This window comes from Massilia aerilata, from assembly GCF_042656905.1.
In the GTDB taxonomy this organism is placed as follows: Bacteria; Pseudomonadota; Gammaproteobacteria; order Burkholderiales; family Burkholderiaceae_D; genus Telluria; species Telluria aerilata.
In genome coordinates this window covers 390,938-447,630 of the sequence record NZ_JBHSMZ010000026.1, presented here as the reverse complement: position 1 = coordinate 447,630, position 56,693 = coordinate 390,938, and the positions used below count along the sequence as shown (strand labels likewise).

Below are 56,693 nucleotides of genomic sequence, written 5' to 3'. Positions count from 1 at the left end.
GCCCATAAGCCCCCGACTGGAACACCACCACCAGGTCGCCCGGCTCGGCGCGCGGCAATGCCATTTTCTCGGCCAGCAGGTCGAGCGGGGTGCACAGCGGCCCCACCACCGACACCACTTCCATTTCCGCCTGCCCGATCCGGTTGCCGATCGCGGCCGGATAATTCTTGCGGATCACCTGGCCGAAATTGCCGGACGCCGCCAGGTGATGGTGCAAGCCGCCGTCGGTAACGAGGAACACCTGTCCGCGCGAGACCTTGCGGTCGATGACGCGCGCCACGTACACGCCGGCCTCGCCGACCAGGTAGCGCCCCAGTTCGATGTTCAGGCGTGCGTCCGGCAGCGCTGACTGCACCCGCGGCAGCGCCGCCGCCAGCGCATCGCCGATCGGCTGCAAATCCAGCCTCGCCTCGCCGGGGAAATACGGAATCCCGAAGCCGCCGCCGATGTTCAGCACGCGCACCGGATCGCGGTTGCCGTCCGCCAGGCGCAGCGCCAGCTCGAAGGTCTGGGCCTGCGCCTCGGCGATCGCCTCGGCCTTCAGGCTCTGCGAACCCGAAAAGATGTGGAAGCCCAGCACCGTGAGGCCCAGCTGCGCCGCCAGCGCCAGCATGCGCGGGATCTCCTCGGCGTCGATGCCGAACTGCTTGGCGCCGCCGCCCATGCGCATGCCGGAACCCTTCAGCTCGAAGTCCGGATTGACCCGCAGGACCAGTTGCGGGTTGACGCCCAGCGCTTCGCCGATGCGCGCCAGCAGGCGGATCTCGCGTTCGGATTCGGCATGCACGTGCACGCCGGCCGCCACCGCCTGCGCCAGCTCCACTTCGTTCTTGCCAGGACCGGCGAAGCTGATGTCGGCCGGGTGCTTGCCGGTGTCGAGCGCCACCTTCAGTTCGCCGCCCGAGGCGACGTCCAGGCCGTCGACCAGTCCCGCCAGGTGCTGCACCAGCGCCGGCATCGGGTTGGCCTTGATCGAGTAATGCAGTCCGATCGCTGCCGGCAGGCAGGCGCGCACCTGGCGCACGCGTTCCGTGACGAGGGCGCGGTCGTAGGCGTAGAACGGGGTGCGGCCGACGCGCTGCGCCAGCCGTTCCAGCGGCACGCCGCCGACCAGCAGGCTGCCTTGAGTGGCGGGAAACAGCGTCTGCGCTGCATGGACAGGCTTGGTGGCGCTCATGGCGTGGTATCGAACATCGTTGAATGGGACAGGCGCAGCAGGTTGCGGTCGATCTTGCCGTTCGGGTTGCGCGGGAACTCGGCGCCGTGCAGGACGATTTTCGCCGGCACCATATAGGCCGGCAGGCGGCGCTGGCATTCCTTCAGCAGGTCGCTGTCGGCCACGCCCTCGCGCGCCACCGCCAGCAGCACGATGGCCTGGCCGAGCGCCGGATGCGGCACGCCGAAGGCCGCGGCTTCGAGCACCAGTCCGCTCGCATGCACGGCTTCCTCGACTTCGGTCGGGCTGACCCGGTAGCCCGAGACCTTGATCATGTCGTCGCCGCGGCCGATGAAATACAAATAACCTTCTTCGTCCATGCGCACGGTGTCGCCGGACCACACTGCCATCTCGGTCAGCGGCAGGGCCGGATCGTGGCCGGGCGCGGGGCGGAAACGCTCGGCGGTCTTGAGCGGATCGTTCCAGTAACCGAGCGACACCAAAGCGCCGCGGTGCACCAGCTCACCCGGCTCGCCGGGCGCGCAACGCGAGCCGTCGGGACGCACCACCATCACCTCGGCATTCGGGATCGCGCGGCCGATCGAATCGGGGCGCCGGTCCAACTCGGACGGCGGCAGGTAGGTGGAGCGGAAGGCCTCGGTCAGCCCGTACATCAGGAACAGCCGGGCGGCGGGCAGTACCCGGCGCAAGGCGTCGACGGTGGCGCGCGGCATCGTGCCGCCCGAATTGGTCAGATAGCGCAGCGTGCTGTCCTCCGGCCACGGCAGCGCCGCCAGCTGGATCCACAGCGGCGGCACCGCCGCCAGGCCGGTGATGCGCTCGTCCTGGACCGCCTTGACGATATCGCGCGCGAACAGGTGGTTGATCAGCACTGCGGTGGCGCCGGTCAAGAAAACCGTGGTCAGCTGCGACAGTCCGTAATCGAAACTGAGCGGCAGCACCGACAGCACCCGGTCCTGCGGCGTCAGTGCCAGGTAGCTGGCAACGCTGACGGCGCCGGCCACCATGTTCCGGTGCGACAGCACCACGCCCTTCGGCCGGCCGGTGCTCCCGGAGGTGTACAGGATCGCGGCCATGTCGGCGTCGATCGCACGGCGCGCGGCCAGGAGCGCCGGCGCAGGCCGGTGCTGCGCCTCGTTCCAGGTGCGCACGGCGGCGCTGCCGGCGGCCAGGCCGGGGCGCGCTGCGCCGGTCGCCAGCACGCTGCGCAGGTCCGGGCAGGCCGCCAGCGCGGAGCCGAGCTGGGCCAGGCGTTCGCTCGATGTGACCAGCACGCGCACATTGCAGTCGGCCAGGATGTAGGCCACCTGTTCGGGCTTGAGCAGCGGATTGACGGGCACGAACACGGCGCCGGCCAGGGCCGCGCCGAACATCGCGGCGACGTTCTCGACGCGCTTGTCGAGGTAAACGGCGACGCGCTCGCCACGCTCGAGGCCGCAGCCGAGCAGCGCGCCGGCAGCGTGTTCGACGGCGTCGGCCAGTGCCGCATAGTCGAGCCGGTCCGCGCCGTGCACCAGCGCTTCGGCGCCAGGGCTGCGGCGTGCGGAATCGAAGATGAAATCGTGGATCAGATCAGGCATAAGCGTAGGGTGTCGTGCAGGCTGGCATCTTAACAGTTTGCGGGGGGCGCCTGTGATATCGTGGCAATTTTTGCAGCACTGCGGCTATACTCGGGCATGGTTTCTACCCAGGCTCCCCGTCCGCTGGTCCCTCTCGCACCGATCCTGTCCGCCGCCTCCTTCCGCCGCGCGGCGCCGGTGCGCCTGCCCTCGCTGCTCGACGCCGGCCCTGCGCGCCTGGTCACCAGCGGTCGCATCGCGATCGCGCTGGCGCTGCGCGAGATGGGGGTCGGCCCCGGCCACGAGGTGCTGGTACCGGCCTGGCACAGCCCGTCGATGCTGCCGCCGGTGCTATGGCGCGGCGCGGTGCCGGTGTTCTACCGGCTGCGCGCCGACGCCACGATCGACCTCGAGGACCTCGCCGCCAGGATCGGCCCCGCCACCCGCGCCGTGATGCTCACCCATTACTTCGGCTTCATGCAGCCGGTCGAGCAGGTCCGGGCGCTGTGCGACGCCCACGGCCTGCAGTTGCTCGAGGACTGCGCGCACGCCTTCATCGGACGCTATCGTGGCCGGCCGGTTGGCGCGGTTGGCGACTACGCGATCGGCAGCAGCATGAAGTTCTTCCCGATCCACGAAGGCGGCGCACTGGTGTCCGGGCGCCACGCCCTCGACCGGGTGAAGCTGCATGGCGCCGGCGCCGGCTTCGAGGCCAAGTCCGCGCTCGACGCGCTGGAAAAAGGCTTCGCCTACGGCAGGCTGCCGGCCGCGCGCGCCGCCCTGTGGCTGCCGCTGCGGCTCAAGGGCGCGCTGTGGAAGCTGGTCAAGCGGCGTGGCGCCGCGCCGGCGCTGGCGCCGTCCTCGTCAGACAGCAGCTTTGACTTCGATCCCGCGTGGCTGGACAAGCGTTCCTCGCTGTTTTCGCGGGCCATGCTGCGCCTGATGTCGCCGAGCCGCATCGCGGCGCTGCGCCGCGCGAACTATCTGCGCCTGGACGCCGCCCTGCGCGGCCTGCCCGGCATCCGCCCTCTGTTCCCGGCGCTGCCGGACGGCGTTTGCCCCTGGGTCTATCCGCTGCTCGCCGACGATCCGGAACGCCTGTTCGCCCGCATCGACGCCGCCGGCGTGCCGGTGACGCGCTTCGGCTTGCCCCTGCCGGGGAGCGCCGCCGACGGCGCCTGCGCGAACAGTGCATGGCTCGCGCGCCACGTGCTGTCCTTCCCCTGCCACCAGGAGCTGCGCGAGGCGGAGCTGGACTGGATCGTCGGACAGATCGCAAAGGCGCTGCAGGCATGAAGTGGACCATCGCGCCGGCCCGCGAACTGGCCGCCCACGCCGCCGTTTGGGAAGACCTGCACCGGGCGGCGAACGCTTCGCTGCTGCTGGCCCGGGATTTCGTGGCGCCCCTGCTGGACCAGTTCGGTACCGGGCGCGAATTGCTGGCCACCTGCGAACATGAGGGCGCCGTGGTCGCGATGACGATCGTGACGCCCTCGCGGCGCGGCAGCTGGGCCACCTTCCAGCCGCCGCAGGCGCCCCTTGGCCTGTGGCTGCAGATGCCCGGTCTGGACCTGGAGCCGCTGCTGGCCTCGTTGATGCGCGCCCTGCCGGGTTTTGCGCTGGTGTTCGGCTTGATGCAGATGGATCCGGACCTGATGCCGCGCCCGCCTGATGCGGCGCGTCTGGCCACGCTCGACTACATCGACACCGCCAGGGTAAGCATGGCCAGCGGCTTCGACGCCTACTGGGACGCGCGCGGCAAGAACCTGCGCAGCAACCTCAAGAAGCAGCGCACTCGCCTGGCCAAGGAAGGCGTGGCGCTGTCGCTGCGCATCAGTCGCACGCCCGCCGACATGGCGCAGGCCGTGGCCGACTTCGGACGCCTGGAAAGCTCGGGCTGGAAAGGCGCGAGCGGCACCGCGGTCCATGCGGACGACGCCCAAGGGCGCTATTATCGTGCGATGCTGGAGGCCCTGGCGCGGCGCGGCGCGGCCAGCGTCTATCGCTACTTCTTCGGCGAACAGCTGGTGGCGATGGACCTGTGCGTCGAGGACGACGGCTGCATCGTGGTGCTGAAGACCGCCTACGACGAGAGCGTGCCGAAGAATTATTCGCCGACGCTGCTGATGCGCGAGGAGGCGACGCGCGCGCTGTTCGACGCCGGACGCCTGGACCGCATCGAGTTCTACGGCCGCGTGATGGAATGGCACCTGCGCTGGACGGATGAGGTACGCACTATGTACCATGTCAATTATTACCGTTGGTCGGGCTTGCGCCGCCTGCACCGATAATGGAGTTCCCATGTACCTGAATGAAGTCAAGACGATCCTGATCGACGTACTCAACCTCGGCGCCGCCGGCCAGAGCCTGGATGCCGATTCGCCGCTGCTGGGCAGCCTGCCCGAGCTCGACTCGATGGCGGTGGTCACCCTGATCGGCGCACTGGAAGACCACTTCGGCATCGTTGTCGACGACGACGACATCAGCGCCAGCACCTTCGAAACCCTCGGCAGCCTGGCCGCCTTCGTGGCCGCGAAGGCCGGCTGAGGCATGGCCCCTAGCCACGCGCCCGCGGAGAGCTTGTTCCTGCCCGTGCAGGACGGGGTCCGCTATTGCCTCTACCACGCGCCCGCCGGCGCCTGCCGCGGCGCGCTGGTCTACCTGCACCCCTTTGCCGAAGAGATGAACAAGACGCGCCGCATGGCCGCGCTGCAGGCGCGCGCGCTGGCGGCGCTGGGCGTCGGCGTGCTGCAGATCGACCTGCACGGCTGCGGCGACAGCAGCGGCGAATTCGGCGACGCGCGCTGGGACGGCTGGAAGCGCGACGTCGACGCCGCACGCGCCTGGCTGCAGCAACGCCTGGGCTGCCCGACCGGGCTGTGGGGACTGCGCCTGGGCGCCCTGCTGGCGCTCGACTACGCCGCCGGCGCGCGCGAGTTGCCGCAACGCCTGCTGCTGTGGCAGCCGGTCACCAACGGCGCCGCCGTGATGAACCAGTTCCTGCGCCTGCGCATCGCTGCCGACATGGTGCAGGAAGGCGCGGCCAACGGCGGCACCAAGGCGCTGCGCGCGGCGCTCGAACAGGGCCGTTCGGTGGAAATCGCCGGCTACGACCTCGCCCCCGAGCTGGCCGCCGCCATCGATCCGCTCGACGCCTCGGTGCTGGCGCCGCGCGGCTGCCGCATCGACTGGTTCGAAGTCCTGCCCGCGGCCGGGCGGCCGCTGCCGCCGGCATCAAGCCGGATCGCCGCCATCTGGCAGGCCCAGCGCATCGACTTCGGCGTGCACCTGGTGCAGGGGGAAGCGTTCTGGACCACACCCGAGATCGCAGAATGTCCCGCCCTGCTGGATGCCACCTGCCAGCTGTACCGGGAGGCCGCGCATGCAGGCTGAAGAACGCACCCTGTCCTTTTCCTGCGCCGGCGCCTGGCTGTACGGCGTACTGTCGCTGCCGGCGCAAGCCGCTTCGCGCGGCATTTTGATCGTGGTCGGCGGCCCGCAGGTGCGCACCGGCAGCCACCGCCAGTTCACGCTGCTGGCGCGCAGCCTGGCGCAGGCCGGCTTTCCCGTCATGCGCTTCGACTACCGCGGCATGGGCGACAGCGAAGGAGAACCGCGCGACTTCGAACAGGTGCAGGACGACCTGCGTGCCGCGCTCGACTGCTTTTTCGCGCAGGTGCCCGGCATGCGCGACGTGGTCCTGTGGGGCCTGTGCGACGGCGCCTCGGCGGCGGCCATGTATGCGCCGGACGATGCGCGGGTGGCCGGTCTGGCCCTGTTGAACCCGTGGGTGCGCACCGAAAGCGGCGCCGCCGCGGCGACCCTGAAGCATTATTACCGCAACCGACTGCTGGAACCCGGCCTGTGGAAGAAGATCGCCAGCGGCCGTTTCGACGCGTTCGGCGCGGTTCGTTCCTTCGTGTCGGTGGCACGTAACGCATTTGGCCGCAGCGGAACCGAGGCGCCACAAGCCGCGGAGGCCAGCCTGCCCCAGCGCATGCATACTGCACTGCAGGAATTCGGCGGCCGGGTATTGGTGATGCTGAGCGGCGCCGACCTGACGGCGCAGGAATTTGCAGGCCTGGCCGACGGCGCGCCGCACTGGCGGCGCCTGCTGGAAAGCTCCCATGTGACCCGCCATACGCTGGCGGGTGCCGACCACACCTGCTCGCGGCGCGAATGGCACCAGCAGGTCGCGGACTGGACCGGGGCCTGGTTGCGCTCCTGGTAAGCGCTAGCGCGACCGCGCAATGCAGGCCGCAAAATCCTCGAAGGCGCCGTAGCGGCGCTTTTCCTTGCGCGGCGTGCCGCACAGGTCGGGCGCCGGGAAGGCCGCCGTCAGGTGTTCGCGGGGTGTTTCACGCCAGCTTAAATCGAAGCTTGCGGGCGCCGCGAACAGAGCGCGCAGCGGGTGGTATCCAGCGTAGAGCAAGGCAATCGGCGTCTGCAGGTTGTCACCCTCGTGCAGCCGGCCGCCGTTGCGGCTGCGGATCGCGCCGTCCACCAGGTTGCCCTCAACCTCGGCGCTGCTTTCCGGGAAGCGCACATCGATGCCGGCGGTATCGATCAGGGTGTTGTCGACCAGTTTGCTGTTGGCACCGGCGTTCACGTAGATGCCGACGTCCGAGCAGGACGCTACCAGGTTGGCGCGCATGATGCCACCGTCCTGTTCGGTGATGCAGCGCCGGTCGCGGCAGTACGGCTTGCCGGTGCCGCCGCCGCCGAAGGACAGGCCGACACGCTGGCCCGGCTGGCGCCGCAGGCGCTGTTCGCACAGCACGACATTCCGTTCGAACAGGGTGCCTGCGCCGGCGCCCTTGGCAAAGGCGCCATAGCTGATATGGTCGCCGCCGGCCTTGACGAAATCGGCGATCAGGTTGCCGCGCACGATCCAGCCGCTGGCGGCGACCAGGTCGATCGGCGTGACCGGCTTGTCGGTCTGGCGCGGCGCTGTATTCGACAGCGTATTCCCCTCGATCAGGCCAGCGTCGGGAAACAGCGCGCCTTCGCCATTGATCTTGAAGTGGGCATTGAAGTCGAGGATCGTGTTGTTCAGCGCGGCGAAATGGTGGGCGCCTCCCGCGACGTGGAAAGCGTGCTCGCAGAATTCCTGGTGCGCGCACACGCCGTGGATGCTCAGATTCTCGAAACGCCAGTACGGCGCCAGTACCCGGAAGCCTTCACCGGCATCGAACTCGATCGTCACGGTGCCCGGCCGGTCGGCGCGCACGACGATGGGCGCATCGGCTTCGCCCCGGCGGTTGGCGATTACGTCGCCGCGGATCCGATAGGTGCCGGGCATGAACACGATGGCGTCGCCCGGCATGGCGGCGGCGATCGCACGCCTTGCCTCCTCGCTCGACGTGACCAGCTTGGGCATACGCGCGCCGTCCCGGGTGACCGCGATCGGCTGCGCACCCACGCCGAGCGGCGGCGCGTCCGCCGGCAGGGCCTCGCCGCGGTCCAGGCTTTGCAGGGCGGCGCCGACCCGCTGGCCGGCGCCGGTAATGAGGGCGTTATGGCCGCTGCTGCGGGTTTCGATATAGGGCGCGAGAGTGCGCGGCGCGATGCCCCGGCTCTGCAAGTAAAGCGCGCCCGCAAGCATGGCGCCCATGCCCAGCAGCGCCAGCAGGGCGGCACAGGTCAGCAGGCGGCGTTTCATGCGCGCGATGCCGCTGCGTTCAGGCGCCGGCCTTGATGCCGTGCCGTCCCATCAGGTCGTACAGGGTCGGACGGCTGACGCCGAGCATTTCGGACGCCTTGACGATATTGCCGTCGGCGCGCGCGAGCGCCCGCACGATGGCTTTATATTCGGCTTCGTCGCGCACCTGGCGCAGGTTGAGCGGCGATTCCTCGCCTTCCGAATCGGGCAGCTCCGGCAGGCCGAGGTCGTCGGCCACGATGGTGTTCCCGTCGGCCATGATGACCGCGCGCTTGATGCAGTTTTCCATCTCCCGCACATTGCCCGGCCAGGCATAGGCTTCGATCGCCGCCAGCGCGTCCGGCGCGAAGTGCAGCGAGGAGCGCGATTCCTGGGCGCAGAACTTGTTCTTGAAATGGTGGGCCAGCAGCGCGGCGTCGCCTTCGCGCTGGCGCATCGGCGGGATGGTCACCACGATCTCCGAAAGGCGGTAGTACAAGTCCTCGCGGAAGCGCCCTTGCGCGCAAAGATCCTTCAGCTTCTGGTGGGTCGCGCAGACGATGCGCACGTCGACCGGGATCTCTTCATGGCCGCCGATGCGCTCGATCACGCGCTCCTGCAGGAAGCGCAGCAGCTTGGCCTGCAGCGGCATCGGCAGGTCGCCGACTTCGTCCAGGAAGAAGGTGCCGCCGTGGGCCAGTTCGACCTTGCCCTTGGTCTGCTTGGCGGCGCCGGTGAAGGCGCCCTTCTCGTAGCCGAACAGTTCGCTCTCGAGCAGGTTTTCCGGGATCGCCGCGCAGTTGATCGCCATGAAGCGCTCTTTCGAGCGGGGCGAGATGGCGTGCACGGCGCGCGCCAGCACTTCCTTGCCGGTGCCGGATTCACCCAGCAGCATCACGGAGGCCGAGGTCGGCGCCACCTTTTCGATGGTGCGGCAGACCTTCAGCATGCCGGGGTCGCGCGAGATCACGCCGGCCAGCGGCGAATCGGCCTGCGACTGCTGCATGCGGCGGTTTTCCTGCTGCAGGTTGTGCAGGAAGAAGGCGCGCTGGATGACCAGGTTCAGCACTTCGGGGTCGACCGGCTTCTGGTGGAAGTCGTAGGCGCCCATGCCGATCGCCTTGACGGCGTTGTTGTGGTCCTGGTTGCCGGTCAGGACGATCACGCGGGTGTCCGGCGCCAGCGCCAGGATCTGCTGCAGCGTGGCCAGGCCTTCGGTCGAGCCGTCCGGGTCGGGCGGCAGGCCCAGGTCCATGGTCACCACCGCCGGTTCGTGGCGGCGAATCTGGGCCAGCGCGGCCTCGCGGTCGCCGGCCACCACCACCTCGTAGGCGTCGAGACTCCAGCGCAGCTGCTTCTGCAGGCCCGGATCGTCTTCGATGATTAACAGTTTGGGTTTGGTTTGGATCACGGATGTCCTCTCAGGAGATCAGGGCTGGCGCCGGCTCGTGGTACAGCGGCAGCACGACCTTGAACGTGGTGCCGAGCGCGGGCTTGCTGCTGACTTCCAGCATGCCGCCGAGCTCGGTGATGTATTCGCGGCTTTCGAACACGCCGATGCCCATGCCGGCCGACTTGGTCGAGTCGAAGGGCTTGAACAGGCGTTCGCGGATGAATTCCTCGCTCATGCCTTCGCCGGTGTCGGTGATCTCGATCTCGACCGCGTGCGCGCCGCCGTCGGCGTCACGGCGGCCGAGGCGGATCATCACGTGGCCGTCGCGCGGCGTGGCCTCAATCGCGTTCTGGATCAAATGGCCGACCACGCGCTCGAGGCGCTCGCGGTCCGCCATCACGTTCAGGCCCGGCACCTCGACCACCAGCTGCGGACGCGGCTCGAAGGCGTTCTTCAGCGCCACCGCCTGGCGCACCACCTGCTCGACCGCCAGCGGCAGCGGCTTCTCGGCGTTCTCGCTGCGCGACAGCTTCTGCAGCAGCAGCTTCATCTTCTGCACCGAGTGGTTCAGGGTTTCCAGCATGTCGCGCTGGAATTCGGGGTTGTCCTTGTGCTTCTCGGCGTTGGCGTTCATCAGCGACAGCTGGGCCACCAGGTTCTTCAGGTCGTGCACGACGAAGGTCGACATGCGGTTGAAGGACTCGAACTGGCGCGCCACCATCAGCGCGTTGGCCGCATCTTCCTGGGCAAGGTGGCCGGCGGCCTGGCTGCCGGCGATTTCCATCAGGTCGATGATTTCCCAGTTCAGCTTGAGCGGGCTGCGCGCGCGCTGCAGCACCACGAAGCCAAACAGCTTCTCGTGGAGAATCAGCGGCACCACCAGCCAGCGGCGCGGATAGTCCAGCAGCCACTGCGGCACGTCCAGGCCCTCGTACTTATCGGGGCGCTCCACGTACTCGTCGATGTCGATCACCCACTGGGTGCTTTCCATGAACTGGCAGAACACCGAATTGTGCGGCTCGGCCATGCTGGTGTCCGGCGCCTGCCAGTGCGCGCGCGGCTCGAAACGGTTACCGTCGTCGCGCTGCCACAGCGTGCCGCCGGGGCTTTCGACCAGCGCCGCCATGGCCTGGATCACACGGTCGCCGAGATTGGGGCCGCGTTCGGACAGGGTGCGCGTGAAGCGCGTCCATTCCTCGCGGTAGTCGTAGTTATAGGTGAAGAAGTGCTTGCTGATCGAGACTTTCAGCCAGGAGCGGAAGGTGCCGGAAAACAGGATCACCAGCAGCAGGCAGATCGCGCCGAACAGGAAGCCGGCCTGCATCACCGTGCCCCAGCGGCCGCCGAAGAAGCGCAGGTAATAGCCGGCCGAGCCCATCGCCAGCAAATAGATCGCGGAGCCGAACAGCGCGGCCGAATGGAACATCACGCGCCGCGAGACGCCGACCGAGGTGGTCCAGGACTTGCGGCGCGCCATCGACACCGCCACCAGCGGCACGGTCAGGGCGTTGATCAGGCCGCGCGCGTTCCACAGTTCCGGATTCAGGTCGCGGAACAGCATGGTGTTGGTGTACAGGTAGAAGTCGTAGGCGAACATGCCGCCGATGCCGAGGCAGGCGAACTTGATCGCCCAGCGCTCCTCGATGGTCTTGTTGCGGTAGACCTGCTCGACCAGCAGCATGCCGTACACCGCCAGGCAGGCGAAGGCGGTCACCAGCGGCAGCGCGCCGAGGGTGCTCAGGAGTTCGTTGTACCAGTGGCCGACCAGCAGCGCGCCCAGCAGCACCAGGTAGCAGCAGCCGGCCGCGAACAGCGAAGGCCGCATGCCGAAGGGGAAACGGCTGCCCTCCTGCCGCCAATGGCCCAGCAGCGCGACCAGGAACACCGACCAGGCGCCGTCGCGCACGACCTCGAGCGCACCGCTGAGCGTGGTCCACAGCCTGCCGTTCGACGCATCCCAGGCCAGCGCGGCGGCCCACAGGGCGGTCGCCAGGCAGGCCGCCGACAGGCTGGCGCGCTGGAACCGTCCGCGCCAGCCGGGCAGCAGCGGAATCCCCAGCAACAGGTACCCGGCTGCGGCAAACGCGTAACTATAGACTGTGAGATTGGTCACGATGCACGGTTCGGACAGATGGGAACAAAGGACCGCGGCCGCCGGCGGCCGCGGGGCCGGTCAGCGTCCGCTGCGGAACAGGACGACTTTCAGGGTGTCGATGAGGATCAGGACGTCGAGGAACAGGCTGTTGTTCTTCACGTAGTAGAGGTCGTACTGCAGCTTCTGCAGCGCGTCCTCGGCGGACGAACCGTAACCGTAGCGCACCTGGGCCCAGCCGGTGATGCCCGGCTTGACGCTGTGGCGCACATTGTAATACGGGACCACCTCGATCAGCTGGTCGACAAAATACTGGCGCTCCGGGCGCGGGCCGACGAAGGACATGTCGCCCTTGAACACATTGAGGATCTGCGGCAGCTCGTCGATGCGGGTCTTGCGCATGAAGTTGCCGATGCGGGTGATGCGCGGGTCGTTCTGCTGGGCCCACTGCGGCTTGCCGCCCTTTTCAGCGTCGGTGCGCATGCTGCGGAATTTATGCACGAAGAAGGTCTTGCCGTCCTTGCCTACCCGCTCCTGCGAATAGAATACCGGACCGCGGTCTTCCAGCTTGACGGCCAGCGCGGCCAGCAGCATCAGCGGGAAAGTCAGCAAGAGGATGATGGTGCTGCAGACGATGTCGAAGCTGCGCTTCATGAAGGTGCGCACGAAGCTCTGGTCGAAGCCGCCGCCGAACACCAGCCAGGATGGCTGCAGCGAGTCGACCCGGATCTGGCAGGTCTCGCGTTCGAAGAAGGTAGCGGCGTCAGTGACCTTCAGGCCGGCCAGTTTGCAGTCGAGCAGTTCCTTGATCGGGAAGCCGCCGCGGCGGTTCTGCACCGACACCACGATCTCCTCGACGTTGTACTGGCGCGCCAGCGCCACCAGGGTATCGCCTTCGCGCCCGTTCAGCAGGCTGGTCGAGGACACGCACAGCTCTTCGTTCGGCGATGGGATGAAGCCGGTGATGTTGTAGCGGTGGTAGCTGGCGCTTTGTACGGCCAGGTCGCTGCATTCCTTGGCCAATGGGCCGCTGCCCAGGAACAGGATGCGCGTCTCCAGGAAGCGCAGCTCCGAGCTCTTGAAGAAGATCATGCGCGCGATGAAGATGCCGGCGGCGGCGATCGCGAACACCAGGGCCAGGATGCCGCGGCCGAAATACAGGTCCGGTGCGACGTAGAACACCAGGGTCAGGATCAGGAAGCCCATCAGGAATGAGGGCATCAGCTTCATGAAGAAGGGATTGCGCAGGCCTTCATTGAAGTCGAGCTGGTACATGCCCATCGCGCTCATGCTGAAGATGATGGCGGCGGTGAAGGCGATGGCCGAGGTGAAGAAGTGATCGAGGCTCTCGATGTTCGGCAGGCCGACCGGCTGGCCCAGCTCCATGAAGCGTACCGCCGCGCCGACGTAGGCGGCGCCGAGCAGGACCAGCACTTCAACGAACAGCAGGACGAAGACGATCTTCGACACATAGTGGTTGGAAATCTTAAGCACGGTAGCCTCCGGTATTCTTCTACTTAAAAATACTGCAGTGCTTATCGAGAAAGGTTACGCACGTACCAGTTCATCGCTTCCTTCAGTCCGTCGCCGATCCGGTGCGTCGGCGCATAGCCCAGCATCGAGACGGCCTTGCCGATATCGGCCTGCGAGTGGCGCACGTCGCCGGCGCGGAAGTCGACGTAGACCGGCTTGTGCGCCGCCACGTGCGGAAACTGGTCGGCCAGCAGGGAGCACATCATCGCGTGCAGCTGATTCAGCGACGTGCGGTCATTCAAGGCCGTGTTGTAAACCTGGTTGGCCGCTTCGCTGTCCGCGAGCGCCGCCAGCAGATTCATCTGCACGACATTATCGATGTAGCAGAAGTCACGGCTGGTCTCGCCGTCGCCGTTGATGCGCAGCTCTTCGTTGCGGATCAGCGCCGCCACCCACTTCGGGATCACGGCCGCATAGGCGCCGTTTGGATCCTGGCGCGGACCGAACACGTTGAAGTAGCGCAGGCCAATCGATTCCATGCCATAGGTGCGGCCGAACACGTCGGCGTACAGCTCGTTGACGTATTTGGTCACGGCATACGGCGAGAGCGGCTTGCCGATCCGGTCTTCGATCTTCGGCAGGCCCGGGTGGTCGCCGTAGGTCGAACTGGAGGCGGCGTAGACGAAGCGCTTCACCTTGGCGTCGCGCGCGGCTACCAGCATGTTCAGGAAACCGGTGATATTCGTTTCGTTGGTCAGCTGCGGATTGGCGATCGAGCGGGGCACCGAACCCAATGCAGCCTGGTGCAGGACGAAGTCGACGTTCTCGCAGGCGCGCACGCAATCGTCCGGCGAACGGATGTCTGCTTGCAGGAAAGTGAAGTTCTGCCAAGCTTGTTCGCCGACCAGTTCGCGGACTTGGTCGAGGTTGTGCTGGTGACCGGTCGCGAAGTTATCGAGGCCGGTGACGCGCTGATTCAACTTGAGCAGGGTTTCCACCAGATTTGAACCGATGAAGCCGGCCGCACCGGTGACCAGCCAGCGATAGCTGTTCTGGCTCAAGTGCTGTTGGACATCTTGAATCTTTTTCACGATTGAGACACTTTACTTTTTGCACACGTTCAGACAAGGATCACCGGTGTGCCGCCCGCCGTGCCGACTGCGGTAGCGCAGGCCTGCACGGGCGGAGTCGGTTCAGAGAAGCTTACAGGCGCCAGACGCAATAGCCGGCTTCGCTGATGGCTTTCGAGTCGAACTGGGACTTGACGTCGATGAAGCAGCCGTTGTCGTTCAGCTTGGACTGGAAGTCGAGCAGTGAACGGGCCAGCACTTCCTTGTGCGGCACGGCCACGACCAGGGCGTCGGCCTTCGGCAGGTCTTCCCAGCGCTCCAGCTTGATGCCGTATTCGTGCTGGGCTTCTTCGGCTTCGGCAACCGGGTCGTAGACATGCACGTCGCAGCCGTAGGACTCCAGTTCGTGGACGATGTCGGCGACCTTCGAGTTGCGCAGGTCCGGGCAGTTTTCCTTGAAGGTCAGGCCGATCACGTTGACCTTCGAGCCCTTCACGTGGAAGCCCGAGGAGATCATCGACTTGACGGTCTTTTCGGCCACGAACTTGGCCATGCCGTCGTTGATGCGGCGGCCCGCCAGGATCACCTGCGGGTGGTAACCGACCATCTCGGCCTTGTGGGTCAGGTAATACGGATCGACGCCGATGCAGTGGCCGCCCACCAGGCCCGGGCGGAAGGGCAGGAAGTTCCACTTGGTGCCGGCGGCCTTCAGGACTTCCAGCGTGTCGATGCCGACCTTGTCGAAGATGATCGCGAGTTCGTTCATCAGGGCGATGTTCAGGTCGCGCTGGGTGTTCTCGATGACCTTGGCGGCTTCGGCCACCTTGATGCTGGAAGCGCGATACACGCCGGCGGTCACCACCGACTCGTACAGCTTGGCGATGCTGTCCAAGGTCGCCTCGTCGTCGCCCGACACCACTTTCAGAATGGTAGTGAGGGTGTGTTCCTTGTCACCCGGGTTGATGCGCTCCGGCGAGAAGCCAACGTGAAAATCTTCCATCCATTTCAGGCCCGACTCTTTTTCCATGATCGGGATGCAAACTTCTTCGGTCGCACCCGGGTAGACGGTCGACTCGAAGACGACGATCGCGCCGCGCTTCATGTATTTGCCGACGGTCTTGCTGGCGCCGGCCAGCGGCGTGAAGTCCGGATTATGGGCAATGTCGACCGGGGTCGGCACAGCCACCACGATATAGTCGGCCTGTGCCAGCGCCGACGGGTCGGTCGTGACCTCAAGATGTTGTGCCGCTTTCAGCTGCTCAGTCGACAACTCGCCTGTCGGATCGATGAACTTCTTGTAATTCTCGATCTTCGATGCCGACAGGTCGAAACCGATGGTTTTCGACTTTTTGCCGAATTCAACAGCCAAAGGCATACCCACGTAGCCCAATCCAACGACTGCAACGACCTGATCTACTTTCATATCGTGTTCCGTAAGAATATTAATTTTTGCAATTCTGCTAACTTAAAATATAGCATGGAAACAGAATGGCACTCAACAACTGCCTGTAATCGGCGCTCAAAAAACCACAGCTGGCTTCGCACAATGTCACAAGGCTTCATTCGTAACCCAGATGCAATTTTAACATTTTTAAAAAAACAATCTCTACAGGACTTCTATCGTGCGCAGGAGAATTATTGCTAATTTTTATTACGCTCAGCAGTAGTGGTCACCGTAAGCAAACACGTGCGGTGAGGTCTGGCCGGTAGACGCAGCGGGAGGAAAGACGACGGGAATGTGGGAATTGCAGGGGTGGCGCGGCTGGCTGGGATCGAACCAGCGACCCTTGGCTTCGGAGGCCAATACTCTATCCACTGAGCTACAGCCGCGCAGGAGTGAGGCGAAGGATACAGAATTTTGGCCATCCCGTCTATGGATACCAATGTTGACTGTAGAGAAATTGCGTTTCCATTAACGTGCTTTCGATCTATAATCGCCCGGTTCCGCGCCATTTATGACGGGTAAGGTAGCTAAGCGCCGGACGCCAGCAGGTTTTTTTATTGTTAAGTAAGGAAATCATGAGCGACGCACATCACAGTGAACACCAGGCTTTCATCCGAACCCCGAAACAGCTGATCGCCGCAGTGGCAGGGTTTTTCCTCGTCATCGTCATCGGCATCATCTTGTTGGTGTCGTTCGTGACGAATCGACATTTGACCGGCGCGGGCTCGGAAGGGCAGAACCCGGAATCGGTCATGGCGCGCGTGCGTCCGGTCGCCGAGGAAGGTTTCGCGCTGAAGGATGCGAACGCGCCCAAGGTGCTGCAGAATGGCCAGGCCGTCTACACTGCCGTGTGCGCCGCCTGCCACGCCACCGGCGCCGCCGGCGCACCGAAAGCCGGCGATGCTGGCGCCTGGAGCGCACGCATCGCGCAAGGCTACGACACCCTCCTCCAGCACGCGATCAACGGTATCCGCGCGATGCCGGCAAAGGGTGGCAACCCGGACCTGGACGACGTCGAAGTGGCGCGCGCTCTTGTATATATGGCGAATCAATCGGGCGCCAAGTTCAAGGAACCGGCAGCGCCAGCCCCTGCCGCTCCGGCGCAAGCCGCGAATGGTGATGCAGCAGCAGCTGCCCCGGCGGCGGCCGCTGCCCCTTCTGCTGCCCCGGTAACTGCAAGCCCAGCCGCCGACAGTGGCGCCGGCAAGACCTTGTATGGCTCCACCTGTATGGCCTGCCATGGCGCTGGCATCGCAGGCGCTCCCAAGATGGGCGACAAGGCAGCCTGGGCGCCTCGTATCGCCCAGGGTCCGGCTGTGCTGTACGAGCATGCGCTCAAGGGCTTCCAGGGCAAGACCGGCATGATGCCGCCGAAAGGCGGGGCAAGCGCGCCGGATGCGGATGTGAAAAGCGCCGTTGACTACATGGTCGCCGCTGCCAAGTAACAATTTCTCATCTACAAGAAGCCGCCTACGGGCGGCTTTTTTGTTTTGTTTTTAAAACAGTCCTTTTTACCCATACAAAAAACTGTCGAGAATGCATTTCATAAGAATAATATTCATAAATTGCTCGACAATGTTGCGTTGCCGTACGGGAACAAATAGGGGTTTATTTGACTTTTTCCGTGCATCACTAATTTCTTTGGCGTAATCTAGCACTACCAAATAAAAAGAAACCGACTAGCGCTTAACCAGAGAAACTGAATATGAAATCTGTTAAAAACTTCGTGTCGCTCCGGCGTCTTTCCGTTGTACTCATCAGCTCCGCACTTGCCGCCTGTGGCGCAGGTAGCGACCAGACTCCAGGCACCTCGACCGGTGCCCAGACCGCTGCTTCGCTCAGCACCTCCCTGCCAGGCATCCTGACTGGCCCGATCACCACCACCGTCCCGTCAACCACTGGCGGTACCACGTCGTCGCCGGCTTCCACCTCGAGTGTCGGCATTACCGATATTCGTTTCGAAAACACCAGCGCGACCGCGACCCAGACCAACGTGCCTGTCACTTTCGGTCAAGTTTTCGCCCAAGGCAACCTGCTTGCCACCGACAAACTGACCGGCCGCCTGGACGACGGCACCACCGTCCCGCTGCAGGTGGACGTCAAGGCGACCCATCCGGACGGTTCCGTGCGTCATGCCATCATTTCCGCTGTTGTGCCGAGCATCGCCCCGGCCAAGGTGCGCACCATGTCGCTGGTCAAAGGCGGCACCGCGCCGACCGGTACGGTCACCGTGGATTCGCTGCTGCGCAGCGGCTTCACGCTGTCCGTCCACGCCAATGTCGGCGGCGTCGATTATTACGTCGCGGCGGAAGATCTGCTCAAGAGCGCTGCCCCGACCACCTGGCTGAATGGCCCGGTCGCCACCGAATGGCAGGTCTCGGCCCCGCTGCGTACCAGCAGCGGCGCCGCGCACCCGCACCTGTCGGCCCGTCTGGCCATCCGCTGGTATCCGGGCACGAACAAGGCGCGTGCCGACGTCGTCGTCGAGAACGACTGGGCCTATGAGCCGTCGCCGCAGAACTTCACCTACGACGCCAGCGTCATCATGGGCGGCATGTCGGTCTACACCAAGGCAGGGCTGAACCATTATCACCATGCCCGCTGGCGCAAGCTGTTCTGGTTCAATACCGCAACGCCGGAAGTCAACGTCAAGCACAACACCGCTTACCTGATCAATTCGCGTGCAGTGCCTAATTACGACCAGAGCATCGTGACCCCTGAGTCGGTTCTGGCGGGCTTCAAAACCAAATGGACCGGTGCCATCACCGAGCCGATGGCTGTCGGCATGGCGGCTCCTTACATGCCGGGAACCGGCGGCCGTCCGGAAATCGGTCTTCTCCCGGGCTGGAGCGTGAGCTATCTGCTCAGCATGGACAAGCGTGCAAAGGACGTCGTGCTGGGAACGGCAGACCTGTCGGGCAGCTGGTCGTCGCACTACCGCGACCGCAAGACCGATCGACCGATCAGTGTCGAGGACTATCCGTACATGACGACGCTCGGCTTGAACACCGACACATACAACAAGGCAACCAAGCAATACGAATATTTCCCTGCATGCGCATCGTCGACGGCTTGCAAGACGCCTAACGACCATGATTCGGCGCACCAGGCAAACTTTGCTTATCTGCCTTATCTGGTTACCGGTGACTATTACTACCTGGAAGAGCTGCAGTTTTGGGCGATGTGGAATTCGTTCTCGTCGAACCCTGGATACCGTGAGGCCGGTAAAGGCCTGTACAAGTCAGACCAGGTGCGAGGTCAAGCCTGGAGCCTGCGTACCGTCGCCGAAGCTGCTTATATTACGCCGGACACCAACGCGTTGAAGGCTACATTCACCCGCCTTCTCAACAACAACCTGGATTACTACAACAGTACCTACACGAATAACTCGTCGGCAAACAGCTTGGGCTTTATTGCCAACGGTTACGCAGTGAACTATGACAACAATACTGGTACGGGCCCATGGATGGACGACTTCTTCACGTCAGTAGTTGGCCATACTGCAGATCTCGGCTTTACCAATGCAACGTCTTTGCTGACCTGGAAATCGAAGTTCCCTATCGAGCGCATGACTGGTGTCGGCGCCTGCTGGATTAAGGGCGCCAGCTACACTTTGAAAGTACGTGACTCGGCCACCGCTCCGTTCTATACGACGATTGCCCAAGCTTACAAGGCCACTAATCCCGATCTCCTGGGGCTCGAATGCGGCAGCGCGGCCATGGCGACCAAGCTGGGTGTGAAAGTTGGCGAAATGACGGGCTACTCGTCGTCGACGGAAGGGTATCCGTCCAATATGCAGCCGGCCCTGGCCTACGCTGCACGTGCAGGTGGTACCGCTGGACAAGCCGCATGGACCAAGTTCACAGGCCGTAGCGTCAAGCCGGACTACGCGATCAGTCCGCAGTTCGCCATCGTTCCGCGCTAACGCAACACGCATCCCCTGCCAATGGCCGGGGTATCGCCAGCTGGCGATACCCCGGCTTTTTTACGTCTTTGCCATGTACCGGTGATCCATACCCGATACTCAGCGGGCGGACGCGACGATGTCGTTCGATGCGGGGCAAGGCCAGGTGCCGCACACCAGCCGCGACAGCCGTGCCGCCTCTTCAGGCATGGCTGTTCGGAAGGCATCGCGGTCGAGGCGCACTTTCCTGATTTGCGCCTCGACGTTTTCCGGCTTTAGTTGCACCCCAAACCCCTCTGCCTGTCCATCCTTGAATATCCGCGCGACCATCATGTCGCCCAGCTTCGACGTGTAGTGCACGGGGTCCCAGAACCATTGCATGTCTGAAGCGCCGCTATCCTTGCCCGGCACCGTCTCGCTCACCTGTCGTTCATAGCCGCCAAAATCCCACAGCACAACTTTCTGACTGGTGCCTGCCTCGGCGCTCAACATAGTCAATTCGCGTTTCCAGCGTTCGTAATCGTCCCAATATCCCATTCGATCCAACAATTCCAGACGCGAGACGTGAGCTGGCTGGATAACGAAGATGACTTCGATATCCTTGGCCTTCGCGAGCGACAGTAGTTCGCGCAAGGTGTCAAATCCGCGAATTGGCGCATCCGCGCGATCGGACAGGACACGGCGTGGCTTGCCATACTGTTTGATCACTTCGAGATGTTTTTGTGTAAACAACAATTTGAAGCCGTCGGCACGCGCTGCGTCGCGCATGCTGGCTTCGGATACATGGCCGTTCGGCTCGAGATTGACGGCATTGGATGCGCGGCTTCCAGCGATCGTCTTGATGCTGTCACCGAGCGCGTCGAGCGACAACAAGCCCAGTGCCCGATCCTTGAGTATCCGGACCGTCCTTTGCGGATTAGGATTGCCTTCATCGTCGACGGCCAGGCGCTCTTCCAGCTCGCCCATGGTGCGACGTTGCACAGTCGGGTTACCTGACTGCGACGGCACATACAAAAAGGATTCGAAATCGAGACCGACCACGAGGGTGTGCGGAGCCTGCTTTTCGTTCATCGCCAGATAATGGCGCAGATACTTCAGCCCAGCGCCGATACCCGATCCGACCAGACTGAGGTTGTAAACCGGTTGGGCCGAGGCCGGCCAGGAAGCGGTCGCCGGGTCGATGCCGAGGTCGGGACGCGAGCTGCCCATGACAATGGTGCGGGCGTTTATCCGGCTGACCTGATAAGCCTTCATCATCCTTTCACGTGTGGCGACAGACGGTTTCAAGTCGTTGAAGCCGTGGACGCGCTTGACGTCGAACAGCAAGTAAGGATCGACCGCGTAGTTAAACGTGGCGATGGCACCGGCCAGCGCGGCCGCAGTCGCGCCAAGGGTGAGACAGTACCGGAATGGAGTCATGACTTAGAACTGCCAATAGAGAAATTCGCTGGGACGGCTCAAGCCGAGGGCGCCGAACACGAAGAAGGCACTGATCAGAATGGCCCAGCCGGCAGTCCAGCTCACCGTCGTCATTCCAAGGCGCCATGCCGGTTTCGGCGAGCCAGACTTGCCCGGTTCGAAGTACAGCGCAGGCGCATAACGCTGCATCAGTTCAAGCGAATTCGGCATCACCGTCGCGATCAGGAACAAGGCCACGATCCAAAGTGTCGTTGCGGTGAAAACGGCTCCGGAACTCATGTCGCCTGCGATCCCGAGGTGGTGCAAAACGGACGCTAGGCTGGCACTGCGGTTCAACAGCGCCATCGGCACCGAAGCGCCATTCAAGCCGGCCATGCCGTGAAGAATGTGGAGCGCCGACTCGATCGTAGGGGCTCTGAACAGGACCATGCCGACCGTTACTGCAGCAAACGTCAGCACGAAGCCGAGCGGCTTCATGATGCGCTCATACGTAGCCTTGTCCCATTTCGGACGCCATTGGCGCCATGCGTGGTTGATCGTAAGGTAAACGCCGTGCAGGACGCCCCATGCCAGGAAGGTATAGCCGGCGCCATGCCAGAAACCCGACAGAAACATCGTAAACACGGTCGGCCAGCACAACAGGAGCAGGAATGCGCCCAGTGTCGGACGCTTGCGTCCAATGACAGGCTTTCCCTTGGCCATACGCTTGCGTGTCAGCGACATCACTATCGGCGTATAAACATAGGCCGTCAGGAAGCGCGTCAGCGTAATGTGCCAGCGGGACCAGAATTCAATGATGCTCGACGATTTGAGCGGCGAATTGAAATTCATCGGCAATTTGATGCCGAATATCCGCGCCAGGCCGATTGCCATATCGGAGTAGCCGGAAAAATCGAAGTAAATTTGCAGGGTATAGGCCAGGGCCGTCATCCAGGCTGGAAAAAATGACAGGCTGCCGCCTGCAGCAGCGGTATTGAAGCCTTCCGGCACATAGAAGGCGATGCCGTCTGCCAGCACCACTTTCTTGAACAGACCGATCGCGAAAATCGTCATGCCAACAGCCAGGTTTTCCGGATCGAGACGGCTGCTGATCTGCGCGAACTGCGGCATCATTTCCCGATAGTGCACGATCGGTCCGGCGATCAGTTGCGGGAAGAAGAACACGAATGTCAGGAAGTCGAACAGGTCGAAGTCGCGAATCGCGCCGGAGCGCACGTCAACCAGAAAGGCAATCTTCTGGAACGTAATGAAGGAGATCCCCAGAGGCAGCATTACCTGGGTGAGCACGAAGTGCGTTCCGGCCACGTCATTGATCGAGCCAAGGAAGAAGTTCTTGTACTTGAAATAGCCGAGGAAGCAGAGATTCAGGACTACGCCGACAGTCGTCAGCAGGTTGGCGACCGAGGGCCGCGGTGTCGCGCCATACAGCTGACGTCGGATCGCCAGCGCCAGTCCGTAGTTCACTGCAATCGACGGCAGGATGATCGCCAGGTTAATGGGATTCCAGATGCCATAGAACGCCATCGACGACAGGATCAGCCAACCCAGGCTGGCCGAGCGCGAGCCCAGCCGGTTGACCATCATATAACCGAGAACGGTCAGCGGCAGGAAAGCGAAGATGAAGGAATAGGAATTGAATAACATGTCATCAACCTGCGGCGAGCTCTTCGGCCAAAGCTGTCTCCAGGCCGCTGCTTGCAACAACGGCGATTGGTACGCTGCGCGGTTCGTAGTCGTCCAGCATCAGCGTCCAGGTCACGACATCGGCCCGCTCTTCCGCAAGCGTGAAGCCGAGCTTGCGGTAGTGCTCGCTGACCATGCCGTTCTTGGCGGTAGGGCGGTACTCGCCGACGAGTTGCCTGATGCCTTGCGCACGGGCGGAGACGCACAGGATATTCAGAACCTGTTCTTCGAGGCGGCGGTTCAAGACCCGGCAGCTCATCAGCCAGGTGTCGATCACCCCGCGCTCACCATCGCGCTTGCAGATAAGCACGCTGATCATGCCATTGTCGCCAAAACGGTCCTGCAGACGGATTTGCAGTCCGATCACACCCGGATCGCTCTCGAACGCGGCGACTTCCGCTTCCGTGTAGCGGCGCGTCGTCAGATTGAACTGATTGGTCTTGTTAATCAGCTGCGTAATTCGCGCGCGTCCGGCTTCATCGAAGCGCGATACATGCGCGGTCATGCTCAAGGATTCGAGGTAGGTCTTCATGTCGGAGGCAGCACCCAAGGCCACGGTACGTGCGGCATTCTCCTGGTACTGGGCTGCGCGCACCCGATCTTCGTCGGTAAACTGCACCGCTTCGAAGTAGCCGCCGGCCAGCAACATGGCCGGATAATATTCGGGCGCTGCGGGTAATTCCGGTACCGCCACCTCGGGCAGGGCCAGCCGGACCTGTTGACGCTCCGCCGGATTGTCGTCCAGGAACACCAGCGCGCTCACGTCAATACACAGTGTATCGGCGATTGCGCGCAGGTTGCTGGCCTTGTCTTTCCAATTGGCCTGGAAAACGGCGATATGCTCTTCACGCAAGAGCATGTCGGGATGTTCGCGAAACACCTGGCGGGCTACTGCCTCGTCATTTTTCGACGACACCGCGAGAATAACGCCGCGTTCACGTAGCGCCAATGCAGTTCGCTGGATTTCCAGAAAAGCTTCTCCCACCGCATCGCCCTGCCCCAGCACGATACCGGTCATGCCATCGTCACCGATGACGCCACCCCACAATGTGTTGTCGAGGTCCAGCACCAGGCATTTCTTCGCCTTGCCTTTGGCAGCCATGACGAGTCGGCACAGCGTATCGGCATACAGCGGCACCACGTCGTGACTGAACGGGAATTTCCCAATGTTCCATTGGATTGGATCATGCCACTGATCCAGACCAATATTCGCCGCCAGACGGGCGACATCGAGCAGCACCTGACCAGGCGCCTGAACGGCACGCAACTGCTGATTGAAACGTTCCACCATCCACAACAAGGTGCCCGGCAACTGGCCATCGAGATTGCCGAACAAGCCAGTCGCCGGTGGCGCCAGCGTTTGCACGACCACGAGGGCGCCATTCGCCGCCTGGAAAGCTTGCGTCAGCTGCGTGACGGTTTGCACGGCGGCGTCCACCAGCTCGGCAGCACGCGCGGCATTGCCTGGACAGGGCGTAAAGCCAAAGGCCCGGTAATCGAGCGCCAGAACCACCACGTCGTTGCGGCGCCGATGCGTTTCGGACTCTGGGTCGAGCGCTTCGTTGACGAAGGAACCGAAGGGCGCACCGTGCGCATCGACCCAGATTCCATGGCGCGGTGCACTGGCAACGATCGCCGGCAGCAGCAAATCGGTCGTGGCGTTTGAAAGAACGGCCATCTTGATCCACTCTACGCCGAGCGGTAGCGCCGTTTTTGGCACCGCTTTTGCCAGCAACTCGAGTTGAGGCAGATTCAAGGCCGAGGTGGCGAGAACGCGAATGTCGCGCTCATCGATTTCTGCTGCTTGACGCAAAGCGCGGACGCGCGGACGGAAATCGTCGCCTGCCGGCGGCAACCATGGTAATTCCTTCAATTTCATACGAAGCCTTGCGCGGAAAGTGGTTCAGACAGCGTTAAGCGCCGGCTTTTTGCTGTAATAGTGCGACGAGTTCGCCAACATTCTTGATACCGCTGATTTCGCTGGCATTGAAACGCACACCAAACTCCTGCTCGATCGACAGGAAGAGGCGCACGTTGCCCATGCTGTCCCAGCCTTCTACCTGGGCCGCAGTCATTGCCGGCGCCGCCACCAAATCATCGTTGTCAAAGGTGTCGCGCAGAATTTCGGTCAGGGTAGCGTAGATCGATGCGGAATCGGTTGGGAAGGAGGCAGTGGTCATGGGTGATTTGAGATTGGAAGAAACAAAAGCGAGCTTGCGCACGACAAGGAAGCATGCAGCTGCAACTCTAGCTAAAAAAATTGATTTCTAGCTATTATAAATTGTTATCTCCTCTGTGACCTGTTGCGTACACGCCAATTCAGCCTGTTCCAAGACGCGTTAAAAGCTGTCATGAGGCGGCCAAGGCAAGGCCTGATCTCACTAGCCAGGCTTTTCTACATGAATTCTTGTAACCGCATGTCGCATTTATGCCCTTACTTGAATTTTTTCTGTAACAGTTTTCTGCAGGTAAAAATTCACATTCTTCATAGACAGATTCCTGAAAAAAATAACATTTAGTCAGCAATCTTGTTACACATGGTTACTTTCCTCGTCACAATTTGTTCGTTAGGCTTGGGGTTTCGCGTTTCCGATAAGCATTGACTTCGGGAACGGACTCTCTTTCTTGGACCATGAGGAAACACATGCAAGGTCGTTCCATCTTCGTCCCGGCCGCCCTACTCGGCCTGGCATTCGCCTCTTCCGCTTCGGCCGCCACCTTGTCGGTGGGTCCGGGCAAAACCTACGCCACCCCTTGCAAGGCCATCGTCGTTGCGAAAAGCGGCGACGTGGTCGAAATCACCGGCAACACGACCTATAGTGGCGACGTCTGCGGCATCTACGCCAGCAACATCACCATCCGCGGCGTCAACGGCCGCCCGAAGATCAATGCCAACGGCAAGAACGCCATGGGCAAAGGGATTTGGGTCGTCTCCGGCAGCAACGTCACCGTCGATAACGTCGAGATGTATGGCGCCAAGGTCGCCGACAAGAACGGCGCCGCCTTGCGCCTGGAAGGCACTAACTTCACGCTGCGTAATTCTTTCCTGCACGATAACGAGAACGGCATTCTGAGCGGCGTGAACACGGCCAGTAACGTCCTGATCGAGTACACCGAGTTCGGCCACAACGGCTACGGCGACGGCTACAGCCACAACCTGTATATCGGCAACGTCGGCAGCCTGACCTTCCGCTACAACTACTCGCACGATGCGAATGTCGGCCACAACCTGAAGTCGCGCGCACGCGTCAACACGATCGTGTACAACCGCTTCTCGTCCGGTGTCGCGGGCAGCACTGCAATCGGCAAGCCGAGCTATGAGATCGACCTTCCGAACGCCGGCACCTCGTATGTGATCGGCAACGTGATTCAGCAGCCGGCAAGCCACAGCAACCCGAGCATGCTGGCCTACGGTGAAGAAGGCGCCAGCAATCCGGGCAAGGACCTGTACGTGGTGAACAACACCTTCCTGAACGACGACAGCTCGCGCGGCACCTTCGTCCAGATCGGTTCGGGCGTCACCACCCCGGCCCTGCTGCAGAACAATATCTTCGGCGGCACCGGCACCCTGAGCACCCAAACCAGCGCGGTCCAGAAGACCAACTACCGTTCGGTGTCGCCGGGCTTCGTGAGCCGCTCGGCCTGGGACCTGCGTCCGCTGGCCAACACGCTGGTGACCAACGCCGGTTCAACTCCGGGCACCTCGAGCAGCGGCGTGTCGCTCAAGCCGGTCGCGCAGTACAAGCACACCGCGTCCGGTGTGGCGCGCCCGGTGCTCGGTAATCTCGACATCGGCGCCTACGAGGCGCAGTAGAACGACAAGGGCCGCGCAATGCGGCCCTTTTTACGACGACTGCGCTGGCGTGCTTACCAGATAATCACCCGCTCCTTCGGCGCCAGGTACATCTTGTCTCCCGGCTTGACGCCGAAGGCTTCATAAAAGCCCGGCTGGTTGCGCAGCGTGCCGTTGGCGCGGAAGGCGTCCGGCGAGTGCGGGTCGGCCTTGATCTGCGCGATGGTTTGCTGCTCGCGCATCTTGGCGCGCCACACCTGGGCCCAGCCCATGTACAGGCGCTGCTCGCCGGTGTAGCCGTCGATGACCGGCGCCTTCTTCCCCTTCAGCGAGATTTTATAAGCCTTGGTGGCGATCGCCAGGCCGGAGTTGTCGGCGATGTTCTCGCCCAGGGTCAGCTCGCCATTCACGTGGTAGCCCGGCAGCGGCTCGAAGGCGTTGTACTGGTTCACCAGCATCGCGGTCTTGGCCTTGAAGTTCTTGTGGTCGGCCTTGCTCCACCAGTCGCGCAGGTTGCCGTTGCCGTCATATTGCGCGCCCTGGTCGTCGAAGCCGTGGCTGATCTCGTGGCCGATCACGGCGCCGATGCCGCCGTAGTTCACGGCGTCGTCCGCATTCGCATCGAAGAAAGGCGGCTGCAGGATCGCGGCCGGGAACACGATCTCGTTCATCTCCGGGTTGTAATAGGCGTTCACCGTCTGCGGCGTCATGCCCCATTCGTCGCGGTCGATGGGTTTGCCCAGCTTGTCGATCTCGCGGTCGGCGGCGACCACGCGCGCGCGCATCACATTGCCGACCAGGTCCTCGCGCTTCACCACCAGCTTCGAGTAGTCCTTCCACTTGTTCGGGTAGCCGATCTTCGGGGTGAACTTGGCCAGCTTGGCCTGCGCTTCCTTCCTGGTGGCGGGGCTCATCCAATCGAGCTTGTCGATCGACTGTTTATAGGCGGCCAGCAGGTTCTTCACCAGCGCTTCCATGCGCGCTTTTCTCTCCGGCGGGAAGTACTCGGCCACATACAGCTTGCCCAGCGCCTCGCCCTGCGCCCGCTCGACCGCGCCCACGCCACGCTTCCAGCGCGGTTCCAGTTCCGGGGTGCCGGACAGGGTCTTGCCATAGAAGCCGAAGCGCTCGTCGACGTAGGCCTTCGACAGGTAGCCGGCATAGGCGTCGACCAGGTGCATCGACAGGTAGGCCTTCCAGGTATCGAGCGAAGTCTTGTTCGACAGCTCGACGAAGGCTTTCAGGTAGCTCGGCTGGCCGACGATGACGTAAGTCGTCTTGCCGGACAGGCCGGCGGCGTCCAGCCAGGACTTCCAGCCGTAGCCGGGCGCCAGCTTGTCGAGGTCGGCCAGGTTCACCTTGTTGTAGGCCTTGATCGGATCGCGCAGCTCGACCTTGGTCCACTGGATCTTCGCGATCTCGGTCTCGAAGCCGACGATGGAGCGCGCATCGAACACGGCGCGGCCGTTGCCGGCCAGCGCCAGCGTGCGCTCGACGTGCTGCTCATATTTCGCCTTGGCGTCGGCCAGCTTGGCGTCGTCGTCCTTCAGGTAGTAGTCGCGGTCCGGCATCGCCAGGCCGCCCTGGCCAATGTCGGCCACGTACTTGGTGGAGTCCTTGTTGTCCTGGTGGATGCCGAAGTCGAAGGGGACGTTGACGCCGATCTTGCCCAGGTGGGCCAGCAGCGCCGGCAGTTCCGACTTGTCCTTCAGTGCGGCGATGCGCTCGAGTTCCCCCTTCAGCGGCGCGATGCCCAGCTGTTCCAGGCGCGGCTCGTCCATGAAGCTGGCGTAGAAGTCGCCGATACGCTGTTCGTCGGTACCGCCGGCGCCGCCCTTCGCAGCGACCTTCTCGATGATCCCGCGTAGCTGGGTCAGCGAATCCTCGTACAGCTGGTCGAAGGAGCCCCAGCTGGCCTGGTCGGCCGGGATTTCGACGGTCTGCAGCCACTTGCCGTTAAGGTGGGCGAAGAAGTCGTTCTGCGGACGCACCGCGGGATCGATGTACTGGGTGGCGATGCCGCTGGCAAGGACCGGGCGGGAGGCGGACGTTGCCGCGTTGGCGGATTTGGCCGCCGGCGCGGCGTGCGCGAAGCAGGCGGCCAGCGCCAGGCTCAGCGCGCTCAATGCAAAGCGTTTCATGATAGGACGTCCCTTCAGTGTTGTCGTGTTCTTATTGTAGCGTCAATAAAAAACTCTCCGCAGCGAGCTTTTGTGGTGCAAGGCTACTAAATGCTTAGCGTGTCACGCGCAGCGTGGGGTGAGCGCAGAGGGTCCCGAGATAGCGCCCGCTGCGGCTGGCCAGCAGCCAGCCGGCATGCCGCCAGCCCAGGCTGAAGAAGGTGTTAACCGACCGCAAGTTCGTTGCCTGCACGTGCGAAAGGCAGACGTGCAGCCCTTCCTGCGCCATGCTGGACGCGGTAGCAAGCAGAAGTTTCTTGGCCCAGCCGCCGCGCCGGCTGCTTGGGTGCGTGTATAGGAAGCTCAGAAATGCGTTATGCGGTCCCACCTCAAGCGTGAGCGGGCAGGGTGTATCGGTGTGGGCGACACCGACGTCGATCCGGGTCTGCGAGCGCACGGCGCCGTCTTCGACCAGCGCGTAGATCCGCCCGCCTTGCGCGATCAGCTTGTCCACACCGATGCCGGTATGCGGCCCGATCTGCTTGAGCAGGCTACCGGGACAGTTCGCCAGGTCGTCCTCGGAGACCAGCCGCAGCAGCGTGCAGCCGGGCAGGAAAGCGGGGCCGGCGTCACGTAGCGGCAGCGCAAAGAGCGTGTAGACATCGAGCGCCAGCGCCCTGCGCAGCAGCCAGAAACCCAGGCTGCGCAGGCCGCCGCGTTCGCGCAGCAGCGCTACCCGTTCGTGCTTCCACAGCGCAGCCATGCTAGAGCGCTTCCCAGCTGGACAAGACCTTTTTGAGTAGGCGGTGGCCCAAGGCGCCGACGAGTCCCGGGCGGAACAGGATCATGTCCACCATGCGTGCGCCCGGCTGCGCGCCCCAGCGCTGCTTGTAGCCGGAATCGCCCTGGCCCCAGTCGACCAGGCGCATGCCGCGTGCGATCGCGTCGCGGAAAATGTCGAGCGAGAGCAGCGAGCCCGGGCTGGACGCCTTCAAGGCCTCGTCATAGCCGTTGGCCACGATGCACATCGTCTTCCCATGTTCGAGGTGTAGCGAAAAGGCGATGTCGCGCTCGCCCCAGGACAGCAGCCACAGCACAACCTTCGGTTCGTCGCCGTGCTGCGCGAGCTGCGACCAATAGGCCTGGTTCTGCGCGCCCATGAGTTTCACTTCCTCTCCTTGCTGGGCGACCCAGGAGGCCTGCTCGACCAACGCCGCGCGCTGCAGCAGCGGCATAGCCTGCGCTGCGCTGAGGCGGTGCCTTTCGGCAGTCACCGCGCCCTGCTTCTCGAGACGGCGGCGCTGGTAGGCGATGTTCTTCCATAACGAGCCGCTGACCTGGGCCTGCAGCGCTTCCATCGAGGCCGGCAGCGCCAGTTCGAACACCTGCCCGCTTTCCTGTCGCAGGCCGCGCCAGCCCCGCGCGCACAGCAGCTTGACGAAGTCCTGGGTGTCCGTGTCGCCGTCGATGAGCGGTCCCATGCGCAGCATGGCGCCGCACGGCCGCTTGGTCAGTTCATCGGCGAGCCCGATCAGCGACTGTTCGCCGGCGCCCGCTTCGAGGGCCACGCCGCGCCACGGCCAGTAGTAGCCGCCCAGCGCCCAGAGGTCCAGCTTGCTCGCGCGCTTACGTGCGAACGCCACTTCGGCGCCCGCGCCGCGCACCACTTTCAGGGGACCGCACCAGCCATTGCCGGGCAAATAAGCCTGTTCCCAAGCTGCAGCGGTATGCGCACGCACAAAACCGCGCCGCGCAAGCGCTTCGGCAGGCATGTCGAGACCCTCAGCCATGGCCGCGCAGCAGGCGCCGCACTTTCGCCTTGACGCCGTAACGGTCCAGCACCCGGCCCAGCCAGCCGGAGAACTCGTCCATCATCGCATGGCCGCGGAGAATGGCGGCATTGCGCAGCGTGGGCCGGACCAGGAACACGTGGGCGCACTGGCGCTGGTGGGTGGCAAACAGGCGCTTGTGGTCGGACTGGCCTTCAGTGAAGTCGAAGTAGCGCAGGCCGCCTTCATTGAACATCTCTTCCAGCGCCAGCCACTGCAGCACGGTGCCGACCGACAGGTGCATGTAGGACGGGTCGTAACCCAGGAAGGCGTAGATCGCGACTTCGTCCTGGACCGGGCAGTAGAGGTAGGAGACTGGCCGCTCGCCGTCGAACAAGATGTAGGCGCGCATCTTCCCTTCAGCGGCCAGGGCACGGGCGCGCTCCATGAACTCGGGCGTATCGGGCAGACCGGCGTCCAGCAGCTTTTCCTGGTAGGTCAACTTCGACACCGCACGCGCCAGCTCGAAGAAGGCCTGGACCTCGTCCGGCTTGCGGTAGGAATGCCATTTCAGGGTCCCGTTGCAGTGTTCGGTGTACTTACGGATCTTGCGGTTGATGGTCGAGCGCGTCTTGGACGAGAACTTCTTCTGGTATTCCTCGAAGGAGGTGTTCAGGTCGATGTAGCAGTGCTGGTACTGCAAGGGGACGTAGCGCAGGAAGGGGCCGGTACGCGCCAGGCGCGGCAGCGCTTCCTTGATCGGTTGGCGGCGTAGCGCGAAGCCTTGGCTACCCGGCGCCAGCTGGTCCTTGCCGGGAATGGCGATGGCCTCGGGATCTTCCGCCTCGGCCAGCCCGATCGAACGCTGCTGCATGCGGATCGACGCCTCGGACAAGGTCCAGTCGCTCAGCTGGAACTTGAACGGTACGTCACGCACTTGCCAGAGACTCATTATTGCCACTTTCTAATGCACCAGCCGGCGCATCGCTTGAGCCAGGTAGCGCTGCCCGGTTGCCAGCGGCGAGACCCGCGGTAGCTCCCAGGCCGACGGCGGTACTGCCGGCACCACGGAGGGGTCGAACGATGCGGTCGGGAATTCCGCCACATTGCGGCCCAGCCATTCGCATAGGCCGGCAAAGCGGCGCGTGACGATCCGGTCTTCGCTACGGCGGTCGGCGCTCAGGAGTTCGAAGTTGTGCGACACCAGCGTTGCCGCCGGCAAGCCCTGGTCGCGTGCGCGGCTCAGGCCCTCCACCATTTCCGACATCGAGCAAGCGGTGATCTGCATCGGGCGCACCCGTCCGAAACCGTCGCGGAACAGGGTAACCGGATATTCGGCAATGTTCTCCATCGACGAGGGGTAGAGCAGGCGCGTGCCGCCCATGTCGGGATACGGGAAATCGAAGCAGGCGTTGATGCTGGAGTCGACCTTGACGCCGATGCGCGCCAGTGCGCGCAAGGTATCGGCGTTAGCCGAGTAGTTTCCGCTGCGGAATGCGGTCGGGCGCGGTGCGCCGGCCTCGACCAGGCGGCTGGCGGCGGCTTCCAGCAGGACTTCTTGCTCGTCCAGCGAAAAACGGTGCAGCATCTGCATGTTCTTGCGGCGCGGGACGATCTCGTTCGGTAAGACATCCAGCCATTCCGGGTGAATGTGCATCTGCACGTCCTGGCCCCCTTCCATGATCACGCCGACGAGCTCCTGCAAGGCGTCCAGTCCATAGTAGTATGAAAACAGGGGCTCGACGAAGAACACCGCCCTCAGGCCGTTGTCACGCAAAATCTGCAGATTGAGCGGCAGGGCGCCGCGCTCTCGCGGCAATGGGCCGTACGTGAGTCGTCGAAATGCCTCGGGCAAACTGGCATCCATCTCGGTCCAGCTATTGGCCCAGATCTCAACATCGTACGTAAGGTGAACTTGCATTGAGAGGCTAGAAGCCAGGTGAATTGATAAGTTGAAATTATCTTACATTATTGCAAATGCTTACAACACATTTCGTCCCGTGCGCGGCTCCCATGCGACGAGCGAAAAAAGGCCACGGCATGCCGCGGCCCTTCATTCGTCACGAAAGCGACGTGCTTACCAGATGATCACGCGCTCGGTCGGCGCCAGGTACATCTTGTCGCCCTGCTTCACCTTGAAGGCTTCGTAGAAGCCCGGCTGGTTGCGCAGGGTGCCGTTGGCGCGGTACTGGCCCGGCGAGTGCGGGTCGGTCTTCACTTGCACGATCTGCTGCTGCTCGCGCATCTTCGAACGCCACACCTGCGCCCAGCCCGCGTACAGGCGCTGGTCGCCGGTCATGCCGTCGATCACCGGCGCCTTCTTGCCCTTCAGCGAGATGTGATAGGCCTTGGCGGCGATGGCGAGACCCGAGTTGTCGGCGATGTTCTCGCCCAGGGTCAGTTCGCCGTTGACGTGGTAGCCCTTGATCGGCTCAAAGGCGTTGTACTGGTTGACCAGCGCGGTGGTCTTGGCCTTGAAGTTCTTGTGGTCCGATGCGGTCCACCAGTCGCGCAGGTTGCCGTCGCCGTCGTACTGGGCGCCCTGGTCGTCGAAACCGTGGCTGATCTCGTGGCCGATCACGGCGCCGATGCCGCCGTAGTTGACCGCGTCATCGGCGTTGGCGTCGAAGAACGGCGGCTGCAGGATCGCGGCCGGGAACACGATCTCGTTCATCTCCGGGTTGTAGTAGGCGTTGATGGTCTGCGGCGTCATGCCCCATTCGTCGCGGTCGATCGGCTTGCCCAGCTTGTTGATCTCGCGGTCGGCTTCGACCACGCGCGAACGCATCACGTTGCCGACCAGGTCGTCACGCGAGACTTCCAGCTTGGAGTAGTCCTTCCACTTGTTCGGATAGCCGATCTTCGGGTTGAACTTGGCCAGCTTGGCTTGCGCTTCCTTCTTGGTGGCCGGGCTCATCCAGTCGAGCTTGTCGATCGATTGCTTATAGGCGGCCAGCAGGTTTTTCACCAGCGCTTCCATGCGCGCTTTTTTCTCGGCCGAGAAGTACTTGTCCACGTACAGCTTGCCCACCGCCTCGCCCTGCGAACGCTCGACTGCGCCCACGCCACGCTTCCAGCGCGGTTCCATTTCCTTCACGCCCGACAGGGTCTTGCCGTAGAAGTCGAAGCGCTCGTCGACGAAGTTCTTCGACAGGAAGCTGCCGTAGGATTCGATCAGGTGCAGCGACAGGTAGGCCTTCCAGGTATCGATCGGGGTCTTGTTGGCGACTTCCATGAAGGACTTCAGGTAGGTCGGCTGGCCCACGATCACGTAGGTGGCCTTGCCCGACAGGCCGGTGGTGTCCAGCCAGGTCTTCCAGTCGAAGCCCGGGGCGACCGTGTTCAGGTCGCCCAGGTTGACCTTGTTGTAGGCCTTGATCGGGTCGCGCAGTTCGACCTTGGTCCACTGCACCTTGGCGATCTCGGTCTCGAAGTCGACGATGGCCTTGGCATTCGCGGCGGCGTTCTTGTCGCCGGCCATGCTCAGCATCTTCTCGACGTGCTGCTGGTACTTGGCCTTGGTGGCGGCCAGCTTGGCGTCGTCGGCCTTCAGGTAGTAATCGCGGTCAGGCATGCCCAGGCCGCCCTGGCCGATGTCGGCGACATACTTGGTCGAATCCTTGTTGTCCTGGTGGATGCCGAAGTCGAAAGGCACGCCCACGCCGATCTTGCCCAGGTGGGCCAGCAGGGCCGGCAGCTCGGACTTGTCCTTCAGCGCGGCGATCTTGTCCAGTTCACCCTTCAGCGGAGTCGCGCCCAGCTGTTCCAGGCGCGCTTCGTCCATGAAGCTGGCGTAGAAGTCGCCGATGCGCTGTTCGTCGGTGCCCTTGTCAGCGTTTTTCTGGGCGACGTTCTCGATGATGCCGCGCAGCTGCGGCAGGGTGTTCTCGCGCAGTTCCATGAACGAGCCCCAGCTCGACTTGTCCGATGGGATCTCGACGGTCTTGAGCCACTTGCCGTTCAGGTATTCGAAGAAATCGTCTTGCGGACGCACGGACGATTCGATGTATTGGGTGGCGATGCCGGCGCTCAGGGTCTGGCCCTTGGTGGCGGTGGCTTTCGCGGCGGCGGCGCCGCTGCCTTCTGCGTGGCTGACGCTGGCGATCAGGGCCAGGGTCAGGGCGCTCAACAGATACTGCTTCTTCATTCTTTCATCTCCCTCGGTATTATCAGTAGGTGGGACGACGGGATCGCCGCCGTCCCTGTTCTGGCGCTTGGTATTACCAGATCGTGACGCGCTCTTCAGGCTTCAGGTACATCTTGTCGCCTTCCTTGACGCCGAAGGCTTCATAGAAAGCCGCCTGGTTGCGCAGGGTGCCGTTGGCGCGGAACTGGCCCGGCGAGTGCGGATCGGTTTTCACCTGGTTGATCGCCGCCTCGTCGCGCATCTTCGAGCGCCACACCTGGCCGAAGCCCATGAAGAAGCGCTGGTCGCCGCTCAGGCCGTCGATCACCGGGGCCGGCTGGCCGTGCAGCGAGATCTTGTAAGCCTTGTAGGCGATGGCGAGACCCGAGTTGTCGCCGATGTTCTCGCCCAGGGTCAGGGCGCCGTTGACGTGGTAGCCCGGCACCGGCTCGAAGGCGTCGTACTGCTTGACCAGCATGTCGGTCTTGGCCTTGAAGCGGGCCTCGTCTTCCTTGGTCCACCAGTTGCGCAGGTTGCCGTCGCCGTCCGACTGGCTGCCCTTGTCGTCGAAGCCGTGGCCGATCTCGTGGCCGATCACGGCGCCGATCGCGCCGTAGTTGACCGCGTCATCCGCGGCGGCGTTGAAGAACGGCGGCTGCAGGATCGCGGCCGGGAACACGATCTCGTTCAGGCGCGAGTTGTAGTAGGCGTTGATGGTCTGCGGCGTCATGCCCCATTCTTCGCGGTCGATCGGCTTGCCCAGCTTGCTGATGTTGCGGTTGTAGCTGAAGGTGGCGGTGCGCATCACGTTGCCGATCAGGTCATCCTTCTTGATCGCCAGCTTCGAGTAGTCGCGCCACTTGTTCGGGTAGCCGATCTTCGGGTTGAACTTGGCCAGCTTGGCCTGCGCTTCCTTCTTGGTCTCCGGACCCATCCAATCGAGCTTGTCGATCGATTCCTTGTAGGCGGCGAGCACGTTCTTCACCAGCTCTTCCATGCGGGCCTTGCGCTCCGGCGGGAAGTACTGGGCGGTGTATTCACGGCCCAGGGCTTCGCCCAGCGCGCCTTCGACGGTGCTGACGCCACGCTTCCAGCGCGGTTCCATTTCCTTCACGCCCGACAGGGTCTTGCCATAGAAATCGAAGCGCTCGTCGACGAAGGCCTTCGACAGGAAAGGCGAGAACTCGCGCAGCACCTGCCACTGGAAATACGACTTCACGGTCTCGAGATCGGTCTTGGCCAGCACCTGGTTGAAGCCGGTGATGTAGCTCGGCTGGCCGACGATCACGTAGTCCGCCTTGTTGCCGATGCCGGCGGCGCCCAGCGCGGCCTTCCAGTCGTAGTCCGGGGTCAGCTTGGACAGCTCGTCCACGCTCATCTTGTTGTAGCTCTTGTTCGGGTCGCGCAGGTCGACGCGGTTCCACTGCACCTGGGCCAGCTCGGTCTCGAAAGCGACGATGGCCTTGGCCCTGGCGGCGGCATCCTTGTCGCCGCTGAGCGCCAGCATGTTGGTGACGTGCTGCTCGTACTTGGCCTTGATGCCGGCCATGCGCTTGTCATCCATCTTCAGGTAGTAGTCGCGGTCCGGCAGACCGAGGCCGCCCTGGCGGATATAGGTCGCGTACTTGGTCGATTCCTTGGCATCCTGGGCCACGCCGATGCCGTAGGGGACCGACACGCCGATCTGCGACAAATGGGCCACCAGGGCCGGCACGCCTTTCTTGTCCTTCAGCGCGCGGATGCGATTCAGCTCGCCGGCCAGCGGCTTGACGGCGAGGGTTTCGAGCTTCTTCTCGTCCATGAAGCTGGTGTACAGGTCGCCGATCTTCTGCTCGTCGCTGCCGGCCTTCTTGCCCGGCTTCTTCTGGTCCGCTTCGACGATGCCGCGGATCTGGCCCTGGGTGCTGTCGCGCAGCGCGATGAAGGTGCCCCAGCTGGTGCGGTCCGACGGGATTTCCGTGGTCTGCAGCCATTTGCCGTTCAGGTGGCCGAAGAAATCGTCCTGGACGCGCACGCCCTGGTCGATGTACTGCGTCTCGATGCCGGAGGTCGTGCCGGCGGCAGCGGAATGGACATTGTCGGCGGCGCCGGCAAAGGCGGCCATCATGGACAGGGTCAGGGTGCTCAGAAGGTAACGTTTCACGCGGTGTCCTTGGTTGCAGGGATAAGAACGGCTTGTGGCCATCGGCAAATGTATCACAGCCCGGCCTGCCAAAACCGGGCTGTTGTCTGGCATTTACACTGGAATATGCATGCGCTTACGTCGCGGCGCTCCGTACCGGCGGTATCGAGGCTGGGCTCGGTGTCGTGGAAACGCGGCTTGCTGGAGACTGGGAGTGAACCGGCACGGCGCCGGTGCGTGCGGCCTGCAGCCTGCTCTTTCTGGGCGGAAGCCCATGCTTGTCCCGCCGTGCCCAGCAAGGCCAGGCAGGCCATCGGGATCAGTTTGCTCATGCTTATCGTTGATGGGTTGCCCGGACTGTTGCCATCCGGTTGGACCAAATTCTAGCCGTTAAGCAAAGCCAAGATGCGGGTCAAGTGCTTGATGTTACTTTACGATACATCGTATGTATGCCTGGCCGGCAAAAAAGCGACGAAATATCGCTGGCGCCGAGCCGCACTGCATGTGAATTCTCAGCCGCCGATATTGATGCCGCCGGCGCTGCCACCGATGCCTCCCATGCCACCGCCGGGCCCGCCCATGCCGCCGCGGCCATGACCGCCCATGCCGCGGCCGCCGCGTTCGCCACCCTTTTCGCCGCCCCGCTCGCCGCCTGGACGCCCTTCAGGCACCACGCGCAGCAGCTGCTCGTTCACCAGGGCCGCCACCTGGCGCCGCTGGGCATCGTCGAGGGCATCGTTCACGCTCAGCCAGAGTTCGCGCAGCTGCCTGTCTTCCTGGACAGCGGCCGCGCTTTCCGCTTCCACCAGCGCGTTCAGCTCGCGCAGTTCGACGTCCGGCTTCGCCAGCAGCGTTTTCGCCTTGTCCTGCAGCGCCTCGCGGCGGTGCTGGCGCTCGCGCAGCACTGCGCGCGAGCGGCTTTCGACCTGCTGCCACAGGGTCTGCTGGTTGGCGTTCAGGTTCAGCGACTTCTTGAATTCGGACGCCATCGGCACAAGGTCTTCGGCGCGCATGTCCATCAGCGGGACGGCGAGCGTCGACCCTGCGGCGCCGAGGGCACAGGCGAACAGGCAGGCGCGAAGGAGGCGGGTAGGCATAAGGATCGTCACCATAAAAAAGCCCACGGGGGCACCGTGGGCAAAGACCACTTCAAGAAGTGGAGAGAGAGAAAAACTGATAAGAACTATAGGCGCGGGGGTTTTCTCTCGTGTTGATTCTTACAATTACTTACGGCGCACTGGCGGCGGCCATACATGGATTTACAAGTTCGCGGAAATCGTAAAGACGATCAAACCGTAACCCCAAAAAACGTCATTCCCGCGAAGGCGGGAATCCAAGTTCTGCGATTTGCAAACAAACTTGGATTCCCGCCTGCGCGGGAATGACGGGGTGTTACTGTAACTAGCGGGGTCTTAGTCGCGTGCCAGCTGGCGGCGCTCCGGAATCAGATCCTTCGCATCGACCAGATTATCCTTGTAGGAATCGAAGATCTTGGCCAGCGCATCGCGCATATTGACCTGCGGCGCCCAGCCCAGTTCCGAGACCGTGTTTTCGATCTTCGGCACGCGGTTCTGCACGTCCTGGTAGCCGGCGCCGTAGTAGGCGCCGGAACTGGTTTCGACCAGCTGCACCTGCTTGGCGGTGTCGCGGTATTCCGGGTACTCGGCGGCCAGTTCCAGCATCATGTGGGCCAGTTCGCGGATCGAGTAATTGTTCGACGGATTGCCGATGTTGTAGATCTTGCCGCTGGCCTTGCCGTCCTTGTTGTCGATGATGCGCACCAGCGCGTCGATACCGTCGTCGACATAGGTGAAGGAGCGCTTCTGCGCGCCGCCGTCGACCAGCTGGATCGGTTCGCCGCGCACGATGTGGCCCAGGAACTGGGTCAGCACGCGCGAAGAACCCTCTTTCGGGGTGTGGATCGAATCCAGGCCGGCGCCGATCCAGTTGAACGGGCGGAACAGGGTGAAGTTCAGGCCTTCCATGCCGTAGCCCCAGATCACGCGGTCCATCAGCTGCTTGGAGCAGGCGTAGATCCAGCGCGGCTTGTTGATCGGGCCATAGACCAGCTCCGAGTTCTCCGGGTCGAATTCGTCGTCGTGGCACATGCCGTAGACTTCCGAGGTCGACGGGAACACCAGGTGCTTCCTGTACTTGGCGGCCGAGCGCACGATGGGCAGGTTCGCCTCGAAGTCCAGCTCGAACACCTTCAGCGGCGCCTGGACATAGGTCGACGGGGTCGCGATGGCGACCAGCGGCAGGATCACGTCGCACTTCTTGACGTGGTACTCGACCCACTCCTTGTTGATCGTGATATCGCCTTCGAAGAAATGCATGCGCGGATGGCCGAGAAGCTCCGTGATGCGCTCGGAATTCATGTCCATGCCGTAGACTTCCCAGTCGGTAGTCTCGAGGATGCGCTTGGACAGGTGGTGGCCGATAAAGCCGTTGACGCCGAGAATGAGGACTTTCTTCATTTTAAATAAGCAACATATGCACGTGAACGGGCCATTATATCACCGTGCATATTCACGAAGACCGGGCTCGGGCGTCCGTTCCGCGCGCGGGACAGTTATACTCCACTACGCTCAGGCATAACCTTATCGAAGGACCGACCAGCACATGGGCTCGAAACTCAAGCATTCCGCCCTCCTCGCCCTGGGCGCCGTTCTCGGCGTCGCGGTCACGATGCAATTTTCGGCGCTGGCCCAGAAGCCGGTCGCGGACGGCATGCCCCTGGACAGCCTGCGCCAGCTGGCCGGCGTCTACGGCCTGATCAAATCCACCTACGTCGAGCCGGTCGAAGACCGCAAGCTGATGACCCACGCCATGTCCGGCATGGTCAATGCGCTCGACCCCCATTCGGCCTACCTGGACAAGAAAGCCTACCGCGAACTGCGCGAGGGCACCGAGGGCCGCTTCGTCGGCCTCGGCATCGAGATCGGCCAGAGCGACGAGGGCTACGTCAAGATCGTCGCCCCGATCGAGGATTCGCCGGCCGCCCGCGCCGGCATCCAGGCCGGCGACCTGATCGCCCGCATCGACGGCGCGAAAGTCCAGGACATGGACATCGACGAAGCCATCAAGCGCATGCGCGGCGAGCCGCACACCAAAGTCGTGCTGAGCATCCTGCGCGAAGGCAGCAAGGCGCCGCTGGAGATCGCGGTGGTGCGCGACGAGATCGTGCAGAAGAGCGTCAAGGGCAAGATCGTCAAGGCCAACGGCGACGGCTATGCCTGGGTGCGGGTCGCGCAGTTCCAGGAGCCGACCGTCAACGACCTGGCCGCCAAGCTGGCGGCGCTGGCGCGCGAGGAGCCGAACCTGAAAGGCCTGGTGCTCGATTTGCGCAACGACCCGGGCGGCCTGCTGCAGGGTGCGATCGGCACCGCCGCCGCCTTCCTGCCCGCCGGCGCGGAGATCGTCTCGACCAACGGCCAGCTGGAAGAATCGAAGGCGCGCTTCTACGGCCGCCCCGAGCACTACATGCTGGGCCGCGGCGACGACCCGCTGAAAAAGCTGCCGGACCTGTTTAAGACCATCCCGATGGTGGTGCTGGTGAACACCGGCTCGGCCTCGGCCTCGGAAATCGTGGCCGGCGCGCTGCAGGACCACAAGCGCGCGGCGATCGTCGGCAGCCCGACCTTCGGCAAGGGCTCGGTGCAGACCATCCGTCCGATGGCCGGCGAGACCGCCGTCAAACTGACCACGGCGCGCTACTACACGCCCAGCGGCCGCTCGATCCAGGCGCGCGGCGTGGTGCCCGATTTCCCGGTCGACGAAAACGCCGACGGCGACGGCCTGAACGCGCTGCGCATGCGCGAAGCCGACCTGAAAAGCCATCTCTCGAACGACCGCGAGCGCGAGGAAGCCACGCGCAAGGACGACATCAGGGCGCAGATGCGCATCCTGGCCGCCGAGCGCCGCCGCAAACCGGTCGAATTCGGCAGCGACACCGATTTCCAACTGGCCCAGGCGCTGCGCCACTTGCAGGGCTTGCCGCTGCAGCTGTCGAAGCGGGCCGGCGGCATGGACAGGGCCGGACCGCTGGCGCAGCAGGCCCACTGACGCACTTTTGATCTGATACCGGGGCCGTTCCCACGCTCTGTACGATTGTGTAGAATCGGCAGATTCACCGGGAGTTTCCTCCCGTTATCACCTTGGAAAGCCAACCATGAAACCTGTCGTCATCAGCGGCACCGGCCTGTTTACGCCACCGAATTCGATCTCCAACGATGAGCTGGTGACGGCCTTCAACGCCTACGTCGAACTGTTCAACGCCGAGCATGCGCAAAAGATCGCGGCCGGCGAAGTCGCCGCGCTGGAACCGTCCAGCAGCGGCTTCATCGAGAAAGCCTCGGGCATCAAGTCGCGCTATGTGATGGAAAAGGCCGGCATCCTCGATCCGACCCGCATGACCCCGCGCATCAAGGAACGCGCCGACGAGGAACTGTCGCTGCAGGCCGAGATCTGCGTCGCCGCCGCGCGCCAGGCCCTGGCCCGCGCCGGCCGCACCCCGGCCGACATCGACATGGTGCTGGTCGCCGCCAGCAATATGCAGCGCGCCTACCCGGCGATGGCGGTCGAGGTCCAGGACGCGCTGGGCATCGAGGGCTTCGGCTTCGACATGAACGTTGCCTGCTCATCGGCCACGTTCGCGATCCAGACCGCGGCCGGGGCCGTGCAGACCGGCCAGGCGCGCGCCGTGCTGGTGCTGAACCCGGAAATCACCAGCGCCCACCTGAACTTCCGCGACCGCGACAGCCACTTCATCTTCGGCGACGCCTGCACCGCGATGGTCATCGAAGCGCTTGAGACTGCCGTCGGCGAGCACCAGTTCGAGATCCTCGATTCGAAGCTGAAGACCAAGTTCTCGAACAACATCCGCAACAACTTCGGCTTCATGAACCGCTTCGACGAAGACGGCGTCGGCCAAGCGGATAAACTGTTCCGCCAGCAGGGGCGCAAGGTTTTCAAAGAGGTCTGCCCGATGGCGGCCGAGACCATCCGCAGCACGGTCGAAGGCGCCGGCCTGAAGGTCGAGGACATCTCCCGCTTCTGGCTGCACCAGGCCAACCTGAGCATGAACCAGCTGATCGTGCGCACCCTGCTGGGCCGCGACGCCGAGGCCGGCGAGGCGCCGGTGATCCTCGACACCTATGCCAACACCTCCTCGGCCGGCTCGATCATCGCTTTTCACTCCTACCAGGACGACCTGCCGAGCGGCGCCCAGGGCGTGATCTGCTCCTTCGGCGCCGGGTATTCGATCGGTTGCGTGGTGGTGCGCAAGAAGTGATAGTCGTCGTCCCTGCGCAGGCAGGGACCCAAGCTCATCAACAACCAACACTCTTCACTCACTGAAGAGTGTTGGTAGTTCCAGTCCTACAAAGGTGCGCTCCCGATTCCTCTGGAATACGGCCTTCCCCGCGCGCATCATCTCCCAGTCAGCGCATCAATTGCGCAGCACCTGAGGAGGATCAAAATGACGAAGCAAAAAGGACCTGATAGCGTCCGCGCACGCGGCATCGCCAAGGAAAAAACGGTCACCGTCGCGAACGGCAGCCAGCAACCGCGGGCGCCGGGCTGGGTCGCGCCTGGCGGTGCCAACGTGCAGTCGGCAAATATTGAGCAGCAAGGTGCGGCGCTGCGCTCCCGCGGTTCGCTGCAGGGCAACGGCATGGGCGACCAGAACCTCGGCAGCCAGCGCGGCGGCGCCCAGCAAGCCGGCTGGAGCGCCCGCCAGAGCGCCCAGCGCATGCAGGCGCGCGGCGAGGAAGACCGCCTGAACGCCTCGCGCCAATCGGGCTACGGCGGCATGGAACAGAAGCAGGCCTCGGGCTCGCAATCGACCCAGAGCGCGCAGCCGGCCTCGGATGATTCGAGCAGGAAGACCAGGAAACGCAGCAGCGGGGCCGGGCAGGATTGAGCCCGGTTTGTTGGCGATAGCGGCCGGGCAGCGGTAGGCGCCCGGCCATTTTTTGCGCCGGCGGTGCCCCTTACCGGGCCGCCGCCCACAACAGGGACAGGCCGGACGAGACCATCAAGCCGTCCACCAGCAGCCTGAAGGTGGCGGGCTGCATCCGCAACACCACCGATCTGGCGAAAAACGAACCGCTCATCAGCGCCACGCCGGCGATCAAACCCTTCGCGACCACATCGGCCGGCAGCGCCCCGAACTCCTTGAATGCCGTGATCTTGCTGACATACACCGCGAGCGAGGCAGCCGCCTCCGTCGCCAGGAAAGCACCACGCTCCAGGCCATACGAGGTGAACACCGGCACCGTGATCGGGCCCGTCGAGACCACGATCCCGGTCAGGAAGCCTACCGGGCCGCCGATCAAGGCCAGGTGCAGCAGGCTGAACCTGAAGTCGCGCCGCGCCAGCCAGCGCCGCGCCGGCACCATCCCGATGAAAAACGCGCCGAGCACAAGGTCGACGGCATGGACCGGCAGCGCCAGCAGCGTGCGCACGCCAAGCGCCGCCCCCGGCACCGCGGTCGAACAATATGCGGCGCAGACCCGCCAGTCGATCTCGCGGCGCCAGGCCAGCACCTTGCCGAGGTTGCCCATTACCGCGCCGATCGCCATGATGGGCACCGCCTGCTGCGGACCGAAAAAGATGACGAGGACCGGCATCAGCATCATCGACGAACCGGTGCCGACGATGCCGCTGACCACCCCGGCTGCCACGCCGACCAGCAGCACCAGCAACCAGGCCGTCGCCACGCTGTCCATCACAGGCGCGCCGCCAGCTCCGCCCCTTCGCGGATCGCCCGCTTCGCGTCCAGTTCGGCCGCCAGCGCCGCGCCGCCGATCTTGTAGAAACGCGGCCCAGCCTTCGGCTCATCCGAAGGCATCAGCGCCGCCAGGCTTTCCTGCCCGGCGCAGACGATCACGTTGTCCACTTCCAGCAGCTTCTGCTCGCCGCCCACCGTGATGTGCAGGCCGGCGTCGTCGATGCGGTCGTACTGCACGCCCGCCAGCATCGTCACCCCATTGCGCACCAGGGTGGCGCGGTGCACCCAGCCCGAAGTCTTGCCCAGTCCCGCGCCCGGGCGCGTGGTCTTGCGCTGCAGGAGCCAGATGCTGCGCAGGGGCGTCGGCTTGTGCGCATCAAGCAGGCCGCCCGCCGTGCGCACGCTGGGATCGACGCCCCACTCCGCCATCCATTGTTCGACCGGCACCGGCAGCGCCTCCGCCGGATCGTGCAGCAGGAATTCCGCCGTGTCGAAGCCGATGCCGCCGGCGCCGATGATCGCCACGCGCTTGCCGACAGGCGCGTTCGCGCGCAGCACGTCCAGGTAGGACAGCACTTTCGCATGGTCGATGCCCTCGATGCGCGGCATGCGCACCGTGACGCCGGTGGCCACGATCACGTCGTCGTAGCCGGCCGCGACCAGTTCTTCGCGCGTCACGCGCTGCCCCAGGCGCAGCTGCACCCCCGTCAATGCCAGCTTGCGCCCGAAGTAGCGGATGGTCTCCGTGAACTCTTCCTTGCCGGGGATGCGCATGGCGACGTTGAACTGGCCGCCGATACGGTCGTGCGCATCGAACAGCGTGACCTCGTGCCCGCGCTCGGCGGCGACGGTGGCCGCCGACAGCCCGGCCGGCCCCGCCCCCACCACGGCCACGCGGCGCTTGCGCACCACCGGGCGGAACACCAGCTCCGTCTCATGGCAGGCGCGCGGATTCACCAGGCAGGTCGCGCGCTTGTTCGCGAAGGTGTGGTCAAGGCAGGCCTGGTTGCAGGCGATGCAGGTGTTGATCTCGTCGCTGCGGCCCGATGTCGCCTTGGCGACCCAGTCGGCGTCGGCCAGGAAGGGGCGCGCCATCGAGACCATGTCGGCGTCGCCGCGCGCCAGCAGCTGCTCGGCATCGTGCGGCATGTTGATGCGGTTCGAGGCCACCACCGGGATGCCGACTTCCTTGCGCAGCCGGCCCGCCACCTCGGCAAAGGCCGCGCGCGGCACCGAGGTCACGATGGTCGGAATCCTGGCTTCATGCCAGCCGTAGCCTGTATTCAGGATGGTCGCGCCGGCCGCTTCCAGGGCCTTGGCCACGGCCACGACTTCAATCCAGGTATTGCCGCCTTCGACCAGGTCGAGCACCGAGTGGCGGTACATGATGATGAAGTCGCGGCCCACGGCTTCGCGGATGCGGCGCACCACCTCGACGGGCAGGCGCATGCGGTTCTCGATGGCCCCGCCCCAGCGGTCGGTGCGGCGGTTGGTGCGCGCGCACAGGAACTGGTTCAGCAGGTAACCTTCGCTGCCCATCACCTCGACGCCGTCGTAGCCGGCCTGCTGCGCCAGCTTCGCGCAGCGCACGTAGGCCTTGATCGTGGATTCGATCCCGCTTTCGCTCAGCGCGCGCGGGCGGAACGGCGAGATCGGCGACTTCTGGTTCGAGGCCGAGACGACCAGGGGCTGGTAGCCGTAGCGTCCTGCGTGCAGGATCTGCAGCAGGATCTTGCCGCCCTCCTCATGCACGGCGCGGGTGACGCGGCGGTGGTTCAGGACGTCGCCCATGAAATTGAGCGTGCCGCCGAAAGGCAGCAGCCAGCCCTGGCGGTTCGGCGAGATGCCGCCGGTGACGATCAGGCCGACGCCGCCGCGCGCCCGCTCGCGGTAGAAGGCCGCCAGCTTGCCGTAGTGATAAAAGCGGTCTTCGAGCCCGGTATGCATCGAGCCCATGATCACGCGGTTCTTCAGCGTGGTGAAGCCGAGGTCGAGGGGGGACAGCAGGTGGGGGTAAGCGGTGGTGGGGATGGGTGCGTTCATTCGAGTCCTTGATGAACGTCGTTCCCGCGCAGGCGGGAACCCAAGTTCTGCATTAGCAGCCGAAACGCGTACAAACTTGGGTCCCCGCCTTCGCGGGGACGACGGTGGCTGCATTACACCCGCTTTTCCTGGAGCCGTGTTTCTAAAATGATCAGCTCAAACGGGATAGCTCTCCGGCGAACGAATCTCCGCAAACTGCTCGATACTGCCGATCCGCACCGTCACCGGATTCAAACTGGCCTGCGGCGACATCGAGCGCCAGGCGAATTGCCACTCCTTTTCGCGGGCTTCGGCCGCGGTCTTGGTAAAAGCCAGGCCGAGGCGCGAGCGCACGCCGTATTCGACCGGGCCGTCGATGCCGGCCCAGTTGGGCAGCGTGCGCTGGACCGCGCGGTGCAGGCGCTCGCCGAATTCTTCGGTGTTGTGGATGACCAGGCAGGCGTCGGCCGGGCCCAGCGCGGTGAACAGCTGCTTGTCCCAGGCCTGCGAGAAGGACAGGGTCAGGAAGCCGTTCGCCGGCAGCAGGCGGAACTGGCCGGCGCCGAGCGCCTGTTCCAGGTCGGAGCGCATGCCATAACGATGCAGGGTGGGGGGACGTTGGTAGTCGTGCATAAACTGGTCTTTCGGTTGATTCTAACGGGCGGTGTCATGCAGGTGCATGCGCATGTAGCGGAAGGAGACGAACACCTCGCGCAGCAGGAAAATGAAACTGGCGATCAGGGCCACCATCGCCAGCACGAACATGCCGGCGATGTAGCGGTCGAGCGGCAGGTTGGCGGTGTCGTCGAGGAACAGGAAGGCGATGATCACGCAGATCAGCAGGCCGCAGGCGGTGCTCGACGTCAGCGCGTAGTTGATCAGCTGCCAGCGCGTGTAGAGCACGTCCAGCTCCTCGCTGCATTCCTCGTTCGGCGCCTTGCGCAGCGCTTCCTTGAGCACGCGGGTGCGGTCGATGATGCGCGCCAGGCGGTTCATCAGCACGGTCAGCTTGGTCGCCACGCCGGTGAGCAGGAATACGGGCGCGATGGCAAGCTGGATGACGTGGCCGATGTCGTTGGTCTGGATGTTCATGAGCTCTTATTCGAATTTGCCGAAGCGCTTGAACTGTTCCGTGGCTGCGACAAGGGCACGCGCAATCCCGTGTTCCAGCGCGCCGTGGCCGGCGTCCGGGATCATGCGCAGGCGAGAATTCGGCCAGGCCTGGTGCAGGCGGTAGGCCGACAGCGGCGGGCAGATCACGTCGTAGCGGCCCTGCACGATCACCGCCGGCAGGTGGGCGATGCGGCCGAGGTCGCGGATCAGCTGGTCATCCTCGAGGAAGGCACCGTTCGCCATGTAGTGCGACTCGAGCCGGCCGACGCCCAGGTCGAGGGTGTCGGACGAGGTCTCCTCTTCCTGCGGCAGCAGGAACACGCGGCGGCCCTCGAAGCGGCTCCAGGCGCGCGCGGCCGGCCAGTATTGCTGCGGGTCGTCGCACAGCAGGCGGCGCGTATAGGCCTTCAGCAGGTCGCCGCGTTCCTCGAGCGGAATCGGGGCGATGAATTCGTCGTACAGCTCGGGATAGAACCACTGCACGCCGTACAGGAAGAACTCGATCTCGGCCGGGGTGCACAGGAAGATCCCGCGCAGCACGAAGCCGAGGCAGCGCTGCGGATGCGCCTGCCCGTAGGCCAGCGCCAGGGTCGAGCCCCAGGAGCCGCCGAACACCAGCCAGCGCTCGATGCCGAACATGGTACGCAGGCGTTCGATGTCCTCGATCAGCAGCTGGGTCGTGTTATTGCGCCATTCGCCCAGCGGGGTCGACTTGCCGGCGCCGCGCTGGTCGAACAGGATCACGCGGTAGACCGCCGGGTCGAAGAAGCGCCGGTGCTGCGGCGACAGCCCGGCGCCGGGACCGCCGTGCAGGAAGATCACCGGGATCCCGTTCGGGTTGCCCACCTCTTCCCAGTAGATCGTGTGCAGGCCGTCGACGGCCAGCATGCCGTGGCGGTTGGGCAGGATGGGCGGGAACAGCGACGGCGGAATGGCGGGCATGGGCATGGTTTTCATGGAGCGACAGCCCGATTGTAGCGCACCGCCCGGCCGTATCAAATGCGCATCAGAAGAAGGTGTTCAAGGCCCCACGCACCAGGTAGTCGTCGTCCACCGCCAGCAACAGCGGCCAGCGGTCGAAGGTCGTGCACGGATGCGAGATGCCGCAGCCGACCAGGTCGCCGACCGCCAGGCTGTCGCGAATGGGGTCCCCCTCCGGCAAACGCAGGTAGGCGTGCTGGTCGTTCATCTTGACGATCTCGCAGGCGGCCGGCAGCGCATGCGGCGCGCCGGGGCCGGGGCGGTGGGTCCACAGCGGCACCGGCAGGCCGGCGTCGTGCGAGGCGTCGCGCTTGCCCATGGTGAGGATGGCCAGGCCCGGTTCGGGGCGCGACTGCACCACGCTCCAGATTTCCAGCGCCGGGCGCAGCCCCTCGCCGGGCTTGATGCCCTCGCGCCGGTCGAGGCGCTGCAACTGGACCTGGTACATGCCATGGTCGCTGGTCAAATAACAGCCGCTGCGCAGCACCGGGCGCAGGGGCCGCGACAGGCCGTGCAGGCCCTGGAAGCCGCGCGCGACCAGGTCGAAGAAACCGGAACCGCCGGCCGTGACCAGGATCTCGGGGCTGCCGAACAGGCCCTCGTCGTCGGCTTCCAGCACCAGCGCGCACAGTTGACGCACGAAGTCCTCGACCGCCTGCGGGTCGTCCAGCAAACCCTCGTAGCCTTCGAAGCCGGCCAGCAGCAGGCCAGGCGCCCGTTCGAGCGCGCGCGCCACCGTCATCGCCTCGTCAAGCGTGCGGCAGCCGGCGCGCTTGCCGGACAAGCCGAGTTCGACCAGCACCGGCAGCGGCCGGGAAAGCGGGTGCTGCGCCACCTCCTCGGCCAGCCGCGCCACCCCGGCCAGCGAGTCGGCCAGCACGAAGCATTCGAAATCCGGATCGTCGTGCAGCAGCTGCAGCACGGCGCGCACATCGCTTCTCGCCACCAGCTGGTTGGCGACCAGCACCCGCCGCACGCCGAAGCGGTGCGCCACCTGCACCTGCACCGCATTCGCCAGGGTGATGCCCCAGGCGCCGTTGGCGAGCTGGGCGCCGAACAATTGCGGGCTCATGGTGGTCTTGCCGTGCGGCGCCAGCTCGACTTTGTTGCGCTCGCAGAAGGCGCGCATCCAGTCCAGGTTGTGGCGCAGCGCCGAGGTTTTCAAGACCGCGACCGGGAAACTGGTGTCGCCATGCAGCAGCTTCCAGCCCTGCACGCCGATCGCGCCCTGGCGCAGCGGCGCCGTGATCGGCAAGCCTTTGACGCCGGGTTGCAACAGCTGTTCTTCAAGACTGGACAGCGCAAGGCCGCCGTGGGGCAAGGCATTCATGGGTTCCTCAAACTTTTCAATTCATCGTCCAGGTCGCGCAGCAGCAAGCCGGCGCTCGGCATCACGTCGCGCGCACCCGGGGTATAAAACACGCCGGTGGCGATGCCGTCCTGCTCCAGCTGGGGCAGCAGCTCGCCGACCAGTTCGTCCAGCGGAAACGACTGCGGCTCGTAGCCGGTCCACTCGTAATCCGCGCATATTTTCGCAAATTCGCTGTCCGGCCACAGCGGAAACACCAGGGTGCCGTCTTCCTTCTTCGCCAGCGCCCAGCCGTTGCGGTACAGGCTCCATACGGTGCGCGTGACGGCCACGCGTCGAATGAAATATTCGTAGCGCTGCGGACCGGAGAGCATCACGGTTTCCTGCACCTGCCTGGTATCGATTGCCATGCTGGCCGCCTTGTCCTTGTCCTTATCGTCAACCGAGGATACGACAAGGCGCCGCGGGCATGGCGCAGCCCAGCGGCTATTCGTCTTCCAGCAACTGCTGCAGGCGGCGCGGGTAGTGGTTCAGGAAATCGCGGGTGACGGCGTAGTGCTCGGTGTCTTCGTAGTCGACGTGGTTGAGGCCGCATTCGTCGAACAGCAGGATTTTCGCTCTTGGATAGGCCAGCAGGATCGGCGAATGGGTGGCGATGATGAACTGGGCGCCCTGCCGCACCAGCTTGTCGATCACGGCCAGCGCGGCCAGCTGGCGGTTTGGCGAGAGCGCCGCTTCCGGCTCGTCCATCAGGTAGAGACCATTGCCGCTCAAGCCCTGCAGCACGCGCATGAAGGCTTCGCCATGCGAATTGAAATTCAGGCGCGGCGGCGGCGGCGAACCGAATTCCTTCGCCGCCTCGTCCAGGTAATTGAACATGCTGAAGGCGCTTTCTGCCCGCAGGAAATAGGAAAAGCGCGGCTGCCTGAAACCCCTGGCCAGTTTCAAGTGGCGATGCAGCGGCGATACTTCCGATTGATCGCGCAAGATATTCCGCGTGCCGCCCTCGGCCGGCAACCCCAGGGCCACCGCGATCGCTTCCAGCACGGTCGACTTGCCGGCGCCGTTCTCGCCGACGAAGAAGGTGACGTCCGGATGCGGTTCGAGCACGCCCAGCTCGCGCACGGCGGGAATCGAAAAGGGATAGCGCTCGGGATCGACCTCGGCGGCGGGGTCGATGGAAACCGAGCGCAGGTAAGGCTTGGCGGTGAAGGACACCGTCTGTTTACTGCATGTGCTGGCCGCCGTTGATGGCGATGTTGGCGCCCGTCACGAAGGCTGCCTCATCCGAGGACAGGTAGGCGACCAGGCCGGCCACTTCTTCCGGCTTGCCCAGGCGGCCCATCGGGATCTGCGGCAGGATCTTCGATTCCAGCACTTCGCTCGGGATGTCGGTCACCATCTTGGTGCCGATATAGCCCGGCGAGATGGTATTCACGGTCACGCCCTTGCGCGCCACTTCCAGCGCCAGCGCCTTGGTGAAGCCGTGGATGCCGGCCTTGGCCGCCGAGTAGTTGGTCTGGCCGAAGGCGCCCTTCGAACCGTTGACCGACGAGATGTTGATGATCCGCCCCCAGCCGCGCTCGACCATGCCGTCGGCGACCGGCTTGGTCATGTTGAACACGGAATCCAGGTTGGTCCTGATCACCGCATCCCAGTTGACCTTGTCCATCTTCTTGAAGGTCATGTCGCGCGTGATACCGGCATTGTTCACCAGCACGTCCACCGGACCGACTTCCTGGGTCACCTTGGCCACGCAGGCCTGGGCCGAATCGTAGTCGGCAACGTCGCACTCGTAGGCCTTGAATTCGTGACCCTGTTCCTTCATTGCGGCGAGCCAGCCCTCTGCCTTCTTGCTGCCCGGCGAATACGTCGTCACGACCGTATAGCCGAGCGCCAGCAGCTTGATGCTGATTGCTTCACCGAGTCCGCCCATGCCGCCAGTCACTAATGCCACCCTTGCCATTGTCTTCTCCTAGTTTTTACGAACCGGTTATTGTCGTTGGAACTACTTGACTACTTGTTCAGCGCTCGACCGCCAGCGCAACGCCCATGCCGCCGCCGATGCACAGGCTGGCCAGCCCCTTCTTCGCATCGCGGCGGACCATTTCATGCAGCAGGGTCACCAGCACGCGGGCGCCGGACGCGCCGATCGGGTGGCCCAGCGCGATGGCGCCGCCGTTGACGTTGATCTTCGAGGTGTCCCAGCCCATCTGCTTGTTGACGGCGACGGCCTGGGCCGCGAAGGCTTCGTTGATTTCCATCAGGTCGACGTCTTCGTGCGTCCAGCCGGCCTTTTCCAGGCAGGCGCGTGCCGCCGGCACCGGGCCCATGCCCATGATGGTCGGGTCCAGGCCCGACAGCGAATAGGCCTTGATGCGCGCGATCGGGGTCAGGCCCAGTTCTTTCGCTTTCGACGCCGACATCAGGATCACGGCGGCGGCGCCGTCGTTCAGGCCGGAGGCGTTGCCGGCGGTGACCGAACCTTCCTTGTTGAAGGCCGGGCGCAGGGTGGCCAGGCCTTCCAGGGTGGCGCCATGCTTCGGATACTCGTCGGTATCGAAGACGGTCGTGCCTTTCTTGGAAGCGATCTCGATCGGGATGATCTCGTCCTTGAACTTGCCATCCTTCATGGCGGCTTCGGCCTTCAGCTGGGATTGCAGCGCGAATTCGTCCTGTTCGGCGCGCGAGATCTCGAACTTGCGCGCCACGTTCTCGGCGGTCACGCCCATGTGGTACTGGTTGTAGACGTCCCACAGGCCGTCGACGATCATGGTGTCGGTCATCTTGACGTCGCCCATGCGGAAGCCGTCGCGCGAGCCGTTCAGCACGTGCGGTGAAGCGCTCATGTTTTCCTGGCCGCCGGCGATGACGATCTCGGCGTCGCCGCACTTGATGGCCTGGGCCGCCAGGTGGACCGCGCGCAGGCCGCTGCCGCAGACCACGTTCAGGGTCGAGGCCGGGACGCTGTCGGGCAGGCCGGCCTTGATCACGGCCTGGCGCGCCGGATTCTGGCCGACGCCGGCGGTGAGCACCTGGCCCATGATGACTTCGCTGACGGCGGCCGGATCGATGCCGGTCCTGGCCATCAGCTGCTTGATCACCTGCGCGCCCAGTTCCGTGGCAGGGACCTTCGAGAGGCTGCCGCCGAATTTGCCGATGGCGGTGCGGCCGGCAGCCACGATGACGACGTCTTCCATATCAATCTCCGAAAAGTAAGCCTGTTGGGCAGAAAGCCAACAATGTTAGATACATCCCTAGTAAGACGTTTAAGCAAAATCAATCTTATCAGTTTATTTATTGAAGAGAACTGCGAAAACTACTTAGCGCACTATTACGGAGCATCTCTTATTGTTCAGTTTTTTATGTAGGGAAATACCCGTTGCCGCCTATAACCAAAGGGCTGAAACCCTTTACCTTTCAAGGAAATTTCACAGTAGAATGCACGGGCTAGTGCCAACCAGAACGTTTTATGTCCAAGAGCCCGACTTCCTTACCCATCGAAATCAAGATTTCCACGGTCGTGGCCATTTCGACCATCCTGCATTCGGCCGATCCGATCGCGATCGATGCCGCACTCAAGCAGATGACCGGCGGGGTATCGGACTTTTTCGAAGATGAATTCGCCGTCATCGACATCGCCGGCATCGCCGACGATGCCGCGCAAGTCGACTGGCCGGCGCTGGTGGGCCTGCTGAAGAATTACCGCCTGAACGCGGTCGCGGTGCGCGGCGCCCCGGCGGCGCTGCACGACACGATCCGCGCCCATGGCCTGTTCCTGGACGACGGCTCGAGCGGAACGCGCGCCTCTGAAACGCGGGCCGCGGCCCCGGCGCCGCGCGAGGAAGCGCCGGCTGCACCGGCGCCGGCACCGGCCCCTGCGCCCGCCCCGGTACCGGCCGCGCCAGTCCAGGCCATGGTCGTCGACACCCCGGTGCGCGCCGGCCAGCGCATCTATGCGCGCGGCACCGACCTGATCATCACGGCGGTCGTCAATAACGGCGCCGAGATCATCGCCGACGGCAGCATCCACGTGTATGCGCCGCTGCACGGCCGCGCCCTGGCCGGCGCCTCCGGCAATGCCGACGCGCGCATCTTTGCGCTGGCGATGCAGCCGGAACTGGTGTCGATCGCGGGTGTTTATCGGACGTTCGACGAAGGTTTCCCGACAGAACTGTCGCGCCAGCCGGCACAAATCCGTTTGGTTGGCGACCGAATCGATATATCATCGCTGGGTTCGGCGACTCGCGCCTGAGCTACCCGGCACTGACCAGATACTGAATAGGACTGAAATATTTCATGGCAAGAATTATCGTTGTAACGTCCGGCAAGGGCGGTGTGGGCAAGACCACTTCGAGCGCGAGCTTCTCGACCGGCCTGGCAATGCGCGGCTTCAAGACCGCGGTCATCGACTTCGACGTCGGCCTGCGTAACCTCGACCTGATCATGGGTTGCGAGCGCCGCGTGGTGTACGACCTGATCAACGTCGTCAACAAGGAAGCCACCCTGACCCAGGCCCTGATCAAGGACAAGCACTGCGACAACCTGTTCATCCTGCCGGCCTCGCAGACCCGCGACAAGGACGCCCTGACCGAAGACGGCGTCGAGCGCGTGCTGAACGATCTGGTGCAGATGGGCTTCGACTACATCATCTGCGATTCGCCGGCCGGTATCGAGCATGGCGCGCTGATGGCCCTGACCTTCGCCGACGAAGCCGTCATCGTCACCAACCCGGAAGTGTCGTCGGTGCGCGACTCCGACCGCATCCTCGGCATCCTGCAGGCCAAGTCGCGCCGCGCCCAGAGCGGCGGCGAACCGGTCAAGGAACACCTGCTGATCACCCGCTACTCGCCGCGCCGCGTGGAAAACGACGAAATGCTGTCCTACGAGGACGTCCAGGAAATCCTGCGCATTCCGCTGATCGGCATCATTCCGGAATCGGAAGCCGTGCTGCACGCCTCGAACCAGGGCAACCCGGCGATCCACTTCAAGGAAACCGACGTCGCCCAGGCCTACCAGGACGTGGTCGGCCGCTTCCTCGGCGAAGAGATCCCGCTGCGCTACACCAGCTACGAGAAGCCGGGCTTCCTGCAGCGCCTGTTTGGAGCAAAGTGACATGCCTCTGCTTTCATTCCTGTTTCCTCAGAAACAGAAAAGTGCGGGTGCGGCCAAGGAAAGGCTGCAGATCATCATCGCCCGCGAACGTGGCGGCCGCAGCGGCCCGGACTTCCTGCCGGCCCTGCACCGCGAGCTGATCGAGGTGATCTCGAAGTACACCAAGGTCAACGCGGACGACATCAAGATCTCGCTGGACCGCCAGGGCAACCTGGAAGTCCTCGACGTCAACGTGGTCCTGCCGGACGCCTAAACCGGCGCCGCTGTCTTTTGTCCTACCTCCTGCGCCACCCTGGCGCAGGCTTCCACGTGCTGGTACCCCATCTGGCGGAACAGCGCGAACCCGATCGCCGCGGAGGCGATCTGCCCCGCCAGCGGGACGATCTTGGTGGCCGACTTGGCCGCCAGCTTGGCCCCCGACTTCCGTAACAGTTTCAGCACGAGTTCCTTGGTCACCAGCTTGCCCACCAGCGTGCTGCCCAGGGCCGCCATCGCCTGGTAAGTCACGACCCGCATGTGCGGCTGCAGCGCCTCGATCTGCGCGGGCGTGAGGCCGAAGTCCTTGTTGATGGCCTCGACCATGGAGGCGAAACTGGTGAGATCCGCCACGATGTCCACACCGGGAATCGGCACCGCCGAGATGCCGGCCGAAATCGCCGCCTTCCTGCGCACCAGCGCCCGGCAGCGTTCGCGCACCTGGCCGATGTCGTCGCTCGACAGGGGCAGCAGCGCCACCGTGCCGGCATGGGTCTGTGTCTTTTTTCTGAAGATTTTTTTGAGCATCGCCTTCCCCGGTTTGCTTTCGTAAGGACAGTGTAGCCCGGCTGCAGCGGACGCGTTGTCACGGCTGTGACGCTATTCCCCAACGAAAATGTAAATTTATCTGAAGCATATGTAGCTTTGATTTTAAAAAGTCTGCTATATTCGGAAATAAGTTGTAGGAGTGCTCCTACAGCAACATTAGTTGTAGTCCCACCGGCCGAAAAAGCACCATCATGAGAATTACAGTACTGGATAACGATACCTCCCAGGCAGAGCTGATCTGCCAGGTGCTGACCGGGGCCGGGCACCAATGCCAGGCCTTCGACAGCGGCAAGGAAATGCTGGGGCAACTGCGCAAGGACAGCACCGACCTGCTGGTGCTCGACTGGCAGGTCAACGACGTGCCGGGCGCCGAGCTGCTGCGCCGCGCCAAGGAAAAGATGGCGCCGAACACGCCGACCATCTTCCTGGCCGGCAGCGCCTCCGAGGACGATATCGTGTCCGGCGTCACCGCCGGCGCCGACGACTACCTGGTCAAGCCGCTGCGCCGCGGCGAGCTGGTGGCGCGGGTGCAGGCCCTGCTGCGCCGCGCCTATCCGTCGCAGAACGGCGCCGAGCAGCTGCAATTCGGCCCCTACACCTTCGAAACCCGCCCGGGCCGCCTGACCATGGGCGGCGAAGCGATCGACGTCACGCACAAGGAATTCAACCTGGCGCTGCTGTTCTTCCGCAACCTGGGGCGTCCGCTGTCGCGCGCCTACATCCACGAGTCGATCTGGGTGCGTGAAACCGCGGTGCCGTCGCGCACCATGGACACCCACGTTTCGCGCGTGCGCAACAAGCTGCGCCTGCGTCCGGAAAATGGTTTCCGCCTGGTTCCGGTGTACAGCTACGGCTACCGGCTGGAGAAGCTGGGCGCCTGAAGCCATGCCGTGAAACCCTCCACGCAAGAGGGTATAATGGGCGCGCTGCCCATTTTTTGACCACCCATGCAACTGCTCGCCGTCGGCCTGAACCACACCACAGCACCGGTCTCGCTGCGCGAGCAACTGGCGCTGGCGCCCGAGCACCTGGGCGGCGCCGTGCAGGCGGCGCGCGGCTGGTTCAGCCGTTTCAACAGCGGCGGCGACGACGAAGCCGCCCTGCTCTCGACCTGCAACCGCACCGAGATGTACGCCGCCAGCGACGTCGCCGATCCGCTCGACGCCTCCGCGCGTTTCCTGGCCGATTATCACCAGCTGAATTTTTCCGAACTGCGTCCGCACCTGTACATGCTGCCCCAGCATGACGCCGTGCGCCACGCCTTCCGCGTCGCTTCCGGGCTCGATTCGATGGTGCTTGGAGAGGCCCAGATCCTGGGCCAGATGAAGGATGCGGTGCGGGTCGCCGACGAAGCCGGCGGCCTGGGCACCTACCTGCACCAGCTGTTCCAGCGCAGCTTCGCGGTGGCCAAGGAAGTGCGCAGCACCACCGAGATCGGCGCGCATTCGGTGTCGATGGCCGCCGCCGCGGTGCGCCTGTCGGAACGCATCTTCGACGCCGTCAGCGCGCAGAACGTGCTGTTCATCGGCGCCGGCGAGATGATCGAGCTGTGCGCCACCCACTTCGCGGCCCACAACCCGAAATCGATCACGATCGCCAACCGCACGCTCGAACGCGGCGAGAACCTGGCCGCCCGCTTTTCCGGCCGCGCGATCCGCCTGGCCGAGCTGCCCGAGCTGCTGCCGCAGTACGACATCGTGATCTCCTCGACCGCATCGACCCTGCCGCTGATTGGTAAAGGCCTGGTCGAGCGCGCGATCAAGGCGCGCCGCCACCGCCCGATGTTCATGGTCGACCTGGCGGTCCCGCGCGATATCGAACCGGAAGTGGG

At 63.9% G+C, this 56,693-nt stretch carries 49 protein-coding genes and 1 tRNA gene (2 of these 50 running past the window's edge); 16 read left to right on the top strand and 34 right to left on the bottom strand.

All coding sequences use genetic code 11. From position 1 onward, the window contains the following. On the bottom strand, positions 1 to 1,177 hold the 5' portion of the coding sequence (locus ACFPO9_RS27330) for a pyridoxal-dependent decarboxylase, exosortase A system-associated (protein ID WP_379777519.1). Its footprint begins 59 nt before the window's first position; only the first 1,177 of its 1,236 coding nucleotides appear in the window; it begins with the start codon at positions 1,175 to 1,177; its stop codon lies beyond the left edge, outside the window. Then, positions 1,174 to 2,757, bottom strand: a complete 1,584-nt coding sequence (locus ACFPO9_RS27325; RefSeq protein WP_379777517.1) for an acyl-CoA ligase (AMP-forming), exosortase A system-associated — start codon at positions 2,755 to 2,757, stop codon at positions 1,174 to 1,176. Before ACFPO9_RS27325 ends, ACFPO9_RS27330 begins: the two co-directional genes overlap by 4 nt. A gap of 96 nt (positions 2,758 to 2,853) precedes the next feature. Here ACFPO9_RS27325 and ACFPO9_RS27320 point away from each other — a divergent pair, with 96 nt between their 5' ends. The 5 genes from ACFPO9_RS27320 to ACFPO9_RS27300 are packed head-to-tail and all read left to right on the top strand — an operon-like array spanning position 2,854 to position 6,967. After that, the gene (locus ACFPO9_RS27320) at positions 2,854 to 4,032 is read left to right on the top strand and encodes an aminotransferase class I/II-fold pyridoxal phosphate-dependent enzyme (RefSeq protein WP_379777515.1); all 1,179 of its coding nucleotides are present in this window, start codon (positions 2,854 to 2,856) and stop codon (positions 4,030 to 4,032) included. Then, positions 4,029 to 5,027 carry a GNAT family N-acetyltransferase gene (locus tag ACFPO9_RS27315; protein WP_379777513.1) on the top strand — a complete coding sequence of 333 codons (999 nt, stop codon included), beginning with the start codon at positions 4,029 to 4,031 and terminating at the stop codon, positions 5,025 to 5,027. Before ACFPO9_RS27320 ends, ACFPO9_RS27315 begins: the two co-directional genes overlap by 4 nt. A 10-nt stretch (positions 5,028 to 5,037) precedes the next feature. Further along, positions 5,038 to 5,283: an acyl carrier protein gene (locus ACFPO9_RS27310; RefSeq protein WP_379777511.1), complete on the top strand. Its 246-nt coding sequence runs from the start codon at positions 5,038 to 5,040 to the stop codon at positions 5,281 to 5,283. Between the two features lie 3 nt (positions 5,284 to 5,286). Continuing rightward, positions 5,287 to 6,129 (top strand): hydrolase 2, exosortase A system-associated, encoded by an 843-nt coding sequence (locus ACFPO9_RS27305; protein WP_379777509.1) that lies wholly within the window; start codon positions 5,287 to 5,289, stop codon positions 6,127 to 6,129. Beyond that, positions 6,119 to 6,967, top strand: a complete 849-nt coding sequence (locus tag ACFPO9_RS27300; RefSeq protein WP_379777507.1) for a hydrolase 1, exosortase A system-associated — start codon at positions 6,119 to 6,121, stop codon at positions 6,965 to 6,967. The genes ACFPO9_RS27305 and ACFPO9_RS27300 overlap by 11 nt, the downstream gene beginning before the upstream one ends. Positions 6,968 to 6,970: 3 nt before the next feature. Here the strand turns inward: ACFPO9_RS27300 and ACFPO9_RS27295 are convergent, their stop codons facing one another. From ACFPO9_RS27295 to ACFPO9_RS27265, 7 genes are all read right to left on the bottom strand, one after another. After that, entirely contained in the window at positions 6,971 to 8,398 is a 1,428-nt protein-coding gene (locus tag ACFPO9_RS27295; protein WP_379777505.1) for a chondroitinase-B domain-containing protein, read from the bottom strand. A gap of 19 nt (positions 8,399 to 8,417) precedes the next feature. After that, positions 8,418 to 9,788, bottom strand: a complete 1,371-nt coding sequence (prsR, locus tag ACFPO9_RS27290) for a PEP-CTERM-box response regulator transcription factor (RefSeq protein WP_379777503.1) — start codon at positions 9,786 to 9,788, stop codon at positions 8,418 to 8,420. 10 nt (positions 9,789 to 9,798) lie between these two features. Continuing rightward, on the bottom strand, positions 9,799 to 11,883 hold the full coding sequence (prsK, locus tag ACFPO9_RS27285; protein ID WP_379777501.1) for an XrtA/PEP-CTERM system histidine kinase PrsK: 2,085 nt from the start codon (positions 11,881 to 11,883) through the stop codon (positions 9,799 to 9,801). Positions 11,884 to 11,943: 60 nt separating this feature from the next. Further along, positions 11,944 to 13,356 carry a TIGR03013 family XrtA/PEP-CTERM system glycosyltransferase gene (locus ACFPO9_RS27280; protein WP_379777499.1) on the bottom strand — a complete coding sequence of 471 codons (1,413 nt, stop codon included), beginning with the start codon at positions 13,354 to 13,356 and terminating at the stop codon, positions 11,944 to 11,946. Between the two features lie 41 nt (positions 13,357 to 13,397). Continuing rightward, positions 13,398 to 14,426: an SDR family oxidoreductase gene (locus ACFPO9_RS27275; RefSeq protein WP_379777497.1), complete on the bottom strand. Its 1,029-nt coding sequence runs from the start codon at positions 14,424 to 14,426 to the stop codon at positions 13,398 to 13,400. A 112-nt stretch (positions 14,427 to 14,538) separates the two neighbouring features. After that, the gene (locus ACFPO9_RS27270) at positions 14,539 to 15,828 is read right to left on the bottom strand and encodes a nucleotide sugar dehydrogenase (RefSeq protein WP_379777495.1); all 1,290 of its coding nucleotides are present in this window, start codon (positions 15,826 to 15,828) and stop codon (positions 14,539 to 14,541) included. A gap of 331 nt (positions 15,829 to 16,159) precedes the next feature. Beyond that, positions 16,160 to 16,235: transfer RNA gene (locus ACFPO9_RS27265), tRNA-Arg, on the bottom strand. Between the two features lie 189 nt (positions 16,236 to 16,424). Between ACFPO9_RS27265 and ACFPO9_RS27260 the strand changes: the two genes are divergently transcribed. Continuing rightward, positions 16,425 to 17,294, top strand: a complete 870-nt coding sequence (locus ACFPO9_RS27260) for a c-type cytochrome (RefSeq protein WP_379777493.1) — start codon at positions 16,425 to 16,427, stop codon at positions 17,292 to 17,294. A 260-nt stretch (positions 17,295 to 17,554) separates the two neighbouring features. Continuing rightward, positions 17,555 to 19,774, top strand: coding sequence for an RIFT barrel domain-containing protein (locus ACFPO9_RS27255; protein WP_379777491.1), 2,220 nt, complete (start codon positions 17,555 to 17,557; stop codon positions 19,772 to 19,774). A gap of 99 nt (positions 19,775 to 19,873) precedes the next feature. Here the strand turns inward: ACFPO9_RS27255 and ACFPO9_RS27250 are convergent, their stop codons facing one another. From ACFPO9_RS27250 to ACFPO9_RS27235, 4 genes are read right to left on the bottom strand one after another with little or no spacing between them, the layout of a single operon-like run. Then, entirely contained in the window at positions 19,874 to 21,172 is a 1,299-nt protein-coding gene (locus ACFPO9_RS27250) for an MATH domain-containing protein (RefSeq protein ID WP_379777489.1), read from the bottom strand. A 3-nt stretch (positions 21,173 to 21,175) separates the two neighbouring features. Beyond that, positions 21,176 to 22,816 (bottom strand): MBOAT family O-acyltransferase, encoded by a 1,641-nt coding sequence (locus ACFPO9_RS27245; RefSeq protein ID WP_379777487.1) that lies wholly within the window; start codon positions 22,814 to 22,816, stop codon positions 21,176 to 21,178. A 4-nt stretch (positions 22,817 to 22,820) separates the two neighbouring features. Then, positions 22,821 to 24,734 (bottom strand): HAD-IIIC family phosphatase, encoded by a 1,914-nt coding sequence (locus ACFPO9_RS27240; protein ID WP_379777485.1) that lies wholly within the window; start codon positions 24,732 to 24,734, stop codon positions 22,821 to 22,823. 34 nt (positions 24,735 to 24,768) lie between these two features. Further along, on the bottom strand, positions 24,769 to 25,035 hold the full coding sequence (locus tag ACFPO9_RS27235; RefSeq protein ID WP_379777483.1) for an acyl carrier protein: 267 nt from the start codon (positions 25,033 to 25,035) through the stop codon (positions 24,769 to 24,771). 464 nt (positions 25,036 to 25,499) lie between these two features. Between ACFPO9_RS27235 and ACFPO9_RS27230 the strand changes: the two genes are divergently transcribed. Next, positions 25,500 to 26,669 (top strand): right-handed parallel beta-helix repeat-containing protein, encoded by a 1,170-nt coding sequence (locus ACFPO9_RS27230; RefSeq protein ID WP_379777481.1) that lies wholly within the window; start codon positions 25,500 to 25,502, stop codon positions 26,667 to 26,669. A 53-nt stretch (positions 26,670 to 26,722) separates the two neighbouring features. On the opposite strand, the gene ACFPO9_RS27225 is transcribed toward ACFPO9_RS27230, so the two are convergent. The 10 genes from ACFPO9_RS27225 to ACFPO9_RS27180 all read right to left on the bottom strand — a co-directional run bounded on the left by ACFPO9_RS27225 (position 26,723) and on the right by ACFPO9_RS27180 (position 39,262). After that, complete coding sequence (locus ACFPO9_RS27225; RefSeq protein ID WP_379777479.1) at positions 26,723 to 28,789, bottom strand: M13 family metallopeptidase; 2,067 nt, start codon at positions 28,787 to 28,789, stop codon at positions 26,723 to 26,725. 94 nt (positions 28,790 to 28,883) lie between these two features. Beyond that, positions 28,884 to 29,531: a GNAT family N-acetyltransferase gene (locus tag ACFPO9_RS27220; protein WP_379777477.1), complete on the bottom strand. Its 648-nt coding sequence runs from the start codon at positions 29,529 to 29,531 to the stop codon at positions 28,884 to 28,886. A gap of 1 nt (position 29,532) precedes the next feature. Beyond that, positions 29,533 to 30,558 carry a GNAT family N-acetyltransferase gene (locus tag ACFPO9_RS27215; protein ID WP_379777475.1) on the bottom strand — a complete coding sequence of 342 codons (1,026 nt, stop codon included), beginning with the start codon at positions 30,556 to 30,558 and terminating at the stop codon, positions 29,533 to 29,535. Further along, entirely contained in the window at positions 30,551 to 31,489 is a 939-nt protein-coding gene (locus tag ACFPO9_RS27210) for a GNAT family N-acetyltransferase (protein WP_379777473.1), read from the bottom strand. The genes ACFPO9_RS27215 and ACFPO9_RS27210 overlap by 8 nt, the downstream gene beginning before the upstream one ends. A 12-nt stretch (positions 31,490 to 31,501) precedes the next feature. Beyond that, entirely contained in the window at positions 31,502 to 32,356 is an 855-nt protein-coding gene (locus ACFPO9_RS27205; RefSeq protein WP_379777471.1) for a polysaccharide deacetylase family protein, read from the bottom strand. 258 nt (positions 32,357 to 32,614) lie between these two features. Further along, a complete protein-coding gene (locus ACFPO9_RS27200; RefSeq protein WP_379777469.1) occupies positions 32,615 to 34,684 on the bottom strand; it encodes a M13 family metallopeptidase in 2,070 nt (689 codons plus the stop codon). A gap of 73 nt (positions 34,685 to 34,757) precedes the next feature. Next, positions 34,758 to 36,806: a M13 family metallopeptidase gene (locus ACFPO9_RS27195; RefSeq protein WP_379777467.1), complete on the bottom strand. Its 2,049-nt coding sequence runs from the start codon at positions 36,804 to 36,806 to the stop codon at positions 34,758 to 34,760. 53 nt (positions 36,807 to 36,859) lie between these two features. After that, on the bottom strand, positions 36,860 to 37,117 hold the full coding sequence (locus tag ACFPO9_RS27190; protein ID WP_379777465.1) for a hypothetical protein: 258 nt from the start codon (positions 37,115 to 37,117) through the stop codon (positions 36,860 to 36,862). A gap of 180 nt (positions 37,118 to 37,297) precedes the next feature. After that, positions 37,298 to 37,882 (bottom strand): hypothetical protein, encoded by a 585-nt coding sequence (locus ACFPO9_RS27185; RefSeq protein ID WP_379777463.1) that lies wholly within the window; start codon positions 37,880 to 37,882, stop codon positions 37,298 to 37,300. Positions 37,883 to 38,197: 315 nt separating this feature from the next. Further along, on the bottom strand, positions 38,198 to 39,262 hold the full coding sequence (locus ACFPO9_RS27180; RefSeq protein ID WP_379777461.1) for a bifunctional UDP-4-keto-pentose/UDP-xylose synthase: 1,065 nt from the start codon (positions 39,260 to 39,262) through the stop codon (positions 38,198 to 38,200). Positions 39,263 to 39,407: 145 nt separating this feature from the next. On the opposite strand from ACFPO9_RS27180, the gene ACFPO9_RS27175 reads away from it, so the two are divergent. From ACFPO9_RS27175 to ACFPO9_RS27165, 3 genes are all read left to right on the top strand, one after another. Further along, entirely contained in the window at positions 39,408 to 40,850 is a 1,443-nt protein-coding gene (locus ACFPO9_RS27175; RefSeq protein ID WP_379777459.1) for a S41 family peptidase, read from the top strand. A 106-nt stretch (positions 40,851 to 40,956) separates the two neighbouring features. Beyond that, positions 40,957 to 42,078: a beta-ketoacyl-ACP synthase III gene (locus ACFPO9_RS27170; protein WP_379777457.1), complete on the top strand. Its 1,122-nt coding sequence runs from the start codon at positions 40,957 to 40,959 to the stop codon at positions 42,076 to 42,078. Positions 42,079 to 42,264: 186 nt separating this feature from the next. Beyond that, positions 42,265 to 42,708 carry a hypothetical protein gene (locus ACFPO9_RS27165; RefSeq protein ID WP_379777455.1) on the top strand — a complete coding sequence of 148 codons (444 nt, stop codon included), beginning with the start codon at positions 42,265 to 42,267 and terminating at the stop codon, positions 42,706 to 42,708. Positions 42,709 to 42,778: 70 nt separating this feature from the next. Here the strand turns inward: ACFPO9_RS27165 and ACFPO9_RS27160 are convergent, their stop codons facing one another. From ACFPO9_RS27160 to ACFPO9_RS27115, 10 genes are all read right to left on the bottom strand, one after another. Further along, a complete protein-coding gene (locus tag ACFPO9_RS27160; protein WP_379777669.1) occupies positions 42,779 to 43,516 on the bottom strand; it encodes a sulfite exporter TauE/SafE family protein in 738 nt (245 codons plus the stop codon). Then, on the bottom strand, positions 43,516 to 45,561 hold the full coding sequence (locus ACFPO9_RS27155) for an FAD-dependent oxidoreductase (protein ID WP_379777453.1): 2,046 nt from the start codon (positions 45,559 to 45,561) through the stop codon (positions 43,516 to 43,518). Before ACFPO9_RS27155 ends, ACFPO9_RS27160 begins: the two co-directional genes overlap by 1 nt. Positions 45,562 to 45,717: 156 nt before the next feature. Then, on the bottom strand, positions 45,718 to 46,173 hold the full coding sequence (locus ACFPO9_RS27150) for a hypothetical protein (protein WP_379777451.1): 456 nt from the start codon (positions 46,171 to 46,173) through the stop codon (positions 45,718 to 45,720). A 21-nt stretch (positions 46,174 to 46,194) separates the two neighbouring features. Beyond that, positions 46,195 to 46,632, bottom strand: coding sequence for a DUF2721 domain-containing protein (locus ACFPO9_RS27145; RefSeq protein WP_379777449.1), 438 nt, complete (start codon positions 46,630 to 46,632; stop codon positions 46,195 to 46,197). Positions 46,633 to 46,638: 6 nt separating this feature from the next. Further along, entirely contained in the window at positions 46,639 to 47,595 is a 957-nt protein-coding gene (gene pip, locus ACFPO9_RS27140; RefSeq protein ID WP_379777667.1) for a prolyl aminopeptidase, read from the bottom strand. A gap of 64 nt (positions 47,596 to 47,659) precedes the next feature. Continuing rightward, positions 47,660 to 48,964 carry an amino acid deaminase gene (locus tag ACFPO9_RS27135; protein WP_379777447.1) on the bottom strand — a complete coding sequence of 435 codons (1,305 nt, stop codon included), beginning with the start codon at positions 48,962 to 48,964 and terminating at the stop codon, positions 47,660 to 47,662. Further along, a complete protein-coding gene (locus ACFPO9_RS27130) occupies positions 48,961 to 49,353 on the bottom strand; it encodes a DUF2750 domain-containing protein (RefSeq protein ID WP_379777445.1) in 393 nt (130 codons plus the stop codon). The genes ACFPO9_RS27135 and ACFPO9_RS27130 overlap by 4 nt, the downstream gene beginning before the upstream one ends. 76 nt (positions 49,354 to 49,429) lie before the next feature. Then, positions 49,430 to 50,161 (bottom strand): AAA family ATPase, encoded by a 732-nt coding sequence (locus tag ACFPO9_RS27125; protein WP_379777443.1) that lies wholly within the window; start codon positions 50,159 to 50,161, stop codon positions 49,430 to 49,432. Between the two features lie 7 nt (positions 50,162 to 50,168). Next, positions 50,169 to 50,909 carry an acetoacetyl-CoA reductase gene (gene phbB / locus ACFPO9_RS27120; RefSeq protein ID WP_379777441.1) on the bottom strand — a complete coding sequence of 247 codons (741 nt, stop codon included), beginning with the start codon at positions 50,907 to 50,909 and terminating at the stop codon, positions 50,169 to 50,171. A 58-nt stretch (positions 50,910 to 50,967) separates the two neighbouring features. Then, positions 50,968 to 52,143, bottom strand: coding sequence for an acetyl-CoA C-acetyltransferase (locus ACFPO9_RS27115; protein ID WP_379777439.1), 1,176 nt, complete (start codon positions 52,141 to 52,143; stop codon positions 50,968 to 50,970). 272 nt (positions 52,144 to 52,415) lie between these two features. Here ACFPO9_RS27115 and minC point away from each other — a divergent pair, with 272 nt between their 5' ends. The 3 genes from minC to minE are packed head-to-tail and all read left to right on the top strand — an operon-like array spanning position 52,416 to position 54,311. After that, positions 52,416 to 53,198 (top strand): septum site-determining protein MinC, encoded by a 783-nt coding sequence (gene minC / locus ACFPO9_RS27110; RefSeq protein ID WP_379777437.1) that lies wholly within the window; start codon positions 52,416 to 52,418, stop codon positions 53,196 to 53,198. A 44-nt stretch (positions 53,199 to 53,242) separates the two neighbouring features. Next, positions 53,243 to 54,058, top strand: coding sequence for a septum site-determining protein MinD (gene minD, locus ACFPO9_RS27105; protein WP_379777436.1), 816 nt, complete (start codon positions 53,243 to 53,245; stop codon positions 54,056 to 54,058). Between the two features lies 1 nt (position 54,059). Continuing rightward, entirely contained in the window at positions 54,060 to 54,311 is a 252-nt protein-coding gene (gene minE / locus ACFPO9_RS27100; protein ID WP_379777435.1) for a cell division topological specificity factor MinE, read from the top strand. Here the strand turns inward: minE and ACFPO9_RS27095 are convergent. After that, entirely contained in the window at positions 54,308 to 54,841 is a 534-nt protein-coding gene (locus tag ACFPO9_RS27095) for a hypothetical protein (protein WP_379777434.1), read from the bottom strand. The genes minE and ACFPO9_RS27095 overlap by 4 nt on opposite strands. Before the next feature lie 212 nt (positions 54,842 to 55,053). Between ACFPO9_RS27095 and ACFPO9_RS27090 the strand changes: the two genes are divergently transcribed. Then, entirely contained in the window at positions 55,054 to 55,743 is a 690-nt protein-coding gene (locus ACFPO9_RS27090; RefSeq protein ID WP_379777432.1) for a response regulator transcription factor, read from the top strand. Positions 55,744 to 55,809: 66 nt separating this feature from the next. Next, positions 55,810 to 56,693: the 5' portion of a glutamyl-tRNA reductase gene (hemA, locus tag ACFPO9_RS27085; RefSeq protein WP_379777429.1), read on the top strand. It continues 391 nt past the right edge of the window; only the first 884 of its 1,275 coding nucleotides appear in the window; its start codon is at positions 55,810 to 55,812; its stop codon lies beyond the right edge, outside the window.

Excerpts from the sequence above, each read along its gene's own strand:
- ACFPO9_RS27325 (WP_379777517.1), bottom strand. The coding sequence starts at position 2,757 with ATGCCTGATCTGATCCACGATTTCATCTTCGATTCCGCACGCCGCAGC.
- ACFPO9_RS27320 (WP_379777515.1), top strand. The coding sequence starts at position 2,854 with ATGGTTTCTACCCAGGCTCCCCGTCCGCTGGTCCCTCTCGCACCGATC.
- ACFPO9_RS27315 (WP_379777513.1), top strand. The coding sequence starts at position 4,029 with ATGAAGTGGACCATCGCGCCGGCCCGCGAACTGGCCGCCCACGCCGCC.
- ACFPO9_RS27310 (WP_379777511.1), top strand. The coding sequence starts at position 5,038 with ATGTACCTGAATGAAGTCAAGACGATCCTGATCGACGTACTCAACCTC.
- ACFPO9_RS27305 (WP_379777509.1), top strand. The coding sequence starts at position 5,287 with ATGGCCCCTAGCCACGCGCCCGCGGAGAGCTTGTTCCTGCCCGTGCAG.
- ACFPO9_RS27300 (WP_379777507.1), top strand. The coding sequence starts at position 6,119 with ATGCAGGCTGAAGAACGCACCCTGTCCTTTTCCTGCGCCGGCGCCTGG.
- ACFPO9_RS27295 (WP_379777505.1), bottom strand. The coding sequence starts at position 8,398 with ATGAAACGCCGCCTGCTGACCTGTGCCGCCCTGCTGGCGCTGCTGGGC.
- ACFPO9_RS27270 (WP_379777495.1), bottom strand. The coding sequence starts at position 15,828 with ATGAAAGTAGATCAGGTCGTTGCAGTCGTTGGATTGGGCTACGTGGGT.
- ACFPO9_RS27260 (WP_379777493.1), top strand. The coding sequence starts at position 16,425 with ATGAGCGACGCACATCACAGTGAACACCAGGCTTTCATCCGAACCCCG.
- ACFPO9_RS27255 (WP_379777491.1), top strand. The coding sequence starts at position 17,555 with ATGAAATCTGTTAAAAACTTCGTGTCGCTCCGGCGTCTTTCCGTTGTA.
- ACFPO9_RS27250 (WP_379777489.1), bottom strand. The coding sequence starts at position 21,172 with ATGACTCCATTCCGGTACTGTCTCACCCTTGGCGCGACTGCGGCCGCG.
- ACFPO9_RS27245 (WP_379777487.1), bottom strand. The coding sequence starts at position 22,816 with ATGTTATTCAATTCCTATTCCTTCATCTTCGCTTTCCTGCCGCTGACC.
- ACFPO9_RS27240 (WP_379777485.1), bottom strand. The coding sequence starts at position 24,734 with ATGAAATTGAAGGAATTACCATGGTTGCCGCCGGCAGGCGACGATTTC.
- ACFPO9_RS27235 (WP_379777483.1), bottom strand. The coding sequence starts at position 25,035 with ATGACCACTGCCTCCTTCCCAACCGATTCCGCATCGATCTACGCTACC.
- ACFPO9_RS27230 (WP_379777481.1), top strand. The coding sequence starts at position 25,500 with ATGCAAGGTCGTTCCATCTTCGTCCCGGCCGCCCTACTCGGCCTGGCA.
- ACFPO9_RS27225 (WP_379777479.1), bottom strand. The coding sequence starts at position 28,789 with ATGAAACGCTTTGCATTGAGCGCGCTGAGCCTGGCGCTGGCCGCCTGC.
- ACFPO9_RS27220 (WP_379777477.1), bottom strand. The coding sequence starts at position 29,531 with ATGGCTGCGCTGTGGAAGCACGAACGGGTAGCGCTGCTGCGCGAACGC.
- ACFPO9_RS27215 (WP_379777475.1), bottom strand. The coding sequence starts at position 30,558 with ATGGCTGAGGGTCTCGACATGCCTGCCGAAGCGCTTGCGCGGCGCGGT.
- ACFPO9_RS27210 (WP_379777473.1), bottom strand. The coding sequence starts at position 31,489 with ATGAGTCTCTGGCAAGTGCGTGACGTACCGTTCAAGTTCCAGCTGAGC.
- ACFPO9_RS27200 (WP_379777469.1), bottom strand. The coding sequence starts at position 34,684 with ATGAAGAAGCAGTATCTGTTGAGCGCCCTGACCCTGGCCCTGATCGCC.
- ACFPO9_RS27190 (WP_379777465.1), bottom strand. The coding sequence starts at position 37,117 with ATGAGCAAACTGATCCCGATGGCCTGCCTGGCCTTGCTGGGCACGGCG.
- ACFPO9_RS27185 (WP_379777463.1), bottom strand. The coding sequence starts at position 37,882 with ATGCCTACCCGCCTCCTTCGCGCCTGCCTGTTCGCCTGTGCCCTCGGC.
- ACFPO9_RS27180 (WP_379777461.1), bottom strand. The coding sequence starts at position 39,262 with ATGAAGAAAGTCCTCATTCTCGGCGTCAACGGCTTTATCGGCCACCAC.
- ACFPO9_RS27175 (WP_379777459.1), top strand. The coding sequence starts at position 39,408 with ATGGGCTCGAAACTCAAGCATTCCGCCCTCCTCGCCCTGGGCGCCGTT.
- ACFPO9_RS27170 (WP_379777457.1), top strand. The coding sequence starts at position 40,957 with ATGAAACCTGTCGTCATCAGCGGCACCGGCCTGTTTACGCCACCGAAT.
- ACFPO9_RS27165 (WP_379777455.1), top strand. The coding sequence starts at position 42,265 with ATGACGAAGCAAAAAGGACCTGATAGCGTCCGCGCACGCGGCATCGCC.
- ACFPO9_RS27160 (WP_379777669.1), bottom strand. The coding sequence starts at position 43,516 with ATGGACAGCGTGGCGACGGCCTGGTTGCTGGTGCTGCTGGTCGGCGTG.
- ACFPO9_RS27155 (WP_379777453.1), bottom strand. The coding sequence starts at position 45,561 with ATGAACGCACCCATCCCCACCACCGCTTACCCCCACCTGCTGTCCCCC.
- ACFPO9_RS27150 (WP_379777451.1), bottom strand. The coding sequence starts at position 46,173 with ATGCACGACTACCAACGTCCCCCCACCCTGCATCGTTATGGCATGCGC.
- ACFPO9_RS27145 (WP_379777449.1), bottom strand. The coding sequence starts at position 46,632 with ATGAACATCCAGACCAACGACATCGGCCACGTCATCCAGCTTGCCATC.
- pip (WP_379777667.1), bottom strand. The coding sequence starts at position 47,595 with ATGCCCGCCATTCCGCCGTCGCTGTTCCCGCCCATCCTGCCCAACCGC.
- ACFPO9_RS27135 (WP_379777447.1), bottom strand. The coding sequence starts at position 48,964 with ATGAATGCCTTGCCCCACGGCGGCCTTGCGCTGTCCAGTCTTGAAGAA.
- ACFPO9_RS27130 (WP_379777445.1), bottom strand. The coding sequence starts at position 49,353 with ATGGCAATCGATACCAGGCAGGTGCAGGAAACCGTGATGCTCTCCGGT.
- phbB (WP_379777441.1), bottom strand. The coding sequence starts at position 50,909 with ATGGCAAGGGTGGCATTAGTGACTGGCGGCATGGGCGGACTCGGTGAA.
- ACFPO9_RS27115 (WP_379777439.1), bottom strand. The coding sequence starts at position 52,143 with ATGGAAGACGTCGTCATCGTGGCTGCCGGCCGCACCGCCATCGGCAAA.
- minC (WP_379777437.1), top strand. The coding sequence starts at position 52,416 with ATGTCCAAGAGCCCGACTTCCTTACCCATCGAAATCAAGATTTCCACG.
- minD (WP_379777436.1), top strand. The coding sequence starts at position 53,243 with ATGGCAAGAATTATCGTTGTAACGTCCGGCAAGGGCGGTGTGGGCAAG.
- minE (WP_379777435.1), top strand. The coding sequence starts at position 54,060 with ATGCCTCTGCTTTCATTCCTGTTTCCTCAGAAACAGAAAAGTGCGGGT.
- ACFPO9_RS27095 (WP_379777434.1), bottom strand. The coding sequence starts at position 54,841 with ATGCTCAAAAAAATCTTCAGAAAAAAGACACAGACCCATGCCGGCACG.
- ACFPO9_RS27090 (WP_379777432.1), top strand. The coding sequence starts at position 55,054 with ATGAGAATTACAGTACTGGATAACGATACCTCCCAGGCAGAGCTGATC.